The 42,973-nt window shown below is 50.0% G+C and carries 30 protein-coding genes and 1 pseudogene; 12 read left to right on the top strand and 19 right to left on the bottom strand.

Annotated elements, in window-relative coordinates:
• Window positions 1-250: 250 nt before the first annotated feature.
• Window positions 251-970: pseudogene (locus tag CHL74_RS08625) on the top strand (AGE family epimerase/isomerase); the annotation flags it as partial.
• An 18-nt stretch (window positions 971-988) separates the two neighbouring features.
• Here CHL74_RS08625 and CHL74_RS08620 read toward each other — a convergent pair.
• The 10 genes from CHL74_RS08620 to nusB all read right to left on the bottom strand — a co-directional run bounded on the left by CHL74_RS08620 (window position 989) and on the right by nusB (window position 8,257).
• Window positions 989-1,915: a hypothetical protein gene (locus tag CHL74_RS08620; RefSeq protein ID WP_141241274.1), complete on the bottom strand. Its 927-nt coding sequence runs from the start codon at window positions 1,913-1,915 to the stop codon at window positions 989-991.
• Between the two features lie 43 nt (window positions 1,916-1,958).
• Entirely contained in the window at window positions 1,959-2,435 is a 477-nt protein-coding gene (locus CHL74_RS08615; RefSeq protein ID WP_094880760.1) for a DUF6108 family protein, read from the bottom strand.
• Between the two features lie 28 nt (window positions 2,436-2,463).
• Window positions 2,464-2,967 carry a hypothetical protein gene (locus CHL74_RS08610; protein ID WP_094880759.1) on the bottom strand — a complete coding sequence of 168 codons (504 nt, stop codon included), beginning with the start codon at window positions 2,965-2,967 and terminating at the stop codon, window positions 2,464-2,466.
• Window positions 2,964-3,464 (bottom strand): RNA polymerase sigma factor, encoded by a 501-nt coding sequence (locus tag CHL74_RS08605; protein ID WP_094880758.1) that lies wholly within the window; start codon window positions 3,462-3,464, stop codon window positions 2,964-2,966. The genes CHL74_RS08610 and CHL74_RS08605 overlap by 4 nt, the downstream gene beginning before the upstream one ends.
• 407 nt (window positions 3,465-3,871) lie before the next feature.
• Window positions 3,872-4,678 (bottom strand): 16S rRNA (adenine(1518)-N(6)/adenine(1519)-N(6))-dimethyltransferase RsmA, encoded by an 807-nt coding sequence (gene rsmA / locus CHL74_RS08595; RefSeq protein WP_094880763.1) that lies wholly within the window; start codon window positions 4,676-4,678, stop codon window positions 3,872-3,874.
• A 24-nt stretch (window positions 4,679-4,702) separates the two neighbouring features.
• The gene (locus tag CHL74_RS15785) at window positions 4,703-5,143 is read right to left on the bottom strand and encodes a DUF5606 family protein (RefSeq protein ID WP_176452207.1); all 441 of its coding nucleotides are present in this window, start codon (window positions 5,141-5,143) and stop codon (window positions 4,703-4,705) included.
• Window positions 5,144-5,195: 52 nt separating this feature from the next.
• Window positions 5,196-5,762, bottom strand: coding sequence for a dephospho-CoA kinase (gene coaE / locus CHL74_RS15780; RefSeq protein ID WP_176452206.1), 567 nt, complete (start codon window positions 5,760-5,762; stop codon window positions 5,196-5,198).
• A 9-nt stretch (window positions 5,763-5,771) separates the two neighbouring features.
• On the bottom strand, window positions 5,772-6,752 hold the full coding sequence (locus CHL74_RS08585; RefSeq protein ID WP_094880756.1) for a CdaR family protein: 981 nt from the start codon (window positions 6,750-6,752) through the stop codon (window positions 5,772-5,774).
• A 60-nt stretch (window positions 6,753-6,812) separates the two neighbouring features.
• Entirely contained in the window at window positions 6,813-7,127 is a 315-nt protein-coding gene (yajC, locus tag CHL74_RS08580; protein WP_094880755.1) for a preprotein translocase subunit YajC, read from the bottom strand.
• 47 nt (window positions 7,128-7,174) lie between these two features.
• Window positions 7,175-8,257: a transcription antitermination factor NusB gene (nusB, locus tag CHL74_RS08575; protein ID WP_094880754.1), complete on the bottom strand. Its 1,083-nt coding sequence runs from the start codon at window positions 8,255-8,257 to the stop codon at window positions 7,175-7,177.
• A gap of 273 nt (window positions 8,258-8,530) precedes the next feature.
• On the opposite strand from nusB, the gene CHL74_RS08570 reads away from it, so the two are divergent.
• The 3 genes from CHL74_RS08570 (at window position 8,531) to CHL74_RS08560 (ending at window position 10,225) form a co-directional block, all read left to right on the top strand.
• Window positions 8,531-9,124, top strand: a complete 594-nt coding sequence (locus CHL74_RS08570) for a 50S ribosomal protein L25/general stress protein Ctc (protein ID WP_094880753.1) — start codon at window positions 8,531-8,533, stop codon at window positions 9,122-9,124.
• A gap of 90 nt (window positions 9,125-9,214) precedes the next feature.
• On the top strand, window positions 9,215-9,796 hold the full coding sequence (gene pth, locus CHL74_RS08565) for an aminoacyl-tRNA hydrolase (RefSeq protein WP_094880752.1): 582 nt from the start codon (window positions 9,215-9,217) through the stop codon (window positions 9,794-9,796).
• Window positions 9,797-9,814: 18 nt separating this feature from the next.
• Window positions 9,815-10,225, top strand: coding sequence for an RNA-binding S4 domain-containing protein (locus tag CHL74_RS08560; protein ID WP_094880751.1), 411 nt, complete (start codon window positions 9,815-9,817; stop codon window positions 10,223-10,225).
• Here CHL74_RS08560 and CHL74_RS08555 read toward each other — a convergent pair.
• Entirely contained in the window at window positions 10,222-10,776 is a 555-nt protein-coding gene (locus CHL74_RS08555) for a DUF4738 domain-containing protein (protein WP_094880762.1), read from the bottom strand. The two genes, CHL74_RS08560 and CHL74_RS08555, sit on opposite strands and share 4 nt — an antisense overlap.
• Before the next feature lie 123 nt (window positions 10,777-10,899).
• Here CHL74_RS08555 and CHL74_RS08550 point away from each other — a divergent pair, with 123 nt between their 5' ends.
• The 8 genes from CHL74_RS08550 to CHL74_RS08510 all read left to right on the top strand — a co-directional run bounded on the left by CHL74_RS08550 (window position 10,900) and on the right by CHL74_RS08510 (window position 25,647).
• On the top strand, window positions 10,900-11,589 hold the full coding sequence (locus tag CHL74_RS08550; protein ID WP_094880750.1) for a DUF4230 domain-containing protein: 690 nt from the start codon (window positions 10,900-10,902) through the stop codon (window positions 11,587-11,589).
• Window positions 11,573-12,205, top strand: coding sequence for a DUF4230 domain-containing protein (locus CHL74_RS08545; protein WP_094880749.1), 633 nt, complete (start codon window positions 11,573-11,575; stop codon window positions 12,203-12,205). The genes CHL74_RS08550 and CHL74_RS08545 overlap by 17 nt, the downstream gene beginning before the upstream one ends.
• A 305-nt stretch (window positions 12,206-12,510) precedes the next feature.
• Entirely contained in the window at window positions 12,511-13,704 is a 1,194-nt protein-coding gene (locus CHL74_RS08540; RefSeq protein WP_094880748.1) for a helix-turn-helix domain-containing protein, read from the top strand.
• Between the two features lie 1,257 nt (window positions 13,705-14,961).
• Entirely contained in the window at window positions 14,962-16,695 is a 1,734-nt protein-coding gene (locus CHL74_RS08530; protein WP_094880746.1) for an Mfa1 family fimbria major subunit, read from the top strand.
• A gap of 154 nt (window positions 16,696-16,849) precedes the next feature.
• Window positions 16,850-17,818, top strand: a complete 969-nt coding sequence (locus tag CHL74_RS08525) for a FimB/Mfa2 family fimbrial subunit (protein ID WP_094880745.1) — start codon at window positions 16,850-16,852, stop codon at window positions 17,816-17,818.
• 15 nt (window positions 17,819-17,833) lie between these two features.
• Window positions 17,834-18,871 carry a hypothetical protein gene (locus CHL74_RS08520; protein ID WP_141241273.1) on the top strand — a complete coding sequence of 346 codons (1,038 nt, stop codon included), beginning with the start codon at window positions 17,834-17,836 and terminating at the stop codon, window positions 18,869-18,871.
• A gap of 19 nt (window positions 18,872-18,890) precedes the next feature.
• A complete protein-coding gene (locus tag CHL74_RS08515; RefSeq protein WP_094880743.1) occupies window positions 18,891-20,258 on the top strand; it encodes a DUF4906 domain-containing protein in 1,368 nt (455 codons plus the stop codon).
• A gap of 7 nt (window positions 20,259-20,265) precedes the next feature.
• The gene (locus CHL74_RS08510; RefSeq protein ID WP_094880742.1) at window positions 20,266-25,647 is read left to right on the top strand and encodes a T9SS type A sorting domain-containing protein; all 5,382 of its coding nucleotides are present in this window, start codon (window positions 20,266-20,268) and stop codon (window positions 25,645-25,647) included.
• An 86-nt stretch (window positions 25,648-25,733) separates the two neighbouring features.
• Here the strand turns inward: CHL74_RS08510 and CHL74_RS08505 are convergent, their stop codons facing one another.
• The 8 genes from CHL74_RS08505 to CHL74_RS08465 form a co-directional block, all read right to left on the bottom strand.
• Window positions 25,734-31,079 (bottom strand): T9SS type A sorting domain-containing protein, encoded by a 5,346-nt coding sequence (locus CHL74_RS08505; RefSeq protein WP_094880741.1) that lies wholly within the window; start codon window positions 31,077-31,079, stop codon window positions 25,734-25,736.
• A gap of 81 nt (window positions 31,080-31,160) precedes the next feature.
• Window positions 31,161-32,480 (bottom strand): DUF4906 domain-containing protein, encoded by a 1,320-nt coding sequence (locus CHL74_RS08500; protein WP_094880740.1) that lies wholly within the window; start codon window positions 32,478-32,480, stop codon window positions 31,161-31,163.
• 35 nt (window positions 32,481-32,515) lie between these two features.
• A complete protein-coding gene (locus CHL74_RS08495; RefSeq protein WP_141241272.1) occupies window positions 32,516-33,550 on the bottom strand; it encodes a hypothetical protein in 1,035 nt (344 codons plus the stop codon).
• A 67-nt stretch (window positions 33,551-33,617) separates the two neighbouring features.
• Entirely contained in the window at window positions 33,618-34,694 is a 1,077-nt protein-coding gene (locus CHL74_RS08490; protein ID WP_094880738.1) for a FimB/Mfa2 family fimbrial subunit, read from the bottom strand.
• Window positions 34,695-35,048: 354 nt separating this feature from the next.
• Complete coding sequence (locus CHL74_RS08485; RefSeq protein ID WP_094880737.1) at window positions 35,049-36,548, bottom strand: Mfa1 family fimbria major subunit; 1,500 nt, start codon at window positions 36,546-36,548, stop codon at window positions 35,049-35,051.
• 145 nt (window positions 36,549-36,693) lie between these two features.
• Window positions 36,694-38,097 (bottom strand): DUF3868 domain-containing protein, encoded by a 1,404-nt coding sequence (locus CHL74_RS08480; RefSeq protein WP_094880736.1) that lies wholly within the window; start codon window positions 38,095-38,097, stop codon window positions 36,694-36,696.
• A 61-nt stretch (window positions 38,098-38,158) separates the two neighbouring features.
• Window positions 38,159-38,737, bottom strand: coding sequence for a DUF3575 domain-containing protein (locus CHL74_RS08475; RefSeq protein WP_094880735.1), 579 nt, complete (start codon window positions 38,735-38,737; stop codon window positions 38,159-38,161).
• Between the two features lie 1,694 nt (window positions 38,738-40,431).
• A complete protein-coding gene (locus CHL74_RS08465; RefSeq protein ID WP_094880733.1) occupies window positions 40,432-41,694 on the bottom strand; it encodes a helix-turn-helix domain-containing protein in 1,263 nt (420 codons plus the stop codon).
• Window positions 41,695-42,973 lie beyond the last annotated feature (1,279 nt).

Below are 42,973 nucleotides of genomic sequence, written 5' to 3'. Positions count from 1 at the left end.
ACGAATATCGGTTCTGTCACCTGGTCTCAGCTCGTTTTCGTCAAGGTATATGTGAACAAGCTTTGTTTCTTTCTTTTGCTCTACAAACACGTCTTTAAGGTCGAACCAATCCAGCATGTGTTCGGGCAAAAGACATTCTGCAAGGAGTCTATACTTTTCCATATTTATCCGTTCTTTGACTTTATAAACGGACAATATAGTGTTTTTATTGTACTACGATATCCACACACTTTTTCCAGTGGTCCCTAAGAACAACGGATATATAGAGGCTCTTACACGCGACTGGCAACCCATAGCGGACATGCGACTCTCGGATAAGGACGAGAACGGATCGCGCACGATGAACACTCACCTTCATATCATCGAGCCGTACACCAATCTCTATCGCGTGGCTCCGTCACCGGAACTGAAGGAACGCCTCGTCAATCTGCTCCATATCTTCACCGACCGCCTGCTCAACAAGCAGACCAACCACCTGGATCTCTTCTTCAACGACGAGTGGCAGGGACGCCGAAACATACAGAGCTTCGGTCATGACATTGAGGCTTCATGGCTGCTCCATGAGACAGCGCTCGTTATTGGCGACAAGGATGTGCTGCAGTGGATAGAGCCGGTGGTGAAGAATGTGGCTGTGGCTGCTGACGAAGGCTTGCTGGACGACGGTTCGATGATTTACGAACGCTGGACCGACACAGGCAAGACAGACCGTTCGCTGCAATGGTGGGTGCAGTGTGAAAACATCATCGGACACGTAAATCTCTGGCAGCACTTCGGAAAAGAGGCGTGTCTTAGCATAGCCGCACGCTGCTGGAACTACACCAAGACACGCCTCGTTGACCAGAAGAACGGCGAGTGGTATTGGAGCATCAACGAGGATGGCTCCGTCAACCACTCAGACGATAAAGCCGGCTTCTGGAAATGTCCTTATCACAACACACGTATGTGTCTGGAGATAATGGAGAGAATGTAGAAATATAATAACAATATCTTATAACCTCAGTCCTATTCCCACTGTAAACGGATGCCATTCCGGAGCGTATTTTGTGCGCAGCAGTGGGGTTAGGGCTGTTCTTGCATATAGCATGAAGAAGCCGCAGCCGAGACGCGCCTCGAGGTTTATTCCTACGGGATTCATGTTTACATCTTTTGTCAGCGTGTGTCTCTTGCCGAGCTTATAGCGTGAACGCTCGTTGGCACGAAACTCAATGGACGGACCGAAGGCTGCGTAGATGTCATCCGAACCGATGCGGTTTGACCATTCCAGCATTATCGGAATGCGGAAAGCCCAATAGCTTAGGTAGCTTTTCGACGGACGCTCGTCATTCTTGTTGTCTCCAACGGCGAAAGGCTGAATGCTTGTTATACCGTCAACGGTAGTGAGCATATAGTCGGTCTTGAAATGATGGCTGACGAAAGCCAACGAAATTGCTGCCGTCACAGCCCACGAACTGCTTACCGGACACTCGAGCGCACAACCCGTAAATCCCCATTCACCCGACTTGCTGTCGCGCTTTTCCTTGCCTTCTGAATTAACGCCGAAAGCTGAACCAGCGAGCATATTGCCACCCGTGAAGAAAAACGGATAGTGGCTGTATGCCTGACTGCGACGCTTGTATGTCTTTCTTGGGATGAAGGGCGACGTGATGTAAACCTGCTCCACCTCCTGTCCGTCAAGAAACTCGGTCTCCTTCACCTTCTTCATCTCCGAACCGTTCTTCTTATACACTCTGACATCCGTACGCTCACCTTTCTGACTGATGTCAAACTTCTGACGGTTGAATACAAAAGTGGTGTCGTATGCGCTGGTCACTTCGGTTGTCTTCGGGATGTATGTGGTGTCGTTTGTGGTGGCTTCCTGTGCGAAAGCTACGGCGGGCACTAACGCTGCCGCCATTACCAATGTTCTGATATTCATAGTTTACGGTTGTTAAGTTATCAATAATCTTTTTCTTTTATTATCACCATCTCTTAGTATAACATATCGACATGATGTCCTCCGGCGACAGGTCGCCTTCGATGTATATCACTGCTCCCTTGTTATGGTCGGTATTGCTGAAGAGGATGTAGCGGTTATTGCCCGACTGGAGTGGTGCCATCATATAATAGCCGCTGGCTATCCGTCCGTTGTCCACCACCTCTCGTATCTTCTTTGCAGCCCGTCGGTCTGTCTTCAGGATGTTGTTGATGCTTGTGGCATACTTATTATTATATGTAAGGCTCTTGTATACGGCAAGCCGATAGCCTCGAAGCTTGGTGTTCTGCATCACCACCATCTTACATCCCTTCGAATGTCCGTACTGCTGGAAGATGCTGTTCACGGCAAGTCCTTCCTGTGCATGGCCCGGAAGCGTCACGAACAGCGTCATTACAGCGATCAGAACCGTCCTGACCGTAAGCAACGGAGGCTTGTGTATGATATCCAATAGTTTATGCATAGTGTATGTTGTTTAAATGTTGTCAAAGTTATTGCATGAGGTCGAGTGCGCTGAACGGGTCCTCGTTGTCCACAGTTACAGTCTGAAATGCCTCGTCCACCTGCTCGTTTATAACCTTCTGACTGGTGTATACCTTTCCGTCGATGACTGCATAGTTTTGCGGTTCCGGGGCGAAAGCTTTGTTCGTCGGCGGCACAAGCATCACGATGGCAACGGCTACGGCAGCCACCGCTGACGAAATCCAGATGCGAGGACGACGCAAAGCAATCAGCAATGTATTGCGGCTGTGCAGGGAAGCATCGGCAGGAACAACGGTCTCGGCTGCGTCTGCCTCCGCCGTCTCCCGTTCCTCGTCCACAAAGCTGAACAAGGCTTTGAGCGGGCGCCAATCTTCCGGCATATCGTCGCCGGCAAGTCGAAACCATGTGCGAAGCGTGGCTTCCTCCTCATTGGTGGTTTCGCCCGACATATAGCGGTCGATGATTGTGCGTATGTCGGTTTCGTGCGGTTTGGGGGTTATGTCTTTTATCATTTTCTGGTTCCTTTCATCATTATCTTAATGTAAGTCTCGCGTATCTTGGTTCTGGCTCTTGAGAGGTTTCGCCTTAGATTGTCGGCGGAGCATCCCGTTATCTGCATTATCTCGTCAGCTGTATAGCCTTCTATTTCCTTCATGCGGAAAATCTGTTGTTGGAGAGGCGGCAGCTGTGCGACGATGTCACGGATAATCCTTGTTTCGTCACGAAGCTCCGCCCGCCGGTCGTCCACGGCAATGTCTATCTTGTCTGGCATCGCCGCCGAATGGCTTTCATGGCGCTGCTGGTCCAGAAACATATTGCGGACCATCGTCATAGCGAGCGACTTGAGTCTGCCTTCGGAGCTAAGTCGCTCGCGCATGTCCCACAGCCGTAGCATCACCTCCTGCACAAGGTCTTCGGCATTGTCCTCCGACCTTGTGACACTCAGCGCATAGCCTAACAGCTCGTCGCGCATGGGCAGGATGATATGGTTAAATTCGCTTGGTTTCATAACTCTTACATAGATATAACGTATGAAAACGGGAAATCGGACATCAGAATCTTATTTTTTATTAGTTTTTTCTATATACAAAATTGCCAATTCTTTAATGAAACTTGTAAAAAGATATGCACAAACTCACAAGTGTAAAGAATTGGCCATTTTTTGTTAAAAATATCCTACTGTTATTTTCGCATTCCTTATATCTTTGCATCAGAAAAACAAAGCACCAGAGAGGGTTTAGCCTCATGGTTAGTGGGAGGTAAAGAGGCATTACTGCCTCGGAAGCTGGCGGCGGTTCCGCCAGCTTCTTTTTCCGCCCCGCCATAGGCAAGCCTACCTATATAAAAAAACAGTAGCGAAGGTCTTCTGCCTCCGCTACTATTATATTGTTGTTCTTACCCCATTAATACGGGATTTTACAAAGTCTTGCCTATCTTCTCTGCTTCCTCTGCTACCATGTTGGTCAGCTCCACGAACTGCTGTACGGACAGCTGTTCGGGGCGCTTTGTCATGATGTCTTGAGCATAGAATTCGGGCGATGCCGAACCGCCGAAGATCTGACGGAGCGACACGCGCAACATCTTGCGGCGCTGATTGAAGACGGTCTTCACCACGCGCTTGAAGAGACGCTCGTCGCATCCGAGGTCTGTCACCTCGTTGCGGGTCATGCGTATGACGGCACTCTTCACCTTTGGAGGCGGATTGAACACCGTCTCGTCCACCGTGAACAGATATTCCACGTCATACCAAGCCTGGATGAGGACGGAGAGGATGCCGTAAGCCTTGTTGCCCGGTTCGGAAGCTATGCGCAACGCCACCTCGCGCTGTATCATTCCCGTGCAGCACGGGATGAGATGCTTATAGTCGAGCATCTTGAAGAATATCTGCGAGGAGATGTCGTAGGGATAGTTGCCGGTGAGCACAAACTGATTGCCATCGAAGATGTCGTTCAGGTCCATACGCAGGAAGTCCTGCCCTATGATGTTCTCACGAAGCTTCGGAAACTTCTCGTTGAGGTAAGCCACCGACTCCTTGTCAATCTCGACGGCCTTGACGGGGCGTGGCTTGGTGACCAGAAACTGCGTCATCACGCCCATACCAGGTCCAATCTCGAGCACCGGAATGTCGGGACAGGCATCCACCGTGTCGGCAATGGCCTTAGCGATGCCGAGGTCGGTGAGGAAGTGCTGGCCGAGGTTCTTCTTCGGCCGTACGGATTTTATCATTCGTTGCTGTTTGGTTTATGATTAAGCCTCCTGGCGGTCGTCCACGTTGTCGCCCTCTGTGGGAGCGAGAGTTGCCTCGAAGTCGGTGATGCCGTTCTTAACGAGGATGTTATACCACTGGATGAGCTTCTTGATGTCTGAGTCGTGCACGCGGTCACGGTCGTAAGCGGGAAGCACCTCAGCGAAGAAAGCGTGAAGCTCGTCAGCAGAGCACTTCTTGTAGTTGAGCGAGCACTCCTTCGACTGCTCCTTCTCTCCAAGGCTCTTGAGCACCTGCCACAATGGGATGTCCTCAGCGTCGGTGTACATGGCGATGTCGCCGAGTGATGTAACGCGGTCTGAAGCGAAAGCCGGCATGCGGCGGTGTGTAGCGTCGATAGCCTCAACAATGAGGTTCATCTTACCACGTGAGACGAGTTTGTAAAGTCCAGGTTTTCCTGCTATTGAAAGAATTGTTTCCATCTTGTTATTTATTATTTATTAGTTATTATTTTTTATTTGGGCTTACACATTATTATCTGCTCTGTTGTGCAAGCATATTGTCCACCTGCTGTTCGATGTCGCTCTTGCCGTCATTTACGATGACGAAGTGGCTGCGACGTTCCACCTCTTCCTGTGCCATCTGCGTGTCAATCCATTCGGCTGCTTTCTCGGCGGTGATGTTGTCGCGGCGCATGATGCGCTGTATGCGGACGTCGCGCGGTGCCGACACGCACACGATGCGGTCGAAGCGGATGCGACGGTCGAAGCCGCTCTCGAAGAGGATGGCGCTCTCCAGCCATGTCATTCCAGAGGACAGGAAATCTTCTGCCACTGCGGGATGAATCACGTCGTTAAGCGCCAGCTTGTTGGCTTCGCTCGCAAGCAGAAAGTCTGCAAGGATGCGCTTCTGCAACTGTCCGTCCGACGTATAGACGTCCTGACCGACCAGCTGACGAAGCTCCTGCTGCAGTTTTTCGGACGTGCGCATAAGTCGTTTGGCAGCGGCGTCGCAGTCATACACGCTGATGCCACGGCTCTCCAGTATGCGGCAGACATAGCTCTTGCCCGAACCGATGCCGCCGGTAATGGCTGTTAGCATATTCTTACGTTATTGTTGTTCGATGAGATAGTCCACCTGACTGATCTGCAGCTGGGCGTTTCTCACTCCGTGCGGGCTCGACTTGAGGTATATGTTGCACTTGTCCGACGGATTTGTTATCAGTTCGTTATAGTCCACCACTACGCTGAACTGGTCAGCATTGATGCTACGGAACATGCTGGCTCCCACCGTGAAGCTAATCTTGACGCGTTGCGGGAATGTGCGCAGCACCTTACCCTCAGGCATGTTCATGGCCTTGACTGGCACCTCTATGCTCTCCTCTGTAAGGATGTCGGGGAACAGACCGATGCGGACTGTGCTCGGCACAATCTTGACGCCCTTTATCTTCTCCAGCTCCACGGTGCGTATGACGGTATCGCCGAAGTTGGTGATGTTGATGGGCACGGTCTTGACGAAGCGGAGCGAGTCGAGCGTGCGCTTGTTGGCATACACCGTCACCTGGTCAGGCCAGAACTGCGTGCGGGCGAGATAATATGACTTGCCCGGCACCACGTAGCCCGCCATTCTTACGGGCAGTCGGCGTGACAGACCGAAGTTGAAGTAGAAGTCGAGCTTGTCGGGCTTCACCTGCACCACCTTCGACATTGAGAACCTTTGCGTCACCATCTTCATGAGGTCTGCAGCCGGCACCATGCCTTGTCCTGTCTGGCGGTTGGCGTAAGTCTGGAAGTTGACGCTAACCGGCTTTACGCCTTCACCATATATATATGAGGCGAGTGCGAATCCCTTGTCGCGCACGGTTACGCGCACCGTGTCTTCCATCTCAGTGGTGAGCACGGCGTTCTTCGGCACTCCCACCAGCCTTACGGGCACACTTATCTCCTTTTCGTAGGTCTCGTTGAGCGTCATCATCAGCCAGAAGACGCTGCTCAAGAAGAGAAAGAACAAAAAAATCAGAAACTCCTTGTTCACTGAACTGAACAAGAAGTTCCTGACTACCCGTAATATTTGCGTCAAGCGGTTTTCCATCTAAACGACGTATATTATTTGAGTGTTTCGTGTGTCTTTACTGACGGTTGTCAGCAAACTTTACTTCTGAGCCTGTGCGCTTGCGTCTGCGAAGACGTAGTTCTTGTCCACAGAAATGACGGTGCCACGTGCTATCTCCACCTCTACGATGTTGGCAGCGAGGTCCACACGGCGTATTGTGCCGTAGATGCCACCGTTGGTTATGATCTTGTCGCCTTCTTTGAGGGCATTCTGGAACTTGCGGATTTCCTTCTGCTTTTTCTGCTGCGGACGAATCATGAAGAAATACATGATGGCAAAGAGAGCCACCATCATAATAATCATTCCCATGCCGCCTCCCTGTGCCTGCTGAGCGGCGAGTACAATAATGTTCATTTTTGTTGTAAGTGTTATTTGTTGTTTATATTTTTCTTTTGTTTTATTTAGTCTTCACGCTCCTCGTCGTTCTGCTCAGCCTGCTCTTCAGCCTGTGCAGCATAACGCGAACGGAGCACTTCGCCCTCCTCCAGTGCAGCCTGTGCACGGTTAAGGCGCGGAGTCATCGGTCGGCGCGGAGCCTGACGACGCTGCGGACGGTCCTCGATGGTCTTCATCAGCTTGCCTGTCGACACGAGATAGCGTGCGATGGAGTCGAGCATGCCGTTGATATATCCGCCTGACTTCGGTGTTGAGTAAAGCTTGGCGAGGTCAACATACTCGTTGATGGTTACGCTGATGGGGATGTTGGGGAACGTGAGCATCTCGGCAATGGCAATCTGCATGATCACCACGTCCATGTAAGCCAGACGTGAGAAGTCCCAGTTGCGTGATGTCTCGCTCATATAGCGCTGATACTGGTCAGCGTTGAGGATGGTAGATCGGAAGAGCTTAATGGCGAAGTCCTTGTCCTCAAGGTCCTTATATTCCGGCAGGAGTTCCTGCTTGGCCTTGTTCTTCGGGTCGAAGCGCTTGATGGTCTTGAGCACGAATGTGTCCACCACTTCCTTGTCGTCGTTCCAGTAGAGGCTCTGCTCCTCGAGGAGCTGGTCCAGTGCCTCGTTCTCCTGAATGAGCTGGCGATAAATCTTGCGCCAGATTTCGCGGTCAGCCTCGTAAGAGTCGTCGGTGTCAGCCATATATTCGGCGTAAGCCTGGCTCTGCTCTATCTGGTTGCAGAGTCCGCGCACGAACTCCACGCTGTTCGCCCATGACTGCTTCTGCGTCTCGGCAAACTCCTGAAGCATCTTGTTCTCCTCGAGCTGGACGGCAAACTTGTTGTATGCGAATTTCTGCGAAGGCATGGGTTCGCCTTCTCTCGCTGCCTTCTTGGTAGCGACCTCCACACGGTTTCGCTCTTCCTGTGTGACAGCGACAATAAGCTCCAGCAGGTAGTTATAAAGATCGTATGCTTTTGACAAGCTAAAGAGCAATTCTTTCTCTGCACTGTCCATTAGCTTGTTACCGTTTTGATAGTATGCGTAGGTTAACTGAACTATCTTGATTCTTATTAATTCGCGATTAATCATCCTTCTATACTATTATATATATAATGTTTGTTTTCACGTTTTTACGAGACCGTAGCCACTTTATCAGATGCAAAAATATGAAAAAACTGACTAACTACCAAGGAAAACCACAATATTCAACATTTTTTTACGCTATAATTGTATGTTTCAGAGAAAATTAGTACCTTTGCAACGCTTTTTTGAGCACATCCGTACAGAAATACAGTTCTCGTGTGATGGCGAATTAAGGCATAAACATTAATATTTATCAACTTAATTTAGAGTAACACAATTATGAAAGAGATTAACGTTACAGGTCAGAAGCGTACAGACCTTGGCAAGAAAGCTTCTAAGACATTGCGTAAGGAGGGACTCATTCCCTGCAACATCTATGGTATCGCAGAGCAGGACGGCAAGCCCGTTGCTATGTCATTCGCAGTACCTATGACTGAGCTTCGCAAGGTTATCTACACTCCCCACATCTACGTTATCAACCTCGTCATCGACGGCGAGTCACATACAGCTATCCTCAAGGAGATTCAGTTCCACCCGGTAACTGACGCAGTTCTCCACGTTGACTTCCTCGAGGTTAACGACCAGAAGCCTATCACTATCGGTATTCCCGTTAAGCTCACAGGTCTTGCACAGGGTGTACGTGACGGTGGTCGCATGAACCTCTCTATCCGTAAGATCGACGTTACTGCTCCTTATCAGCAGATTCCTGAGCACCTCGACATCGACGTTACAGCGCTCAAGATTGGCAAGAGCATCAAGGTTGGCGAGCTGAGCTTCGAGGGTCTCGAGATCGCTACTGGCAAGGACGTCATCGTATGCTCTATCAAGATGACACGTGCCGCTATGTCTGCAGCTGCTGCATCAGCAGAGTAATCGCATAACGACATTAAACCGATTCAATAAGAATATAATGCAAGCGTACGCGTCAAAGGATGCGTACGCTTTTTTTATTTATAAGGAAATATGGACAAATACTTGATTGTGGGGCTCGGCAATCCGGGCTACGAATACGAGAACACACGCCACAATACGGGATTCATGGTTCTCGACAAGATGGCGGAGAGCGTCGGAGTAAGCTTTGAGGACAAGCGTTACGGTTACGTGGCTGAGACTTCCATAAAGGGACGCAAGGTGTTTCTGCTTAAGCCCACTACATACATGAACCTCAGCGGCAACGCCGTTCGTTACTGGCTCCAGAAAGAGAATATAGACCAGAAGCGACTCCTCGTCGTCGTGGACGACCTCTCCATCCCTCTCGGCGACTATCGTCTGAAGGGCAACGGATCGAACGGCGGCCATAACGGACTGGGCAACATCCAGCAGCTCATCGGACAGCAGTATGCACGTCTGCGTATGGGCATAGGCAACGACTTTCAGCGCGGACAGCAGGTAGACTGGGTGCTGGGCAAATACACGGACGAGGATATGCGCACGCTCCAGCCCTCCATTGACGAGGCGGTGGAGATAATACGCAGCTTCGTGCTTGCCGGACTGGACATCACGATGAACCAGTTTAACAAGCTCGGAAAGAAGTCGAAGAAGTAAAAAAAGGGAATAAAGAATATGGCAGATACAGCACGTATAGACAAATGGCTGTGGGCAGCGCGTATCTTCAAAACGCGCTCCATAGCCGCAGACGCCTGCAAGAACAGCCGCGTCACCATCGGCGGGCAGAACGTCAAGCCCAGCCATACGGTTAAGGTGGGCGAAGTGGTGAGCGTAAAAAAGCCGCCCATCGTCTACTCGTTCAAGATTCTGAAGACGATAGAGCAGCGCGTAGGTGCAAAGCTCATCCCTGAGATTTATGAGAATGTCACCGACCCGAAGCAGTACGAACTGCTGGAGATGAGCCGAATAAGCGGATTTGTCGACAGAGCACGCGGCACAGGACGCCCCACAAAGAAGGAACGCCGAGCCCTCGATGCCTTCGTCGACCCGGCATTGTTCGGATTCGAGGACGAAGAAGACGATTAAATCTCCTCCTCTTCATCGCTGCCCGTATCCAGCTGCGTGTCCTCTGAAATCTTGACGCCACCCGTGCGGCTGACCGTCAACACCAGAGGCACATACTCGTCGCTCATACGGTCCGGCGATCCGACGCTGGCGGCGAAGCGTAGGGTTTCGCCGTCGGCACGGTCGAAGACGATGCCGAGGAGAGCGCCTTCGCTGTTGCTGCCCTTCACGTAAGAGGCGAAGTCAGCCTTTGAGAAGGTGCGCCTTACAAACTCGCTGCCGTCAGGACGCGTAATGAGGAGCGACACGCGGTTGTCGTAATACTTGTTGCCCTGGCCGTCCTTTGCAAGTGACAGACTCTTGTCCGCCTTGCGCTCTATGCGGATATGATATGTGGCGCCGAGCCATTCCACGTCACGCTCCACAGCATTGTCGCCCATGCTCTGCACCGACTTCTTCACAGCCACCGGCGTCTTCTTTACGATGATGTTATCCGGTTTCTTCTCCTCCTTGCACGATGCTGCCAACAGCATCATCAGCGGAAGAGCCATAACCATATATTTCCGTTTCATTATATCTCGTGTTTTTACTTTTTCCTTGTTTTTACGTCTATACAAATACAAAGGTATAAAAAAATATATCAAAACGACAGAATAACATTACAGTAATCAACGTAAAAAAACATAAATCGCAAGATGAAGACCACCCTGACAATACTGGCAGCCGTGATGAGCCTTGCCTTCTGCTCATGCGGCAGCAAGCCAGAAGAGAAAGAGAAGGCCACGAAGCCTGCCGTCGACACGATGGCGGTGATGGTGATGCAGGTGCAGCGCTGCTCCAAGCTCTACACCACGGAATATCGTGTGCATAAGGTGCTCACGCATGACGACAAGCTGGAGATGAAAGGCAAGCTGGCAGGACACGACTATAACATCCCCGTACCGCTCGGAAAGCGTAAGGTGGCCATTCCCATCGACGCCACCATAAAGGCTTACATCGACTTTGCCACGTTCTCAAGCGACAACGTGGAGCGCGACTCCACGCACATCCGCATCACTCTCCCCGACCCGCACATCGTGCTGACCTCATCACGCATCGACCATAACGCCATCAAGCAGTACGTCGCGCTCACACGTCGCGACTTCTCCGACGAGGAGCTTACCTCCTACGAACGCCAGGGACGCGACGCCATCATACGCGAGATAGCCACGACGGACATCATGGAGCAGGCTCGTGTCAGCGCCGCCAACACTCTCGTGCCGATGCTGCAGAAGCTCGGCTATCGTCCGGAGAACATCACCATAGCGTTCAGCCGCAACTTCTCCGGCAAGGACATCATTCACCTCATCGACAAAACCACCGTAGAAAATGCGAAAAAGAGATAACATGCCGTTCATACAGCAAATCATCAAGTCGGCTGTGGCACGCTTCGTGCTCTACGCCGTCATAGCCCTCACCGTTGTTCTGGTGGCTAAGCATTACGTTAAGAAGATAACGTCATCGCCTGCCGCCTTGACCATAGAGCAGAACGACTCCATCGACATCACGCCCATGCAGATAAGGTCCATCGAGAACATCGGCGAATGGGAGTTTCTCACCATCAACGACGAAGAACTGGTAGACACCGTGCGCAAGGGCTTCTTCGGCGACGACGAGCTGGTGCGCATCTATTACGGCACACTCCGCCTCGGCATCAACATGAAGGAAGCGCACGAAGGATGGATAGTCATGGACGGCGACACCGTGAAAGCCACTCTCCCACCCGTCCGTCTGCTCGACCAGAGCTTCATCGACGAGACCCGAACACGTTCGTTCATTGAGAGCGGCAAGTGGAGCCATAAGGACCGTGAGCAGATGTATCGCCGCGCCGACGCCATGATGCGCCGCCGCTGCCTCACTCCTGCAAACATCCGCAACGCCCAGCAGAACGCCAAGGAGCAGTTCCGTAGCATGCTCCAGTCAATGGGATACGAGAACGTAAAGGTGGAGATAGCAAATTAAAGGTTTATTTTTTGGATTATATTTCTCTTTTTAAACATATATGTTTCATCGTCTTTCAAAAACCATAGCAGGTTTTTGAAAGACGTATGGAAAAACATGTTACAAAAGTAACAAATACACTCATTCCTCACTTCCATAACACATTGAATACTAATAAGGAGAGTTTTTTCACAAGACCATGTAGGCAAAAGCGGCTCCAAAGTGTTAAAAATCTGAATCAAATCGATTAAAAAATAATCTCTTCTTTGTTGGTTTTAGTTATTTCACTACCTTTGCAAAAGCAAAAAAAATAAAACTAACATATTATGGAAGTTGCTACTGACGGTATCTATTTTATCATATATGTCACCTACATCATAGTTACGACCACGTGTTTCGCGTTGTCGTCGGTGCTCTATCTCACAAAGGGCATCAAGACGCCGCTCTCCAACAACAAGTCGTACATCAAGGGCAAGAACCTCATTGCCACCGGCATCCTTATGGAAGGCTTCGTACACCTCCTGATGTTCATAACCATCGTCCTCGGTTATGACTATCAGAACATGTACGAGTTTGTCATACCCACCATCTTCTTCATCCAGATAATCGTCATCTATGCGGGCCTTCAGACCTTCCTCTATTCTAAGGTGAACGTGTCGTATAAGCTCGGCGTATATATGTCGGTGCCGATAGTGGTCATAGCCCTCATCCATTACGCCATATTCTTCATCCCCGGCATCCACGCCATCGTAGACAGCAACAATCTCACAGCTTCCTATGATGCCTATCTTGAGTGTGCCACGTCGCGGGTGCTCGACGCTCTGCTTACAGCCTACGTAGTGACCATATCGTCCATTGGCATCTATTTTTTAGTCGTATCGAAGGTGCGCTTCCTCTCCCACATCCGCCATTATCATGACGGCGAGGTATGCAGCAAGTGCACGTGGATTCACATCCTCGTGTGGTCGCTCATTGTCTTTTACATTCTCTGCTGCGTCACCATCCTCGTAACCACACCTGAGTTTAACGTAACGTCGCTGTGGATACAGTTTGTGCTCTCCATCATCATCACCATTAGCACGCTGAACATCCAGGAAATATATCTGAATCTCGGTCCGGCGTTCGGCAACGCTAACGCCAACAGCGAAGAACAGCAGACTGAAGTTGCCGCTAACGGCGACGACCCCATCTCCGTCATCATCGACCGCTGGGTGAACAGAGGCGACCGCCCATACCTTGCCGATGGACTCACCGTTAACAAGGTGGCTGAGCAGATGTGTCTTAACAAGCGCCTCTTCTCGCAGTACCTCAACAACGTGCTGAACCAGAACTTCAACGCCTGGCTAAACGAGCTTAAGGTGAAGGAGGTGAAGCGCATCATCGAAGAAGAGCCCTCGCAGAACTTCAATACCATTGCCAATCGCGTAGGATTTACCGACGCTCCGTCAATGACAAAGATCTTCAAGTCAGTTTGCGGCATGACACCGACAATGTATCGCAACAGCTTGCAGAAAGAATAAAAACGGGTGGCTCCCGCCATCCGAATTTTGAGTTTTGAATTTTGAATTTTGAATTGTGCGCCAAGGCGCATTATGAATTGTCCAGTTTTGAATTATTCAGCAGATGAGGCAAACATAGGAGGCTATGGCGTCTCGCCGTAGCCACGCACCCACGAATGCAAACAGATTGAGTATGAGCTGCGGGTTCCGCGGAGCGGGACCTATGTCATGAAACCCACTGCAAGCTGCGAAGCAGCGCAGCTGTGGGTACGTGAGCTCTCCCATCTCTCCCACAAGTGTTCCCCGAAGGGGGACTTACACATCCTCGATAATGTTGATGATGGTTGGTCCCGCTTCGCGGAACCAAGATGGTGATGAGTGCTTATCCCACAGCTGCGCTCCTTCGGAGCTTGCAGTGGGTTTCTGATAGATACGTGTCCCCTCGGGACACGGCGCTGCTCCTAAGCTAAATTGCAGTTTTCTGCAATGGTAGGCTGCGTGGCTACGGCGAGACGCCATAGCCTCCTAAGTTTGCCTTGTCTGCTATAATTCAAACTCATAATTCATAATTCGGGCCATATGTCGCCCGATATCCTTGTGTTTTTCTTTGTTTTTGTCAAAGCCCTGCCTAACACGGTTACCTCGCTAATAATCCGAAACCGCCACTTTAGTCACCTTACATCGAACGAAGTGAATGCTCATATCGAACGAAGTGAATGCTCATATCGAACGAAGTGAATGTTCACATCGAACGAAGTTAATGCTTGCATCGGTCGAAGTGAGAGAACGTATCAATGGCTTTGTGTCAGCAATAATAGCGGTTTTGTAAGAGAATAGGACTTGTTTGGAGGCTATGGCGTCTCGCCGTAGCCACGCACCCACAGACGGAAGCAAATTGAGTATAACACCCTTTTTCTTGTAAAATTGTGCATATTTTTTACGATTTGCACTGTTCAAATCGTAAAAAACATGCTTTCTTGTGTATTTTTTGCGCAAATATACAATTTGAATATCGTTTTTTTTTATAATTTTGCACTCCATAAAAAAACGACATACGTGTTATTAGCGAAAAATTAGAGAGTTTTATAATAATCCTCAAATTGACCAACACGCACATAACAACTTATAAAGTTAATTACATAACAACTTATAAAGTTAATTAATAGAATAACAAGAAAAGAATAATTAATAGGATAACAGGTAAGACATGTTTCATGACATGCCTTTAAAACTTCATGTAGATTATTTTTATACAATTTCAAACAAATAACAAACAACATGAACAAAATTAAACTTATTCCATTGGCACTGGCTGCATTCATGTTCAGTGCTTGTTCTTCCGAGGACACAGAAAATGGGGGGGGGGGTAACAACAACGTAGACGTTAGCTACTTGTCTGTTAACATTCAGAACGTTGGCGAGGCTATGAGCCGCGCCGAGGGTGATGTGTACGAAGACGGAACTCCTAACGAGAGCAACATCAACAACGTACGCTTCTACTTCTTCAACGCTGACGGTTCGCCGTACCTCCTCCAGAAAAACGATCCTAAGGATACAGACAAGAACTGGATGACAGTCGATAAACCTACGGATGGTACCAAAAACGATGAAAAGCCAAACGTAACAAAACTTACTGAAGCAATTCTCGTCATCAATGGTGAGAATAAGGTAGCTCCTCATTCTGTAGTGGCTGTTATCAACAGCACTTCACTTTCGAACAACCTTGATTCCAAACTTGGTAATGGTGCTCTCTCACTTTCAGATCTCCGCAATGTACAGGACACTCTGTTCTACGATGCAAAAGAAACCAAAAACTTCGTTATGGCCAACTCCATCTATATGACGAAGGATGGTAAGGAAGAGTATGCTGTGCCCGTATCAGGCCATGTAGCCATAGACCCTGAAGTTGCAAAAACGAATCCTATTGACATATACGTGGAGCGTGTTGCCGCTAAGGTAACCACCACTTGCGACACCAAAAAGGGTTGGAATATCGGTACAGAGACATGGAACAACGGCAAGTGGACATACCAGCTCAAAGACAAGATCTTCAACAACAACGTTTTCGTAGTTGTGGATGGTTGGAGCGTGGCTGATGCCAATAGACGCGCCAATGTGGAGAAGGTCATCAGCACCACTTGGGACAAAGATCTCCTCGGTATCGACCCATGGACAACCGGCGACTATCACCGTTGCTTCTGGGAGACAAGCGTTCCCTTCGAAGGAGATAATAAGGTTTTGAACAAATCGTTTAAAAATATCTCATCAGCCATCGCTGACGGTGTTGTCTATACTCAGCCGAACACTCCTGTAAAGACAGGTGACTTCGCTGACAAGATGGAGAACAGCCTTACAAAGGTCATCGTTGCTGCTCACCTCTGGTACAAGGACGAGGCTGGTGTAGCACATCGGGCTGAAATTTGTAAGTACAAAGGCATCCAGTATCTTAGCAAAGAGGACGTGCTGACTGTTGTTGCTAACGAGAACAAGAGCAAATACTTCAAGAAGACCACGACCACAGATTCTGAGGGTCATAACGTTGACGTTTACACAAGCATCTCTAAGGACGACCTCACTTTCGCTACCTCAGCACCTGAAGGTGGCTCAGCTACGCTCAAGGATTACGAGGTTATACCGCAGTTTAAGTCTGATGCTGAAATATATGATGCCGACCACAAGAGCGTTAACGTTGCCGATGCCAACAAGGCTCTCGCTATTGATGCCAACAAGGCTCAGGTCCGTAGAGAAGGACGTGTTTACTACTACACTCCGATCCAACACCTTGGTACAGAAGAAGCAAAACTCGGCTATTACGGCGTAGTTCGTAACCATTCATACAAGATTAACATTCAGGATGTTAGTGGTTTCGGTACACCGGTATACAATCCTGATAAGGTTATCGACCCGACTCTTCCCGAGGAGGAGAACATTTACCTCGCTGCACGCATCAAAGTTCTCTCTTGGCGTGTAGTAAATAGCAACGTAAACTTGGATTCTAACAAGAAAAAATAGTCAATAACATTTAGTCATGGTTGACTGTAGTGCCGTGGGCAGGAATGCCCGCGGCTCCTACAGTCAGCCTTGACACTTTTTATCTCTCGCCAATCCCTTATTTTATAGGACAAAGCTAAGTCCTAATTCGTAACTCGTAATTCCTAATTAAAAGATGAAATTCCTCCGCCTCCTTGCCCTTTTGCTTATCGTCTCGTCATGCACAATGATGCACGACGACCTCTCGGGCTGTCAGCAGGAACTGCGTGTGCGTTTCCGCTATGACATGAACATGGAGTTTGCCGACGCCTTTGCCCCACAGGTGAAGACGCTCACGCTCTACGCCTATTCACCCGACGGAGCGCTTGCCTTCGAGCGCACTGAGAAGGTGGCAGACATCGTGGCTCGCGGCGGATATATGACTCTTGACAATGTCGCTCCAGGACATTACTCGCTATATGTATGGGCGGAAGGCGAACAGCGCCATGCCGACTCCTACACATACGGCGGACCTGCCACTGACGGAGCGCAGAGCCTCACCAGCCGCGTCAGTCGTCAGACAAAAGAACTCAATCATGACCTCACCCCACTCTTTCACGGTAAGCTCACCGATGCCGACCTCTCTCTGGAAGGACACGGCGTAGCCACCGTCACCGTCCCCCTCGTAAAAAACACCAACATCATACGCGTCGTACTGCAGAACGCCTCAGGAGAACGCCTCAATCAGACCGACTTCTCCTTCTTCATCGACGACGACAACACATTCCTCGCTTACGACAACGCCCCGTTGCCGGACGACTCGGTCTGCTACCGTCCTTGGTCGCAGTATGACGGCGTCGTAGGCGACGACTCGAAAATGTCTGCCGTGGTGGCGGAGATGACCGTCAACCGTCTGCTCACCTCCAAGCATCCGCGCCTTCGTGTGCGTAACAATCTCAACGGCAAGACCATATTCAGCATTCCGCTCAACGATTATGCCCTCCTCGTTAAGGGCAACTACAATAAGAAGATGACTGACCAGGAATATCTCGACAGACAAAGCGAGTATAACTTCGTGTTCTTCATCGACGACAATCACAACTGGCTTGCCGCCTCCATTCTTATAAATTCATGGACTGTAGTCCTGCACAACACTGACATCTAATCACAAAATCAGAAAATGAACTTCCCGTCATCATGTATCTTACGACTGATAAGCCATGCCGCCCTGACCTTGTCAGTGGTGCTTGCTCTGCTGGCGTGCTCTTTCTCGGACGAGTTTGAGCCGACGCAGGAAGAGCACGTGCGTGTGGCTTTCGTCGTGACCGTGGACCACAACGCCACGCGTTCTGATATGGGATGGGACCACTATGACCCTACTGACGAGGGCACTGACAAGGAATGTGCCATCCGCCCCAATGACATCCACATAAAGATATGTGATGCCGAAGGACGTGTCATCGGCAACGTGGAAGACATCCACATGGAGCGCATGACGCAGGACCAGTATAGCCTTACGGGGGCATGGATGTCGCCTGGCAATCTCCTCAAAGACGCCAAGAAGGTGATGATTCTTGCCAACTGCGGATCGGCTGCCGCCTCCGACAATATTGCCGACATCACTTACTCCGCTGACCGGACGGACGGCTTCATACCCATGTGGGGCGTCAGATCGTTCACGTCACTGACGAAGGGCGAGAGCAACGACCTCGGCGACATACATCTTCTCCGAGCAATGGCGAAGGTCAGCCTTAAGCTTCGCAGCGATATGGAGAGCCGGGGCTATACCGTCGGAAAGCTGACGCTCAACCATCGCAACACCAGCGGATATTGTCTGCCCCTCACTTACCAAAGCGTAGACAAGACTACGGACATACGCTTCGAGGGTTCGCTGCACGAACTGATATCTCCTGCTACGGACGGAGGACTGGACTTCACCGCCCCCGGTTATGCCTACCTCCCGGAACGCTCCAACACCACCGCCGGCGTCACACCGTCCACCATCACCCTCCAACTCCTCCGAAACGGCACACTTGAGGACACTTACACCCTGCCGTTCTGCGAGTACGACGCAGACGGAGCGCCTACGGACCGTCTGCGCGATATACAGCGAAACACGCTTTATCAGTTTGAGGTCTACAAGACGGACAATCAACTAAAGGTCAGCCTGCACGTACGCCGTTGGTATGTGCGCGACCATGATGACGTGATAATGTAAATAATGTATATATAAATATATGACCAAACATACCCTGAGACTCTTCAGCCTCCTCTTCGTCTTCGCAGCTGCCATGTCACTCATCAGCTGTGCGACGGACAGCACGGAGGACTCCATCAAGGCATCAAAGCCGGTGGACGTGGATCTGACCATATCCATGCAGGGCGCTGCCACACGTTCCGCTGCACCGTCTGTTTCAGGACGTGCAGCCACCGTTAGCAGAACTTCCTGGGACGACCCTAACGCTGTGCCCGGCGAGATGATGCGCCATTGTTTTGTGGTGGCTGTGCAGAACGGCAAGATAGCCGGCGTGCTTGTCAGCGACGACTATCCTGAGGAGACGAATTATGCCGAACGACTGACGCTGCACATCAATCCCGGCAAGACCACCATCTATTCCTTCGCCAACATTCGTCCGGCACAGATAGGCATTGATCCTGCTACGGCTGTCGGCACCGCAGCGCCCGACTTTGACCGCATGACCTACGGCGTGGCGGGCAACGTCAACGCGGCTTCCGACTTCACTGACGGCATTCCGATGAGCGGCAAGCTGCAGACCACCATCACCGAGCGCACCTCACACATCGACCTTGAGGTCATACGTATGGTGGCAAAGATGCGGCTGACGCTCACCAATGAGTCGGCTGCCGACTTCCGTGTACGCTCCGTTACGGTGTCGGACATCACAGCAGACGCTCGAGACAATCTCATGCTCATGCCTGACATCATCGACGACGAACGCACGGCGCCCAATCTTTCAGCAGCTGCCACTGCCGCCAACCGCACCATAAAGATAGGCGGCGATGATGGCACGACGCTGCTGGCAGGAGGCAAGAACAGCATCGAGACCGTTTTTTACCTTAACGAGTCAGTGGCTCGCAGCACCGGCTGCTTCATCCTCAACGTAGAGACCGACCAGCAGACCGTATCGCATCGTGTGGCAATGACGGACTGGAACACCATAGCACGCAACGAATACCTGCGCATCCCCATCCGCCTCAACGACTATCGCATCTCCTTCGACGTGGAGCAGTTTACTGCCATCGGCGTCCTGCCCACCGTCCGTTACGACAAGGACATGCTCACAGCCACCTTCGCCTCCTACGGCGAATTCCATCTTCGCCCCACCGTGACGCGTCTCAGCGACGGCAAGGTGCTGACGGCGGGCAACGAATGGAGCCTCACAGAATGGAAGGTGCTCTCCCTTATGCCCGAGGGCGAAGCCGGAACATGCATTTACGACCGTATGCCTTACCTTCAACCGAGCAGCCTCACCATTGAGGGCTTTATGGGCAACCGTCCCGGCACGGCACTCCATCAGGCGTTCTTCCATGTGACAGGCTTGTCATACGCCATTCCTTACAAAGTACAGATTATCCGACAATAAAGCATATATGAACATCCTTATTCATAATATCTCTGCCGCAGTTATCTCATTCCTGCGGCTTCTTGGCACGGCATGGACACTCGCTGTCCTTGCCGTGCTGTGCGTGACGGGGGCTGATGCCCAGACCTTCGCGCATTATCGCGGCGTTGCCAACACGTCCTTTGACGAGCGCGGCATGCAACGCACAGTAGAGGTGGAATATTATTATTACGTCGATGAGAATCGCAGTGCCATTAATCTGCAGTTGCCTTGCATGAACTATAATAGTAATGGTAACGATAATGAGCCTCGCAATTATTTTCGTTGGTATGATTATTCCACGGACAGAGCTTCTGCCAATCTTACAGCCGTTGGCTCTAAGCTGAAAGCAGTAAAAGATGCAGATGGCAACGATTGTGGACTCTTCGCCATAAACCTCTATTCTGACGGCAACCTCAATCCATGTCATAACACCATCGGCGTGACATATAATCCGCCTGCCGATGCTTCCGATTACTCATGGCAGGGCGAGACAATAGCCTGTGACGTAAGCCGATATAATGACTGGAACGGAACGGGGGGCGAGACGATGACAGCCGAACCGACACTGTCCATCCGCTATATCTTCCATATCTATCCGGCACGACGATTGGCAGAGAAGATAGCCAATGCAGCATCGTCAGACCTGCATAATTCTGCGTCTGACCTGACATTGGAGGATAACAAGCGCATTGTGGTGGGCATAAAGAATTTGGGAGCAAGAATAGCACTTCGCGTAAACAACAGATATGACCAGTATTACTTTTATCCGTTGAAGAACACGTCGCACCATGTTTATGCTGCTGACAAGACCAAACGGATAACGTCGGAAGATTTCGACCGGACGAAGATTTATCGTTCAGGATCTATATACTGGCGTGTTTACAACCAGACAAAGACCAAATACACTGACCTGTTCTCTTGGTCAAAGCAGAACATTATCCCATGGTTTGACGCAAATACCGCAGTAAACAACGGAAATGGATGGAAAAACCTTGATGATGGCTCAGGAACATCAAAGCCGTCCGTCACATACGGCGATATATTGTATGTAGTGGCTTTTGCACGCAGTGCAGACAACAAATACTATGCTCCCATCGCTAACTTCGAGGTGTTCTTCCAAACCACTTACCCCAAGACCGACGCTCAGATTCAGGCTGCTGGCGACAAGGAACGCCAGCTCTCCTACATTGAAGACCATTACAAGCAGGCGATGAAGCCTGTCACCTTTGACGATGACAATACAGACATGACACTGGCTGCGCCTACCACGCCGGAGGACAACCTATCGGCAATTCCGTCACGCTGGGACCGCCGTTCTTATGCCTTTACATACCCACAACTCAAGGACTTCGCTCCCGTGAACTCTTGGTGGACTCCCTTCACTCCTGTGCATGGCGAATACAACCTCTATAAGAGTGCCAATCTGAAAGGCATATCCGACGCAGCCAGCGGATATACATGGTATCAAAAAAACACAACAGTCTATGACCGCACATACGCTCTGACCGGCGGCAAGCAGTATGGTCACTTCCTCTATATCGACGCATCGGACGAGAGCCGTCAGATTGCAGCTGCCGACTTCAAGGCAGACCTCTGCTCAGGTGCCAAGCTTATCTTCTCGGGTTATGTGTCTAACTTCACTGCTGACGTTACTACCGCTGTAGACCCAGAGGTGTTGTTCAGACTGTATGGTGTTATACGTGATGAGAACGATAAAATTACGGACAGACGTCTTATCATATCTTTCTCATCAGGCGAATTTAATTACAATACTGATTCGCGCAATATGGGCGAATGGACGCAGGTTTACGCAAAGCTGGTGCTGCCTCGCAACTCTGGAGCGGAGAACTATTCTGATTTCAGAATAGTCATGGACAATATGTGTAAGAGTACGAGCGGCTCCGACTACCTCATTGACGACCTCCGTTTCTACATCGCCCCCACAAAGGCTGAAGTGATACAGAATATGCCCGTATGTCCGAGCGAGACTTCCGCTGCCGACCTGCCGTCGCACGTGACGCTGAAGATTCGCACTGCCTATGAGAGCACTCTTCAGATGGTTGGCAATAAGGCGTCGCACGTGTTCTATCGTTTCTGCGATGAGGACGGCAACGCTGTCAGCACCATCGACTATGACGGCGACAGACAGCCTGACGAGTATGGCACGGCGGAAGTTCCTGCCGCGTATGACGAAACGAAGAAGCTGCCGAAGGCTGCCGCAGGAGGAAGGACGGACGTGGCGATGTTTGAGAAGGACGAGCAGAACGAGAAGCTTCTCGTCCTCGCTGACCGCAACTTCCCGCTTTCGATGTCGAAGAAATACTATGTGTCTGTGGCTTATCCCGACGCTGACGACGAGACGAAGCCGGGTGCGTGGGGCGTGGCGTCCAACGTCTGCTCATGCTATAGCGAGATGTTCGAGCTGGTGCGCCAGAATGTTGTCATCACCGATGCCAACGGTAGCGTGGTGACCACCGTGCGTGTGTCGTGCGACGAAAACCGCACGCCGGACGTAAACATCCACGCCAAGCTGGAGACTCCTGACATCGTAAATGGCGGTAAGGTTACGCTTGACGATGTACGGTTCGACTGGTTTCTCTCTGAACCTGACCAGCCTAACGACTTCGAGCAGATACCGAAACTGAAGGAGGCGCTCGACGCTTACCGCACAGCTTACCCCACAGCCACGTCGCTCTCTTCTGACTTCGAAGCAACGAATGCTGAACAGTACGCCCTCCTCAAGCAATATGTTGACGCAGGAAGGCTGGTCATCGCTTACAGCAACAGCCTCGCCAATTATAAGTTCGCCCATGACCGCATCGGCCTGTATAAGGTGGCTGCCATTCCCGTGGCAGCAACTGTCAATGAGGGCAATACCACATACCATATCTGCCCCGAACCGATGTATTTCTCGCTGCGCATCGTGGAGGACGGACCGAAGATGACGATGGGATTCGGCAATGTGGTCTATCCTAATGACGAGCGCTGCGTGCGCATCGGTCTGCCGCAGATTAAGGCTATGACGGAGAAGGGCGCAAAGCTGACGCTGCCGATGACGTCACTGGAGAGCAGCAAGAGCGTGGCGTTCAACAACGAATCGAAGATATTCATATCTGACACCAACGACCCTTCGTTCACCAACGAACTGCAGGTGGTGGGCAAGGTGGTAAACGAGGAGGTGGAGACGGACGACTCGCTCATTGAGATATGCTTTGACCGTTCGGCTCTCACCACCTTCCATGAAGGTTACTGGTATGAGCTGAATTTCTCGTTCTCGCAGATTCGTCAGGCTGGAGAGACGGTGGTGTCATGCCCCGGCGAGACGTTCATAAAGTTCAAGATTGTGCCTGAATATCTTACATGGTATTCGTCCGCAGCCAACAAGCTCAACGCCAACTGGAACAACGACCTCAACTGGATGCGCTCCACGGCGGCTGTGATATATAAGAAGAAAGACTACACCGACTATGGCTCTGCCTCTTTAGAAGGCGGCAATGCGGACAACCGTCTGACCGTGCAGCAGGCTTACGTGCCGATGAAGTTCTCGAAGGTTACCGTCACAGACCAGACGGGAAAGGTTTATCCTTATCTCGGCAACATCGTCTATCGTCCTTCCAACGACGTGGCGCGAAAGCTGGCTAACACGAAGGGCGACGAAGCCACCACGGACATCCAGTACGATATGGCGGTGAAATGGAACTACGACACGGAGGACCATTCGGACACGGGCGACGGCAACTTCTCTTGCGAGAACTTCAAGGGCAATCTCTGCGACGAAATCTACTTCAAGCCGGAAGCCGAACTCCTCGATCCCTGCTACCTTATATATAGGAAGGCTTACGTGGAGAAGGAGATGGAGCCGAACAAGTGGTATATCGTTTCTTCGCCGCTACGCGACACTTACGCCGGCGACATGTATGTGCCTAAGGCGGACGGCAGACAGCAGACAGAGGCGTTCCACCCTATCAGCTTTGACGAGGCGCTCTACAGCCGCAATGCTTATCCCGTCTATCAGCGCAGCTGGGACAAAGGCGGACGTGAGGTGGTGGACAACGTGACGTTCTATGAAGCCGCTGACCACGACGGCGTGCTGACACGCATCGACACGCTTTCGGACAATTCGATGAATGTGGAGTCGCTTTATTGGAGCCATGTCTACAATCGTATGGACGTGCCTTACGCCGACGGCAAGGGCTTTGCCATAAAGATGACTGACGACTATACGTCCTCGGCTTCCTCACCTTTGGCTCTGCTCCGTCTCCCTAAGGCAGACACGTCGTATGCCTATTACGCTGCGGACGACACGAAGTCCGAACAGAGTGTGAGGGTAAGCAAGGAGGAGGCTTACCGCCTCTTGGTGGAACCGAGCAACGTGGAGGGAACCTTCAGCCACATAGAGCAACAGCTCTCTGCCAACATCCATGACCGTAATGCCTACCATCTGCTGGGCAATCCTTACCCTGCCACCATCAGCGCATACCTCTTCCTGAAGGCCAATCCGTCGCTCACGCCGAAGATATGGACACTGGAAGCTGGCAGACTGGAGGGCCACGTCATTGACCTCACTCTTGCGTACGACCGTCGTAACGACGTTCTGATAACGCCGATGCAGGCTTTCTTCGTGAAGGTGAAGGACGGTGAGACGGCTCCTGCCGCTGCAATGTTCTCCACAACGATGACCGTGGACCGCTGGATAAGCACAAGCAGCAAGCGTGTCAGTCAGGACGGACTGACCGTTACGGCGATGGCAGAGGACGGCAAGGCGGCAAGCGTGGCAAGGGTGGTGATAAACGAGGATGCTTCGGAACGGTATGACGATACGGAGGACGTGGAACTGCTCAACAACTCGGCGCTCTCTTCTCTGCCGCAGGTATATACGGTGGCTGGCAGCGAGGCGGTGGCGCTCAATGAAGTGCCCGGCATTGAATGGTTACCGATTGGTGTTGTGGCTGCCACATCGTCACGCGTCTGGCTGTCGTTCCGCACTGACCGCGCCCACCGTGACTGTCTGTGGATATTCGATACCAAGACTCGCAGCTTCACTCCCGTCAGCGAGGCGGACAGCATAGCCATCGAAGCCAACGACCACGGAAGATATTACATCACTACGGCTTCGTCGCTTCCCAGCGAGGACACTGTCATCAGTGAGGTGAAGATCTTCTCGCCCTGCGCCGGAAAGCTGACAGCCACAGCTGCCAACTCCACCCTCTCCACCTTATATGTATACAGCCTCAACGGTCAGCTCGTCACCAGCAGACATAACATCGCTGCTTCCAACGCCACAGTAGACCTCCACAGCGGACTCTATGTTGTGACGGTGGAAACCGAGAACGGCAGTAAGGCAACACAGAAGGTAATAGTAAAGTAACAAAAAAGGGAGCGCTTCACAGCGTTCCCTTTTTTAATAATACGATAAGATTTTTCTTTATTGTTTAGTCCTTGTGCGTGCGATAGTTATCTCACCACAATCTTGAATGTCTCCGTGCGGTCCTCCTTTGTCGTGGCTTTCACGACATATATGCCAGCCTTCGGTACGTTGAGTTGGCAGCGACCGCCGTTTACACTGTGGTTGCTTGTTACCAGAGCACCCGAGATGTCGTATACCACCACTCGCTTCATGTCGCCCTTCAGCGTTGCCACCACGATGGTGTTCTCCGTCGGTGAGAAGCAGTCGATGGTGTTGATATCCGTTGTGTTTAGTGACGACTGGTTGGTGATGTAGTAGCGACCGTGGTCGTTGGCCATCATCTTCACCGTTATGCCGTCCTTAATCTCTGAGAACGTCTTTGTTGTAGCGTCGAAGAGGAAGAGCTGTGAGCCTTCGTTGTTCATCTTGATAAGCATCTTGCTGTTTAGGCTGATGTTCACGTCGATGTCCTTGCTCTTTGGTGCCACTACGCCCACCGGCATCCAGTTGATGTCGTCGGAAGCGTTGAGCGCCACAGCCTGCGATCCTGCTACTGAGTAGACCTGGGCTATCTCGGCAATGTTGCCCTCACCGAGCATCTCCACGTCCTCGCCCTCCACGTAGTCGCGGCTTGCCTCGTCGTTGACGATAAGCTCAGACTGGCTGCTTCTCTCGCCGTTGACGGTGGTCAGCGTTACGGTCGGACGGATGATGAGAGCCTTCTCGCCTGGAGTAACATCCTTGTTGATGAGCATCGTTGCATTGAATGTTACGTTGGCAGGAGCGGTCTCGCCCTCCTTCACCTTTACAAAGAACGCCTGAGTGGGATTCACTATTACGTCAGTCTTCTTGTCGTAGTCTTGATCCACTGGTACGCTGTGGGTCTTCATAACGCCGTTGTCGAGAGTCCAGATGCTGTTCTCGAAGGCTGGGTTAGCCTTGAGGAAGCGATACATACTCAACGATGAGGTGTAAGGATTGCCCACCAGATGGTAGCGGTTGTCGCGGTGCAGGTTCTCCTTCAGCGACTGAGTCATTGCCATTGTCTTGTCGCCGGCAACGTCGCCCTGCAGCATTCGGTAGCTATTAGCGTCGCGGTTGACAGTTACATTCACCGGCTTGTTGCTCTCGCTGTCGTAATAGCTGAACTGGGTGTCAGCCTTCGGCAGACGGATTACGGCTGTAGCGTTGGCGCCCTGTGCACCTGCGGTGTACTTGTCACCAGCCTTTACAGCGAACGCCTGACCCTTAGTGTACTGCTCGTCCACCTTGTTATATACGTGCGACCAGTAGCCAGAGTTGATTGACAGTTCGTTGTCTGTGGTTACGTCCACTGTGCCATCGTGGTTGGCGCTGTAATTGGTGACGTTGTTCATCACCTCTTGAGCGTCGCCGTCCCAGCTGCGCTGATAAACGGGATAAGCGCTGCGGTCGTTCACATTCTCGTCGTATGTCATCGGCTTGAATGCCTCCGACTTCTCCTGTCCGTTACTCTTCGGAACGTAGAGGTCGCCGGCGTAGGTCTGCTGAAGCGGTGAAGACATTATGCTCCACGTATTAGGCGTCAGCTCCTTCTCCACATAAGCCTTGTTGTAGTTCAGGTAGTTGGCGTAGAGAAGCTCTGCCTCCGGCTTGAAGTAGATCTGGTCGCAGAAGTTGCCTGCCCATTTCTCGCAAGAGAAAGTGCCGTTGCCGTTGTCAGAACCGTCTGCTGTGTCACTCCACTTCGCCACGAAGTCGTAAGCAAAGCTCTTCATCTTCGTTGAGGAAGCGATGCCGTTGCTTCTGTAGCTTATCTCGTCAAGGTTAGGATAAACCTTGCCCTTGTCATTCTGATTAGCCACGGTCACCTTCGTGAACTTCATCGGCATGAATGCCGTGGTGGTGTTATAGTCAGCGTATGAGTCCTTGAAGATCTCAGCCTTCGTAGAGCGCAGCCAGTTGTTGTCGTCGTTCCAGTTTGTGCTGGCAGTTCTTGGCGACGAGTTCCATGTGGCATACTCAGGCACGATGCACATCTTGATGAATGTCTCGCCCGGACAGCTTGCCATAGAACCGTCTGCGTTGTTATAGCTGAAGTTTATCTCATACCAGTAGCCTTCCTTCAGGATTGTAGCGGCATTGGGGTTGAAGCGGATGCCTACAGTATTATCGGTTCTGTAGATGGTGTTTGATGTCACCACGCCGATCTCCTGCTTTGTGGAATTGAAGCTTGGGTCGTTGGTGTTAGAGATAAATACCTTAGCATAGTCCCTCATCTTTACGCTTGTGGCTCCTTCGATGCCTGTCATCGGCAGATTCAGAGCGCCGTTATTTGCGGCTATCGCCTCTATCTGCGGCAGACCGACACGTACTGTTCGTGCGTCGTTCGGATAGATGACGTCAGAGAAGCCAAAGTTAATATTCGGTCCATCGGTCACCACGCGCAGATCCACTAACATCGGGGCAGCACAGATTTCGTATTCCTGACCGTTGATGGTGGCTTTGGCTTGCACTGGGATGACAGCAATCTTATAAAGACCCATCTCGTCAGAAGCAAACTGACGGTTGCCCATTGAGTTGCTGGCGTTCAGAATCAGCTGCTTGCTGTCCACGTACTGCTTCAAGAGAGCGTACCGCGTACGGTTATCATTACGGAAATCAGTACTCAATCCATTGTATTCCGGATACTTGGCACGATAAGCGTGTAATGCCTCCAACAGACCTGGTGTAGTGTAAAGCTCGTTCTCTGCGTTAGGCTTTGAGAGGAACCAGTCGAACTTGACATTTTCGATGGTCACCTTACCGCCGTTCACTGGGTCAGCCGTCTCTATCTTGGCTATCATCTCCACTGTCGGAGTGTGGGTGTTACAGTTCACTCTCAGAGCTGTGAGCACGTTACTGTTCTTGTCGGTCAGCTTGATGTTCTGCTCCACCACCTGGAATATATCACTATACGTAGAGCAGACATCGGTGCTTATGCCCCATTTACCCGGTACGTTAGAATTGTCCTCGCTCGGATAGGCGATGGAGAAGTAATAGTCCTTGCCCGGTACAATGTTGAAGTTGCGGTTGGCGATTACCAAGCATCGGTTGCCGCTGTTGTCGTTCTCGAACATCGGAACGTTAGTCTTGCCACCGGCTGCTGCCGAAGGAAGAACATATCCCGCATTGTAAGACTCTGGAATGCGTGCTATGCCGTAATCGTCGGGCTGTCCGTTGCCGTCATAGTCGATGTTGTCCACCGGTTTTCCGGTAGCGTCGCAGATACGATAGAAGAGTTTCGACTCCTTCTGGTTCACCATCGCCTGGAAGGTCTCGTAGATGCCGCGGAGCTTCAGTGTAATATCATCGGGAGCTGTCTCATAACCTGTCTCATTAGGACAGAGCGGCTTGTTCTGCAGCACGTCCAGCTTGGATGTCTGAGTGTAGAGGCAAAGGTCGTCAACACAGTAGTCGGCACCCCATGTATCCTGACACATATTGTCAAGCACAATGCGGAAGTCGGTGTAGTTGTCGGCAGCAGCAGACTTCTGAAGCACCTGCTTACTGTAAATCTGATACCACTTACCGTATTCGTGTGTCTTTGTATTAGTCTTAAAGTCGCCTGACGAGAACGACTGGATAAGCTTCTTGCCGATTTCGTTGCCGTTTTCGTCCTTATCTATACCATAGAGACGGAACATCACCTGCGGTGCAGTTGAGTTCATTGCTGCGGTATACTCGGCAACGGCTCCACTAAAAATCAGCTGTGAACCTGTACAGAGGTTAGCCTTAAAGTCGGCAGATGCAATCTGACGGCTCTCGTTCGAAGCGTCCACATACAGGAAGTGTCCGTACTGCTTGCCGCTGGTTTTTGCGTGGGTACGATCATAGATAGTAGGAGAACCTTCTGCCCACCATTTGTATCCGTTTTGATCAGTATACGAAATGCCTGGTAGGTTACCCGATTTATAGAGACCATAATCACCGTGGATAGGTGACTTACCGTTGTGTGTGCCACCTTTATAATAATCAGAACTTGAAAGATCCGCATAGGTGAATCCGTATGCACGTGATTTGAAGTCGGACGGCTTACGACTCATGTTGTCCAATGGCGTTGTCGGCGCATCCAATGTCAGATCAGGATTGTCGTCATCGAACGAGATGTCCATCTGCTGCTCATACTTATCCTCAAAATATGAGATCGTACGGTCTACGTCGCCGTCAGCAGTCAGCTCGTCCTTCATCTTCGGATAACCCTTATGTATAAACACCTCAAAGTTAGCAACGGGACACATATCGGTCGTGCCGTTTACTGCCCATGCCACTACATAAACAGTATGTTCAAAGCCTATATCTGTAGGTTTTGTAGTTGTAGCGTCATTAGAGACATTATACCAAGTCGCGTTGTTGAGAGCACTAATGGTCAAGTCACAGAACTGCGGAGAAATGGAAGTTCTGGGATTACTGGGAGTACTGGGTGGAAGTTGGCAAAACTTTGTCTTATCCTCATTGTAGAACGTCCACACTATATTGTCAGCCTGCTTCATAGTGGTATTGAAGTCTGCTGCCGTTATCTTCTGACTCTCTGTAGTAGGATAAACCGACTTACCAACAGTATTTTTCAAAGGATAGAACCAATAGCTTTGTCCACCAGAATTCTTCATATTTGTACGCAGCGTCATCTTTGCGTTTGCGTCCTTTGCACCGAACACGATACGCTTGTTGTCCTCAAGAGTCAGGTCAGCAGCCCTGCTGGGATTACATAAAGCATCCTTGATTTGCTTTGCCAGATATGCTGCAGACTTGATGTGGAAGATGTATCGGATGGAGAGGGTTGGCTCATATTCAACATAATTTGTATATTTAGGATAATACCCTCGTTTAGTAAGACTATAATTATTGTATCGGCTTACGTCACAAGCGATAGTTTCTCCAGCCCAATCTTCTGCATCTGCTCCCGTCGGTTTATTGTATTTGACTCCTGCATAATCTCTTGCAGAATTTCCGAGACTACCGGCAATAAGTCCTATATCCTTTTTGCTGGTGTTGTCCTTCGAATTATACAAACTTGTAGAACTTGAATTATATACTGTCAGTCTATCCGACTTTAGGTCTGTAGTATAGTCATACCAACGAATCCATCCGTAAGGCTCAAGGTCATTGGTTTTGCTATCCCCCCATCCTGCAAAAGGCAACTCAAGCTCCATTGTGTTGCTATTTGTCGGCAGATAATAATAGTAATGCCATTCTGCAGTCTGCTGCATGCCGCGGCTGTCAAGCGGCAATCCACTTTGGCCCTCCTTGTGGAAGCCTAAGCTCTGCGCATACACACTGCTTGGCGCTGCGGTAAGTGCCATCATCGCAAGGAGCTGCAGTAGCAGTCTTCTTGACGGTGCGGGTCTGTTTATGTTGTTTTTGCGACTTTTCATATCTCAAAAGGTATTATGTTCGTACTTGTTAAATCTAAAAGTGGGTATGGCAGGAATGCCATACCCACCTATTATTAAATGTTATTCCTTGTTTATCTGCAAGCGATATGGGATTGTTACGCCGTTTATCTCGACGTTGATTTCGTGGATGGCGTATCCCTTACGCGGGCTGATATATCCTTCGAAGGTCTTGGTGCGATTATCGAAGTAAGGCGCTTCGTCGTAGATGGATGTGCCTTCTCCTCCTGCCGGATCAGCCTCAAGCGTTGTGATGCCCTTGAAGGTCCAGTTGTTCAGCTCCGTGTTGTCGCTGCGCTTAATGACGTGCAGCTTCAGATGGAACTCGCCGTACGACTTGAATGTGGCTGTGATGCGGTCGCCATCATAGTTGAGTTCGGGGATAACGCCGATGGCTGTGAATACCTGCGGCTCCAGCTCGATGCGATAGTCAACCAGCTTGACGGGGATAACCAAGTAGTCGTTTCGCGCTATCTTGCTCCATTCTGTCATGGCGATGCGGTTCGTCACTGTTCCCTTGTCGGTGTTGATGCTGAGAACGAAGTACTTAGGATTGCGGGCGACGCTCTCGTTCACGTAGAACGTGGTCTGGAGCGTGCCGCCGTTCTTTACCTGAGTGCCTGACGTGCCGCCGATGCTTACTGTGTAATCCTTGTATGTGGCAGCGGCGTTGATGTTCGGCACCACATTGCCCGAGGCGTCCTTCATAGGCAGCAGGCTTACGTTGTCAGCAGCGTTGTCGGTGATGTCGGTCAGCTTGACGCTCTTGATGCTCAGATCATAGCCCGTGTCGTTGGTGAAGTTAAGCTCCACCTTTGCCATCATACGGATAACCTCAAGGTCCACCTGCTGTTTCTTGCTGGTGATGTTGACGGTCTGCTTGTTGCTCATCGGAATGCCTTTGGCGCTGAGTTGGGCTGTATTGCCCTCCACCTTATAGTATTTGCTTTCTATCTCGGTGGGCGTTGTCGTCATTGTTATTCCGAGTTCTGCGGGCGTGATATTGGCAAACGAATAGAACGTGGCGTTGCCCAATTCGGCTTTCGCCTTAAGACTGGTCTGCTCTACTTCCTCCGTAAAGTCGCGCTGTACTATGCTCTGTATCTTGCCGTTCTGGACGATGACAACAAAGCAATTGTGCATCATCTCTCCTTCTCGGGCAGCGTTTGTGTCCACCCATGACGCTCTCGTTACGCCGTCGGAGGTGCTGTAGGAACGTGTCAGCGAGTTAGCCGAAGCGGTGAGCCTTAGCTCCACCTGCATCTTCTCGCCCTCACCATTCCCTTGGCAATCGGCGTGGTCTTCCTCAAAGCTACATCCTACGATGGCGAGCGTTGAGAAAAGCGCAAGCATGTATGTGAAAATGTTCTTGGCGTGAGTCATCGCTATTTTAGTTTTTGTGTAAATACTCTATGTTGTTACATTATAATCTCAGAGTGTGTGCGCTTGTTCCACTTCAGCACCTTCAGTGTGACGTTCAGTCTGTCGTCCTTGTTCACCGTGTATTCGTAGTAGTGGTTGCGCTGTATGTTGTAGAGTGTGGAAGGATCTGCCACACCGTCCACGTAGTTACAGAACTGCAATGTGTAAGTTCCGTCGTCCGTGCCGTCGCACTTGAGGTTTAAGGTTATGCTTGCCTTCTTGTCAGCAGCGGCTGCCTTGTTGTCATATTCTGGAATGTAGAGCATGATGCTCTCTTCGTCGGTGTTGGTCATCGTAACAGACTGGCTCCACGAAGGCTTTGCGTTGAGCGATCCGCTGAACAGAATCTCCTTTGTGTTCTTCGACGTGTTGTAGGTCTGCGGCAGCGTATAGCCCTCGGTGTTGTAGTTGTTGAAGGTTATGTTGCCCAAGGCATAGCCTCTGGCTTTCATGCCGTCAGCCATCTTCACCTTCACCTTAGCGAGAGAGCGGAGCAAGTCGATGGTGCCGAGATTGTTCTGCTTTCCGACAACGAGGTCTTTGGTCAGCGTGGTGACGCCCCACATCGGGATATACTGCTTGGTTTGGTCCACGCGGAAGGCAAGCGACGAGATGTTGTCCTGCGTGACGTTGTCGGTTCCGCAGTTGGCGAACACCATAATCTTATTGGCCTGCTTGAGCAGGTCTCCTGCCTTTTCCCATGTTCCGGTGATCTGATCGTCTATCACTCTCACGTCCTGCACGTCGCCAATGATGTTTCCGTCCTTGTCGCAGACCTTAATCTGCAGCTGGTCAGCGTTGATGGCGTTTTCGTAGGAATCGCCCGGGTCAGTCGGATTGTAGTCCTCCCAGCCGTCGTTTACAGCTCTTGTGTTGTCGTTGACGAAGGCCATCCTGAATGCCACCTTCACATTATCGTCGCCCGTGTCCTCCTTGTCGTAGCCGTCATCGAAGCCGCACGACGTTGTGGACAGCAGACCCAACAGGAGCGAAACTGTCAGCGCGGAGGTATTGCGGTTTATTCTAAGCATAGTCAGTTTCTTTTGGTGTTTAGTTTTTTGTGTTATTAAGTCTCTCTCCCTTTCAGGGATGTGGTGCTTAGAGGTCTTTCTCGTTCAGCACCACTCTCCAGGAGTTGATGAATATGTGTGATGACAGCCAGTTGTTGTTGGCATCCAGGAAGAAGATAAAGCTGTATTCGTCCTGGCGGTCAAGATATTCCTGATTTGACATCGCCCTGTTGTATTTGCCCTTTACGAGGAGCACGTAGTCGATAAGCGGAATCTGGAAAATCTTCTCTCCCGTCTCATGCTTCAGAACGCAGAGCTGGGGGTTCTTGCCAGTAAAGAGTCGGTTGACGGTCATCTCTGCCACCACTGCCGAAGCCTGTGTGGTTCCTTCAGCGCGTGTTACGGTGCGGTTCTGTCCGACGATGCCGTCATACTTCGACCATGGCACGTAGCGTATTGAGTCTTCCGGCAGCTCCTCATTGTCTGCCATCGAGGCACGTGTGAGCGCGGCGTTGTCGAATCCGAGATAACTGTTGTCGTCATCGATGTAGAAGTCGAAGTCGTCGGCTTTAATCTGCTTGCCCGATGTGTTCTGGAGCACCACGCGTATGACGTTGGTGTTCTTCATCAAGTCCACAGTGGCAGTCTTCACGCCGAATCCCTCCAGATTGAGGTCAGCCTTCTTCACGAGTCCGTGATAAAGGCCGTTTATGTCGTGGTCCAAGGTGCGGCTGGTTCTGTTGATGCGGCTTGTGAGGACGCTGATGTCGTCAGCACGAGTTGCCGTCTCGGGTTTTCCGAAGACATACGATCCTGTGTATCTCTCCTCGCCTTCCGCCCAAACCTTGAGCGTGTAGTCGCCGGGCTTCAGCTCGTCCACGTTCATATATCCGCCACGCTTCTTAATGTCCTCCACGCGGTCCTGCTTTTCGAGGGCCAGACGTCCGTTTTCGTCGAAAGCGTAGAGCGTAACGGTCTTCACCTCGTTAGGAAAAGCGTCCGCGAACTTCATGTTCATGTCGTACTTGAAGTTAACGCGCAGCGCCTGTGGACAGTCCGACTGGTCGTCCTCCATCATTCCGCACGAGGTAACGGTGAACATCATTGCCATCACAGCTGCGATGGCCTTGAGGTCGCTTATTATTTGGCGCTTGTTGTGTTTCATATTGCTTAGCTTTTGTTTTCTGTTCGTGATATTGTGAGATGGTCTCTTATATATATAATGTATATGTAGTCGTCTTATTAAGTCTTCTTTTAGTGGGCTTATCACCTTGTCCGGTGTCTCGCCATGCCGACCTCTCTTTTGTATCTGTCGGCTCGATACCTCCCCTATAGGGAACAATAATCAGCAGTACGCCCTCATTGTGCGGAGCGTCTTTTGTCTGAGCAAAAAATATGAGGGAGAGCTTATCGGGTGAGCCGACAGCCTCCCCCTCATATTTCTATTTAGAGTGTCCGGCATAAGCCGGAACAGGTGTCACAATATTATGTGTCAGTGATGTCGTTGTGAGATGTAAGATTACTTACCGAGATCTACAGTCTGCTTAACAACTCTCCAAGAGAGAACCTTGATTGTAGCAGCGATGTAAGTCTTAACGTCCTTAGGATCTTCAGGAATGAACTTGCTATCAGGATCGTATACCGGAGTACCGAAGCCCTTAATTGTATTAACGTCAATCTGATAGAAGTGGTTACGTACAATACCCTTAGCAGTTCCAAGGTGCTCTACGCCAGTGTGGTAGTAAGCCATACCATCCTTGCGGATTTCAGCAAGTGTTTCACCAATTTTGTTGTTTGCCTCGGCTGTTGCCTCTATACCATCCTTGTATACTGTAACACCATCTTTGAGCTGTGCCTTAACCTGATAGCCTACTACTACGAAATGGATGTCGTTAACAGTAAGGTCTGATTCTGTGAAACCGCCTGTTCCTACTACACGCGTCTTGTAAGCCTTGTTCTCGAGCAAGATAGCCTTCTTAACAGCCTCTTCTGAAAGATACTCAACGCCCTTATAGCTACATATCTCTGCAGGTGTACCGTCAGCATACTGCAGCTGTACAGTAGCTACGTATTCAGGTGCATTAGTGTTAGGATTGGTGTAGTAAACCTGGTCAATCTTTGACTTGTAGTCATTGTAAGTCTTGTCCTCTCCCAAACCTGTTCTTGAATCCTCCCAGTAGCTACGGAAGTATGCAGGATGATTCCACTGGAAGCCTAAGTCAGCGTCGCTCCATGTTGCGTCAATTTTCTTAATGAGGTTAGCGTCAGTTGTCTCCTTAGCGATACCCCAACCCTTAATAACAGCATATACCGGCGTACCATTGGTTGTTGCGCCTACCTCGTACTTGCCTTCCTGAGCACCAGTTGCTGTAGAAGTAAGCTTGGCAGCTACGCGCTCTACGTAGATGTCAACCGGATTCTGCATTGCAGCTGTTGACTCGGTTGCTACGTGGCCTGTAATGTCGGATACCCAAACTGGCTGATTTCCTTCAGCGTATACCGAATTAGACATTACGAAGTCCTTTGCGTCAGCACCGTTATTAATGAAGTTCTGCGTAGCCACTGCTGCTACAACTTCTTCCTTAGTCATCGTAGCCTTAAGAACGCCAGCATTAAGAGTGCCAGGGTTAACGACAGCAATCATTGAGTGAGGAGCAGTTGTTGTTGCGCCCTCAATCACGAGCATAGCGTCTGTAATCTTCTCTACATTAGGATTATCCTTTGTTGTACCACCAACATTATCCTTCTCAACGTAGCTCTGTCCATTCTTCATCTTGTAGGCATCGCCATTGGCTGTGAAGAAGTAGAAGCGTACGGCATTGATCTGGTTCTCGGTACCAACACCGTCAGCATAGCCACCATCAGTTGCACGGGTGCCAGCACCAACGTTGTTGATGTTTACAGCTACATAACTCTTAACGCCTTCCACGTTAGGATTGTTCTCTACAGCGTCTTCTGATGTACAAGCGCTGAATGCAAAGGCAGCAAGTGCCAATGGGAATAATTTAAACTTGTTCATACTTGTGAAGTTTAAGTGATTAATAATTTTTGTGTTTAGTAAAAATATTTCTTTTTTAAAGAGTTTCTGTGTTTGGCTTGTCTTTGTGTTTGTGAAGCCGAGTTTAGTCTTTGTGTTGTAAGGGTGTATGGTTGTTTATGTCTTTTTATTGTAGGTCGTCATAGTTCTGCTTGGCAATCTCGCATCCCTTTTCGGAAGCAATCCTGAAGCACTCGATGGCTTTCTCGTCGTTGCCGATGTGCCAGTAGCAGATGCCCCTTGCGTTGTAAGCCTCAGCCGAGTCGCCAGCCTTGTCCAGCTTGCGGAGCGCCTCAGCGAATCTGTCCTCATTGATGTCAGCGCATGCAGCGTTCAGATTGGCAGTCTCGTCGTTGGGATACATGAGCGCTGCGATGGCGAACACCTCGTTAAACTCCTTCGATCCCGGCTCGTAAGTCTGAGCCACCATATACATCTCGTTCTGCGAGAGCAGCTGCGGCTTGGTTTTGATAAGCTCCTTAGCCTCCTCCACTGAGAACGGGCGCACGTTGCAGGTGATGACGTAGTCAGAATGGCGGAGAGCCGGATACCATGAGGCGAGCATTGTGCGATACTCCTCAGGATACTGCGACTTGATGAGCCATTCGCGGCGGTCGGGTTCTATAGAGTTGTCCTCCGCAATCTTGAGGATAGCGCTTCGGTTGTCGAGGTTGCTCTCCTTGACATACTTGCAGAGACCTTCCCAGTCCTCCGGCGTAGCGTTTACGGTGAAGAGGCGGTCGTCCAGATGGACGAGCTGGCGCACGTAGTTCTTCAGCGTAGCGGCACGGTTAGTGGCGAGGTATTCGTTGTGGGCGTAAGGAGCCTCCGGTGAGGCATAGCCATGAATCTCAATCTTGGTGATTGTCATATTGGCGTCCTTCTTTATCACGTTGATGGTGTCAACAATCTTCGCCAGCTCACGCGGGTTGTTGCGGTAGTTGGGATGCAGCTCTGTGCGGTCAACGGGGAAGTCGATAAACGCTCTTCCTGACATCTCGTATGTCTTCTGCTCCACAGCGACGGGCTGTATGAACGCCACCTTGGGCTGTCTCATCTTCTTTACGGTCTCCTGCTCCTGGTCGTCAATCTTGCCGCATCCGCAGAGGTCTTCCTTTATTACGACGTCTGCTGAGCGCATCCAGTCGGCAAACTCGGTCTGAGTCTGGTAAGCGAACGTCTGCTCCTTACCGTTCTTCCTTGTCACGTCATAAGCACCGGGATATTGCTTGGCGTCCCTTCTGTCGTAAATAACCTTCTGTCTCTTGCCGTTGATGACGATGGGCTGCAGAGCCACGCTGTTCTCTCCCGACTCGATAACCGGCGTAAGGACGATGCGTCTGTTGGCAGGCATACGTAGCGAGTCAAGGCGGAGGTCCATTCCTACGAAGAACTGGTCGTCAGCTCTTGTCGCCTTGATGTTCTCCACCGCCACTTGACGGTCAAGAATCTTGGTCGACCTCTTCGTCTGTGCCGACGCATTGACGGCGCTGATGGCGAGGGCTGCTGATAGTATAATGTAGTATTTCATAATGGTGGATCTTATTGTTAGTGAAAATGTGTGGTGAATAGTGGGCTGACTTCTTTTATATTTAGAATACGTAGATCAGCTCCACTGCTGCCTTGGTGGGTCCTACATAATTGTGATGTCCCTCACCCTTCTTGTTACCGCACGTCTTACATTCGAATTTCTTATAGTGGATGTAGTCGTAACCCACTCCGAGAGAAGTCTCGAGGTTCCAGTGCTTTGAGAGCGGCCATTGGTAGCCTGCTGTCAGACCGCCTCCTACGAACCATCCTTCATATCTATGGTCCTTAAACTCCTTGAACATTCCGAACGGCAGTTCGATGCCACCAGCGTTGAACTGTCCTCCCATAGCGTGTACTCCGAGGAACCATCCGTTGAACGTCTGGCAGAACCAGTAGCGGTATTCGGGTTGTACCATCCAGTGGCGTATGCTCTTGTTGTCATTGAATTTCCAGGGGTTGATGCCATAGAAGGCCTGAACGGAGTGCTTTCTGCCGGTCTGAAGTTCGAGACCGACGTTCGGGGTTGTGGTAGCCCAGTAGAGTAAGTTGGTCTTGAGTCCCAGTTGCTGGGCGTTAGCCGATACAGCCACGAGCATAGCTACGATGAGCAGTCTCAATCTGTATGTTACGTTTTTAGCCATATTATTATTCTATTTAGTTCGTTGTTTAATGTTCCGTGATAATACGTATCTTATCTAATAATGTAATAAGTGGGGTTGTGGGGCTGTACTGTTGTGTTAAGTCGTCTTCTAAACCTTATTATATACGTTATAGATAGTTTGGTTTTTTAGTTTTGCGTCGTTTAAGCGTCTTAGTTTAGCGTCGTCGTTGTGTTGTCGTTACGACTTTGTGTTTAGCGTCATTGTCCTTCTTTATTTTGGACATTGCAAAGGTACATCAAATTTTCGGAAATCATTTGTGAATATAGTATAAAAATTAAACAAATCGTAATTTTCTATGTTTTTTTTACCGTTTGAACGTTTTTCTGCAACATTTTACATGTTTTTCTCAAGTTTTTGTAAATTTAGGCAGGGTAAAAATCTCACAAATCCGTCCCAAGTTAGATATTCACAAGAGTATTGGACAATATTTACTGTCCGATTCGTGCAGTAATAAGGAATCGGACACAAGGGAGTTTGGCTTATCCCACAGCTACGGAGCGGCGCAGCTTGCAGTGGGTGTCGGATGGGTAACGTGTCCCCTCGGGACACGGCGCTAACGATAATCTGCTGTACCGGGCTGCGGGGCTACGGCGAGACGCCATAGCCTCCTAAGTTTGTGCTGCAAGCTGGTCGTTGATTATGTTAGAGGATACAGTAGAATGGGGTAACTTAGGAGGCTATGGCGTCCCGCCGTAGCCACGCAGCCTTGGACAAGCAAGCTGATTGAGCGTTAGGCTGTGGTAGGCAGGGCTTTGACAAAAACCTTACTCCACAGTCCGCTTATGGGCGCAAATCCTATCGGATTTAAATAAAAGGCTTTACATTAGGTCTTACGAGAACCGGTTCTCGACAACCTAACGCAAAGCCTTTTATTTGTGCACAGCACGCGCCCACAAGCGGAAAAAACCAAAAAAACACAAAATTCCTAATTCGGACGATGTCGTCCGCTACCTTGTGTTTTTTATGTTTTTCCTTTTGTTGGCACAGTGATGCTTCGGCATCACTCATGATATCGTTTGGAGGATGGGTGTCGAGAGCAACGCTCTCGTAAAGCCCATTCGCCAAACGATATCATGAACCCGTAGGGTGTGCCAAGAAAAGGATTGTGGATAATGGTTTTTGTCAAAGCACTGCCTAACACTGCTAACACTACAAGGCTGCGGGGCTACGGCGGGACGCCATAGCCTCCTAAGTTTGTGCTGGCTGCTTGAGGTCAGAGATCAGATTAATCAAAAGAAAAAATCTGTGACAATCTGTGGCATCTGTGGGAGAACATTATCTCAAGCAACATCCGTGACAATCTGTGGCATCCGTGGGAGAACATTTTCTCAAGCTGCATCTGATAATCCGTGTTCGCTTAATCGTAGGGTGCGTTTGAGTCTCCCACAGATTACGCGGATTTACACGGATATGGGTGCGGATCTGCTATACTGGGCTGCGGGGCTACGGCGAGACGCCATAGCCTCCTATGTTTGTGCTGGCTGCTTGAGGTCAGACATCAGATTAATCAAAAGAAAAAATCTGTGACAATCTGTGGCATCCGTGGGAGAACATTTTCTCAAGCAACATCCGTGACAATCTGTGGCATCCGTGGGAGAACATTTTCTCAAGCAACATCCGTGATAATCTGTGGCATCCGTGGGAGAACATCACTGTGACTGCTGCGTGGCTCCTTAATGGCGCTGCCTGTATACTGACGGAGGGATACCTTCTATTGACTTGAAGATTTTGGAGAGGGAGGCGGAGTCGGTGAAACCCATTTCGTATGCTATTTCGCCTAAGGGACGGGAGCGATCCTCGAGGAGGACACGCTTCGTCTCCTCCACCTTCAGGAAGTTAATCCATGCGTTGAAGTTTTTGCCCTTTACATTATTAATATAGTTGGAGAGGAGGCGGGTGTTCAGTCCCATCTGGTCAGCCACCTGCATGATGGTGATGCTATCCTTGAGGTAAGGCTTGTCGGCACGACCTATCCACTCCGTCACGATGGCGTCGATGGTGCTGTAGTTGCTGTCACGATGGCGATCCTCCTCCGCGGGCTTCGTCTCGAGCGTCTCTGGTTGACGGATGGCGAGGTCGGCGGGATCTGGGGAGACGGTGACGTTGGAGTTGTTGTGGACGGGACGTGGCTTCGGTGTCGGCTCGAAGATGTAGCCGTGGTCCACCTCCATATCGGCGAAGGCGGGCTTGATGTCCCAATAGACGGTGCGACACTTTATGAACGCTATGCTGTTGACCAACACCACTAACGACCTTACCCACATGAATATGTTGTCGAGAAAGCGATTGAAGAGGGCGATGTCGATGATGCTGACGACGTAATATAGGATGAGGGAGATGGCGACGGCGATGAGCCAGCGGCTGCGACTCTTGTTCTCTCCGATGTAATAATTGTCGATGTGCTGACGGAAGACGGTTATCTGCTTCGATACGAACCACAGTATGCCGAGTCCCTCGATGACGAGGGTGATGTAGAGCATGTAGCAGGTGAAGATGGCTGGCGGGGTCTCGAGGAAGACATTATATACGCTTGGCGAGAGGGTGAGTCCGTGGAGGGGTATAAACACCAGAATATGCGTCAGCCATATACATACCACAGGCATTATGAACGCTATGATGGTGCGTACGGAGAGGCGCTTACCGTGGAGCAGATAGATGCATGCGGTAATGTCAAAGCAGATGGCGAAGAAGAGGAAAAGTGGACTCGTGAAGTAATTGAGCTGGAGATAGTCATATCCGTTAAGGAGACGGATTATGGTGAAGAAGCTGACGATGCCCTCAAGTAATGAGGAGCCAGCGAGGCACATGCGTGCCATACTGAATGATTCGATCTTTCCTTCCGATGTCTTCTGTGCGGGAGTGAGAAGAAACATTAGGCTTATAGTGAAGCATACGGAGCAGTTAACAACGTATGCAATAAGTGTAGTCGTATCCATAGTTGTGTTTGCAAATGTTTTGGAATACAAAGTTATGGAATTTGTATAATTTTCACAATGATTTTACAAATTATTTTCAAGAAATAACAAAAATGTGTCCCGCTTTGCGGAACCAAGAGAGGATGAGAGGATGCCTATCCCAGGTAATCGTAGGAGGCTATGCGTCCCGCCGTAGCCACGCAGCCACGGACTACAGAGTGTTAGGAATAATATTAGGCAGGGCTTTGACAAAAACCTTTATCCACAATCCGCTTATGGGCGCAAATCCTATCGGATTTAAATAAAAGACTTTACATTAGGTCTTACGAGAACCAGTTCTCGACAACCTAACGTAAAGCCTTTTATTTGTGCACAGCACGCGCCCATAATCGGAAAAAACAAAGAAAAACACAAGGTTATATAAAACAACATTATAATACTATATGATGTGTAATTCTTTAGTTTAGACACAATTTCTACTGTGTAACCTTGTGTTTTTTATGTTTTTCCTTTTGTTGGCACAGTGATGCTCCAGCATCACTCATGATATCGTTTGGAGGATGGGTGTCGAGAGCAACGCTCTCGTAAAGCCCATTCGCCAAACGATATCATGAACCCGTAGGGTGTGACAACAAAAGGTATGTGGATAAAGGTTTTTGTCAAAGCCCTGCCTAACCAAATCTCACCGATAAATTCCTGTTTGACGGTTAGTTTGCATGACAATATTTGTATTTCTAACGCTCAATACTATGAGTTGAACGCACGAAGAAATCTTTGGTGCGAAATTCTTGAGTTTTGAGCGTTTTTAGATAACAGGCTTATACACAGTATGTTATACGGTTTTCTAACGAAATACAATGAAATCAGACTCGCAAAAGAGCCTTTTTTTGCTGCAATAGCGCCACTTTTACACCCTAATAGTGCCACTATTATCATGCAATAGCGCCACTTTTACACTCTAATAGTGGCACTATTGGGATGTAAAAGTGGCACTATCGTTAAGCATTGGTGCTGTTTGCTCAGCAGAACACCATAAAAACGGCTTTTTGATTCTCTAGAATTGATTTTTATTTTGTAACAGTTTTTTACCGTTTGTACGATATTTGCATGGTGGACATGAAGCCATGTTTTTTTTGACAAGAAGACATGAAGCCATGTTTTTTGACAAGAAGACATGAAGACATGTTTTTTTGACAAGAAGACATGAAGCCATGTTTTTTGACAAGAAGACATGAAGCCAGTTTTTGACAGAGACATGAAGTCATGTTTTTGACAAGTAGACATGAAGTCATGGTTTTTT

Source organism: Prevotella sp. 885 (assembly GCF_002265625.1).
In the GTDB taxonomy this organism is placed as follows: Bacteria; Bacteroidota; Bacteroidia; order Bacteroidales; family Bacteroidaceae; genus Prevotella.
This window is presented reverse-complemented; position numbering and strand designations above follow the sequence as displayed.

Excerpts from the sequence above, each read along its gene's own strand:
- CHL74_RS15785 (WP_176452207.1), bottom strand. The coding sequence starts at position 5,143 with ATGGAAACAATTCTTTCAATAGCAGGAAAACCTGGACTTTACAAACTC.
- CHL74_RS08480 (WP_094880736.1), bottom strand. The coding sequence starts at position 38,097 with ATGAAATACTACATTATACTATCAGCAGCCCTCGCCATCAGCGCCGTC.
- CHL74_RS08540 (WP_094880748.1), top strand. The coding sequence starts at position 12,511 with ATGGAAGTTGCTACTGACGGTATCTATTTTATCATATATGTCACCTAC.
- CHL74_RS08475 (WP_094880735.1), bottom strand. The coding sequence starts at position 38,737 with ATGGCTAAAAACGTAACATACAGATTGAGACTGCTCATCGTAGCTATG.
- CHL74_RS08530 (WP_094880746.1), top strand. The coding sequence starts at position 14,962 with ATGAACAAAATTAAACTTATTCCATTGGCACTGGCTGCATTCATGTTC.
- CHL74_RS08570 (WP_094880753.1), top strand. The coding sequence starts at position 8,531 with ATGAAAGAGATTAACGTTACAGGTCAGAAGCGTACAGACCTTGGCAAG.
- CHL74_RS08620 (WP_141241274.1), bottom strand. The coding sequence starts at position 1,915 with ATGAATATCAGAACATTGGTAATGGCGGCAGCGTTAGTGCCCGCCGTA.
- CHL74_RS08610 (WP_094880759.1), bottom strand. The coding sequence starts at position 2,967 with ATGATAAAAGACATAACCCCCAAACCGCACGAAACCGACATACGCACA.
- CHL74_RS08545 (WP_094880749.1), top strand. The coding sequence starts at position 11,573 with ATGCGAAAAAGAGATAACATGCCGTTCATACAGCAAATCATCAAGTCG.
- coaE (WP_176452206.1), bottom strand. The coding sequence starts at position 5,762 with ATGCTAACAGCCATTACCGGCGGCATCGGTTCGGGCAAGAGCTATGTC.
- CHL74_RS08465 (WP_094880733.1), bottom strand. The coding sequence starts at position 41,694 with ATGGATACGACTACACTTATTGCATACGTTGTTAACTGCTCCGTATGC.
- CHL74_RS08485 (WP_094880737.1), bottom strand. The coding sequence starts at position 36,548 with ATGAACAAGTTTAAATTATTCCCATTGGCACTTGCTGCCTTTGCATTC.
- CHL74_RS08490 (WP_094880738.1), bottom strand. The coding sequence starts at position 34,694 with ATGAAACACAACAAGCGCCAAATAATAAGCGACCTCAAGGCCATCGCA.
- CHL74_RS08495 (WP_141241272.1), bottom strand. The coding sequence starts at position 33,550 with ATGCTTAGAATAAACCGCAATACCTCCGCGCTGACAGTTTCGCTCCTG.
- CHL74_RS08555 (WP_094880762.1), bottom strand. The coding sequence starts at position 10,776 with ATGAAACGGAAATATATGGTTATGGCTCTTCCGCTGATGATGCTGTTG.
- CHL74_RS08500 (WP_094880740.1), bottom strand. The coding sequence starts at position 32,480 with ATGACTCACGCCAAGAACATTTTCACATACATGCTTGCGCTTTTCTCA.
- CHL74_RS08505 (WP_094880741.1), bottom strand. The coding sequence starts at position 31,079 with ATGAAAAGTCGCAAAAACAACATAAACAGACCCGCACCGTCAAGAAGA.
- CHL74_RS08605 (WP_094880758.1), bottom strand. The coding sequence starts at position 3,464 with ATGAAACCAAGCGAATTTAACCATATCATCCTGCCCATGCGCGACGAG.
- nusB (WP_094880754.1), bottom strand. The coding sequence starts at position 8,257 with ATGATTAATCGCGAATTAATAAGAATCAAGATAGTTCAGTTAACCTAC.
- CHL74_RS08520 (WP_141241273.1), top strand. The coding sequence starts at position 17,834 with ATGAACTTCCCGTCATCATGTATCTTACGACTGATAAGCCATGCCGCC.
- CHL74_RS08550 (WP_094880750.1), top strand. The coding sequence starts at position 10,900 with ATGAAGACCACCCTGACAATACTGGCAGCCGTGATGAGCCTTGCCTTC.
- CHL74_RS08510 (WP_094880742.1), top strand. The coding sequence starts at position 20,266 with ATGAACATCCTTATTCATAATATCTCTGCCGCAGTTATCTCATTCCTG.
- CHL74_RS08515 (WP_094880743.1), top strand. The coding sequence starts at position 18,891 with ATGACCAAACATACCCTGAGACTCTTCAGCCTCCTCTTCGTCTTCGCA.
- CHL74_RS08585 (WP_094880756.1), bottom strand. The coding sequence starts at position 6,752 with ATGGAAAACCGCTTGACGCAAATATTACGGGTAGTCAGGAACTTCTTG.
- CHL74_RS08615 (WP_094880760.1), bottom strand. The coding sequence starts at position 2,435 with ATGCATAAACTATTGGATATCATACACAAGCCTCCGTTGCTTACGGTC.
- pth (WP_094880752.1), top strand. The coding sequence starts at position 9,215 with ATGGACAAATACTTGATTGTGGGGCTCGGCAATCCGGGCTACGAATAC.
- yajC (WP_094880755.1), bottom strand. The coding sequence starts at position 7,127 with ATGAACATTATTGTACTCGCCGCTCAGCAGGCACAGGGAGGCGGCATG.
- CHL74_RS08525 (WP_094880745.1), top strand. The coding sequence starts at position 16,850 with ATGAAATTCCTCCGCCTCCTTGCCCTTTTGCTTATCGTCTCGTCATGC.
- CHL74_RS08560 (WP_094880751.1), top strand. The coding sequence starts at position 9,815 with ATGGCAGATACAGCACGTATAGACAAATGGCTGTGGGCAGCGCGTATC.